Source organism: Microbacterium sp., assembly GCF_052099035.1.
GTDB lineage: Bacteria > Actinomycetota > Actinomycetes > Actinomycetales > Microbacteriaceae > Microbacterium.
The window spans coordinates 1-45,992 of sequence record NZ_JBQDSX010000023.1 but is presented as its reverse complement, the minus strand read 5'-3'; the positions used below and the strand labels follow the sequence as shown (position 1 = coordinate 45,992).

The 45,992-nt window shown below is 63.1% G+C and carries 49 protein-coding genes, 1 tRNA gene and 1 pseudogene; 20 read left to right on the top strand and 31 right to left on the bottom strand.

Going from position 1 to position 45,992, the window contains the following annotated elements; all coding sequences use genetic code 11:
* Window positions 1-254: 254 nt before the first annotated feature.
* Window positions 255-674: a hypothetical protein gene (locus ACTIAO_RS09295; RefSeq protein WP_441906011.1), complete on the top strand. Its 420-nt coding sequence runs from the start codon at window positions 255-257 to the stop codon at window positions 672-674.
* 49 nt (window positions 675-723) lie between these two features.
* Here ACTIAO_RS09295 and ACTIAO_RS09290 read toward each other — a convergent pair.
* The 8 genes from ACTIAO_RS09290 to ACTIAO_RS09255 all read right to left on the bottom strand — a co-directional run bounded on the left by ACTIAO_RS09290 (window position 724) and on the right by ACTIAO_RS09255 (window position 12,119).
* Window positions 724-1,618, bottom strand: a protein-coding gene (locus ACTIAO_RS09290; protein WP_441906010.1) for an IS5 family transposase whose coding sequence is annotated in 2 segments (ribosomal slippage) — window positions 724-1,266 and window positions 1,268-1,618 — 894 coding nt in all. Because the reading frame shifts where the segments join, the coding sequence is not laid out codon by codon here.
* 46 nt (window positions 1,619-1,664) lie between these two features.
* On the bottom strand, window positions 1,665-1,883 hold the full coding sequence (locus ACTIAO_RS09285; protein WP_441906009.1) for a KTSC domain-containing protein: 219 nt from the start codon (window positions 1,881-1,883) through the stop codon (window positions 1,665-1,667).
* Window positions 1,880-3,295: a DUF2130 domain-containing protein gene (locus ACTIAO_RS09280; protein ID WP_441906008.1), complete on the bottom strand. Its 1,416-nt coding sequence runs from the start codon at window positions 3,293-3,295 to the stop codon at window positions 1,880-1,882. Before ACTIAO_RS09280 ends, ACTIAO_RS09285 begins: the two co-directional genes overlap by 4 nt.
* A gap of 2 nt (window positions 3,296-3,297) precedes the next feature.
* Window positions 3,298-5,178, bottom strand: a complete 1,881-nt coding sequence (locus ACTIAO_RS09275; protein WP_441906007.1) for an ATP-dependent nuclease — start codon at window positions 5,176-5,178, stop codon at window positions 3,298-3,300.
* Window positions 5,178-8,219, bottom strand: a complete 3,042-nt coding sequence (locus ACTIAO_RS09270) for a type I restriction endonuclease subunit R (protein WP_441906006.1) — start codon at window positions 8,217-8,219, stop codon at window positions 5,178-5,180. Before ACTIAO_RS09270 ends, ACTIAO_RS09275 begins: the two co-directional genes overlap by 1 nt.
* On the bottom strand, window positions 8,216-9,370 hold the full coding sequence (locus ACTIAO_RS09265; RefSeq protein WP_441906005.1) for a restriction endonuclease subunit S: 1,155 nt from the start codon (window positions 9,368-9,370) through the stop codon (window positions 8,216-8,218). The genes ACTIAO_RS09270 and ACTIAO_RS09265 overlap by 4 nt, the downstream gene beginning before the upstream one ends.
* Entirely contained in the window at window positions 9,367-10,935 is a 1,569-nt protein-coding gene (locus ACTIAO_RS09260; RefSeq protein WP_441906004.1) for a type I restriction-modification system subunit M, read from the bottom strand. The genes ACTIAO_RS09265 and ACTIAO_RS09260 overlap by 4 nt, the downstream gene beginning before the upstream one ends.
* Window positions 10,936-11,147: 212 nt before the next feature.
* Complete coding sequence (locus ACTIAO_RS09255; RefSeq protein WP_441906003.1) at window positions 11,148-12,119, bottom strand: hypothetical protein; 972 nt, start codon at window positions 12,117-12,119, stop codon at window positions 11,148-11,150.
* Window positions 12,120-12,251: 132 nt separating this feature from the next.
* Between ACTIAO_RS09255 and ACTIAO_RS09250 the strand changes: the two genes are divergently transcribed.
* The 8 genes and pseudogenes from ACTIAO_RS09250 to ACTIAO_RS09215 all read left to right on the top strand — a co-directional run.
* The gene (locus tag ACTIAO_RS09250) at window positions 12,252-12,557 is read left to right on the top strand and encodes a hypothetical protein (protein ID WP_188589013.1); all 306 of its coding nucleotides are present in this window, start codon (window positions 12,252-12,254) and stop codon (window positions 12,555-12,557) included.
* Window positions 12,557-12,844, top strand: a complete 288-nt coding sequence (locus tag ACTIAO_RS09245; RefSeq protein WP_441906002.1) for a hypothetical protein — start codon at window positions 12,557-12,559, stop codon at window positions 12,842-12,844. Before ACTIAO_RS09250 ends, ACTIAO_RS09245 begins: the two co-directional genes overlap by 1 nt.
* 226 nt (window positions 12,845-13,070) lie before the next feature.
* Entirely contained in the window at window positions 13,071-13,718 is a 648-nt protein-coding gene (locus ACTIAO_RS09240; protein WP_441906001.1) for an MT-A70 family methyltransferase, read from the top strand.
* Between the two features lie 12 nt (window positions 13,719-13,730).
* On the top strand, window positions 13,731-13,931 hold the full coding sequence (locus tag ACTIAO_RS09235; RefSeq protein ID WP_441906000.1) for a hypothetical protein: 201 nt from the start codon (window positions 13,731-13,733) through the stop codon (window positions 13,929-13,931).
* Between the two features lie 209 nt (window positions 13,932-14,140).
* Window positions 14,141-16,270 carry a type IV secretory system conjugative DNA transfer family protein gene (locus tag ACTIAO_RS09230; RefSeq protein ID WP_441905999.1) on the top strand — a complete coding sequence of 710 codons (2,130 nt, stop codon included), beginning with the start codon at window positions 14,141-14,143 and terminating at the stop codon, window positions 16,268-16,270.
* Window positions 16,271-16,427: 157 nt separating this feature from the next.
* On the top strand, window positions 16,428-17,240 hold the full coding sequence (locus tag ACTIAO_RS09225; RefSeq protein WP_441905998.1) for a replication-relaxation family protein: 813 nt from the start codon (window positions 16,428-16,430) through the stop codon (window positions 17,238-17,240).
* The gene (locus ACTIAO_RS09220) at window positions 17,230-17,661 is read left to right on the top strand and encodes a hypothetical protein (protein ID WP_441905997.1); all 432 of its coding nucleotides are present in this window, start codon (window positions 17,230-17,232) and stop codon (window positions 17,659-17,661) included. The genes ACTIAO_RS09225 and ACTIAO_RS09220 overlap by 11 nt, the downstream gene beginning before the upstream one ends.
* Window positions 17,645-18,817, top strand: a pseudogene (locus tag ACTIAO_RS09215) (recombinase family protein); the annotation flags it as partial. The gene ACTIAO_RS09220 and the pseudogene ACTIAO_RS09215, both read left to right, overlap by 17 nt.
* Before the next feature lie 688 nt (window positions 18,818-19,505).
* Here ACTIAO_RS09215 and ACTIAO_RS09210 read toward each other — a convergent pair.
* The 4 genes from ACTIAO_RS09210 to galU form a co-directional block, all read right to left on the bottom strand.
* A tRNA-Ala gene (locus tag ACTIAO_RS09210) sits at window positions 19,506-19,581 on the bottom strand.
* Window positions 19,582-19,635: 54 nt separating this feature from the next.
* Window positions 19,636-20,508: a hypothetical protein gene (locus tag ACTIAO_RS09205; protein WP_441905996.1), complete on the bottom strand. Its 873-nt coding sequence runs from the start codon at window positions 20,506-20,508 to the stop codon at window positions 19,636-19,638.
* A 75-nt stretch (window positions 20,509-20,583) separates the two neighbouring features.
* Window positions 20,584-21,213: a GNAT family N-acetyltransferase gene (locus ACTIAO_RS09200; RefSeq protein WP_441905995.1), complete on the bottom strand. Its 630-nt coding sequence runs from the start codon at window positions 21,211-21,213 to the stop codon at window positions 20,584-20,586.
* Window positions 21,214-21,235: 22 nt separating this feature from the next.
* A complete protein-coding gene (galU, locus tag ACTIAO_RS09195; protein ID WP_441905994.1) occupies window positions 21,236-22,123 on the bottom strand; it encodes a UTP--glucose-1-phosphate uridylyltransferase GalU in 888 nt (295 codons plus the stop codon).
* A 51-nt stretch (window positions 22,124-22,174) separates the two neighbouring features.
* Here galU and ACTIAO_RS09190 point away from each other — a divergent pair, with 51 nt between their 5' ends.
* Genes ACTIAO_RS09190 through mscL form a run of 3 tightly spaced genes read left to right on the top strand, consistent with a single transcriptional unit; the run spans window position 22,175 to window position 23,494 of the window.
* Entirely contained in the window at window positions 22,175-22,771 is a 597-nt protein-coding gene (locus ACTIAO_RS09190; protein WP_441905993.1) for a 5-formyltetrahydrofolate cyclo-ligase, read from the top strand.
* A 17-nt stretch (window positions 22,772-22,788) separates the two neighbouring features.
* The gene (locus ACTIAO_RS09185) at window positions 22,789-23,061 is read left to right on the top strand and encodes an FmdB family zinc ribbon protein (RefSeq protein WP_441905992.1); all 273 of its coding nucleotides are present in this window, start codon (window positions 22,789-22,791) and stop codon (window positions 23,059-23,061) included.
* Between the two features lie 25 nt (window positions 23,062-23,086).
* A complete protein-coding gene (mscL, locus tag ACTIAO_RS09180) occupies window positions 23,087-23,494 on the top strand; it encodes a large conductance mechanosensitive channel protein MscL (RefSeq protein ID WP_441905991.1) in 408 nt (135 codons plus the stop codon).
* A 91-nt stretch (window positions 23,495-23,585) separates the two neighbouring features.
* Here mscL and ACTIAO_RS09175 read toward each other — a convergent pair whose 3' ends face one another.
* Together ACTIAO_RS09175 and ACTIAO_RS09170 are read right to left on the bottom strand one after the other, a co-directional pair.
* Window positions 23,586-23,828, bottom strand: coding sequence for a hypothetical protein (locus ACTIAO_RS09175; protein WP_441905990.1), 243 nt, complete (start codon window positions 23,826-23,828; stop codon window positions 23,586-23,588).
* Window positions 23,821-27,483, bottom strand: coding sequence for an AAA family ATPase (locus ACTIAO_RS09170; protein WP_441906013.1), 3,663 nt, complete (start codon window positions 27,481-27,483; stop codon window positions 23,821-23,823). Before ACTIAO_RS09170 ends, ACTIAO_RS09175 begins: the two co-directional genes overlap by 8 nt.
* 212 nt (window positions 27,484-27,695) lie before the next feature.
* On the opposite strand from ACTIAO_RS09170, the gene ACTIAO_RS09165 reads away from it, so the two are divergent.
* Window positions 27,696-28,217 carry a methylated-DNA--[protein]-cysteine S-methyltransferase gene (locus ACTIAO_RS09165; RefSeq protein ID WP_441905989.1) on the top strand — a complete coding sequence of 174 codons (522 nt, stop codon included), beginning with the start codon at window positions 27,696-27,698 and terminating at the stop codon, window positions 28,215-28,217.
* 47 nt (window positions 28,218-28,264) lie between these two features.
* Here the strand turns inward: ACTIAO_RS09165 and ACTIAO_RS09160 are convergent, their stop codons facing one another.
* Together ACTIAO_RS09160 and ACTIAO_RS09155 are read right to left on the bottom strand one after the other, a co-directional pair.
* Window positions 28,265-29,899 (bottom strand): solute symporter family protein, encoded by a 1,635-nt coding sequence (locus ACTIAO_RS09160; RefSeq protein WP_441905988.1) that lies wholly within the window; start codon window positions 29,897-29,899, stop codon window positions 28,265-28,267.
* Window positions 29,899-30,243 (bottom strand): DUF485 domain-containing protein, encoded by a 345-nt coding sequence (locus ACTIAO_RS09155; RefSeq protein WP_441905987.1) that lies wholly within the window; start codon window positions 30,241-30,243, stop codon window positions 29,899-29,901. Before ACTIAO_RS09155 ends, ACTIAO_RS09160 begins: the two co-directional genes overlap by 1 nt.
* Before the next feature lie 73 nt (window positions 30,244-30,316).
* Between ACTIAO_RS09155 and ACTIAO_RS09150 the strand changes: the two genes are divergently transcribed.
* Both ACTIAO_RS09150 and ACTIAO_RS09145 read left to right on the top strand, forming a co-directional pair.
* Window positions 30,317-31,225 (top strand): LuxR C-terminal-related transcriptional regulator, encoded by a 909-nt coding sequence (locus tag ACTIAO_RS09150; protein ID WP_441905986.1) that lies wholly within the window; start codon window positions 30,317-30,319, stop codon window positions 31,223-31,225.
* A 50-nt stretch (window positions 31,226-31,275) separates the two neighbouring features.
* On the top strand, window positions 31,276-31,617 hold the full coding sequence (locus tag ACTIAO_RS09145) for a histone-like nucleoid-structuring protein Lsr2 (protein ID WP_441905985.1): 342 nt from the start codon (window positions 31,276-31,278) through the stop codon (window positions 31,615-31,617).
* Between the two features lie 3 nt (window positions 31,618-31,620).
* Here ACTIAO_RS09145 and ACTIAO_RS09140 read toward each other — a convergent pair whose 3' ends face one another.
* On the bottom strand, window positions 31,621-32,214 hold the full coding sequence (locus ACTIAO_RS09140; RefSeq protein WP_441905984.1) for a MarR family winged helix-turn-helix transcriptional regulator: 594 nt from the start codon (window positions 32,212-32,214) through the stop codon (window positions 31,621-31,623).
* A gap of 70 nt (window positions 32,215-32,284) precedes the next feature.
* Here ACTIAO_RS09140 and ACTIAO_RS09135 point away from each other — a divergent pair, with 70 nt between their 5' ends.
* Window positions 32,285-34,459: an MMPL family transporter gene (locus ACTIAO_RS09135; protein ID WP_441906012.1), complete on the top strand. Its 2,175-nt coding sequence runs from the start codon at window positions 32,285-32,287 to the stop codon at window positions 34,457-34,459.
* Window positions 34,460-34,517: 58 nt separating this feature from the next.
* On the opposite strand, the gene ACTIAO_RS09130 is transcribed toward ACTIAO_RS09135, so the two are convergent.
* Window positions 34,518-34,898, bottom strand: a complete 381-nt coding sequence (locus tag ACTIAO_RS09130) for a hypothetical protein (protein ID WP_441905982.1) — start codon at window positions 34,896-34,898, stop codon at window positions 34,518-34,520.
* A 50-nt stretch (window positions 34,899-34,948) separates the two neighbouring features.
* Here ACTIAO_RS09130 and ACTIAO_RS09125 point away from each other — a divergent pair, with 50 nt between their 5' ends.
* Both ACTIAO_RS09125 and ACTIAO_RS09120 read left to right on the top strand, forming a co-directional pair.
* Entirely contained in the window at window positions 34,949-35,206 is a 258-nt protein-coding gene (locus ACTIAO_RS09125; protein WP_441905981.1) for a hypothetical protein, read from the top strand.
* Complete coding sequence (locus ACTIAO_RS09120; protein ID WP_441905980.1) at window positions 35,203-35,673, top strand: hypothetical protein; 471 nt, start codon at window positions 35,203-35,205, stop codon at window positions 35,671-35,673. Before ACTIAO_RS09125 ends, ACTIAO_RS09120 begins: the two co-directional genes overlap by 4 nt.
* 22 nt (window positions 35,674-35,695) lie before the next feature.
* Here ACTIAO_RS09120 and ACTIAO_RS09115 read toward each other — a convergent pair whose 3' ends face one another.
* The 13 genes from ACTIAO_RS09115 to ACTIAO_RS09055 form a co-directional block, all read right to left on the bottom strand.
* Window positions 35,696-35,956, bottom strand: coding sequence for a hypothetical protein (locus ACTIAO_RS09115; protein ID WP_441905979.1), 261 nt, complete (start codon window positions 35,954-35,956; stop codon window positions 35,696-35,698).
* 1,302 nt (window positions 35,957-37,258) lie between these two features.
* A complete protein-coding gene (locus tag ACTIAO_RS09110) occupies window positions 37,259-37,471 on the bottom strand; it encodes a hypothetical protein (protein ID WP_441905978.1) in 213 nt (70 codons plus the stop codon).
* A 372-nt stretch (window positions 37,472-37,843) separates the two neighbouring features.
* Window positions 37,844-38,620: a hypothetical protein gene (locus tag ACTIAO_RS09105; RefSeq protein WP_441905977.1), complete on the bottom strand. Its 777-nt coding sequence runs from the start codon at window positions 38,618-38,620 to the stop codon at window positions 37,844-37,846.
* Between the two features lie 10 nt (window positions 38,621-38,630).
* Entirely contained in the window at window positions 38,631-38,786 is a 156-nt protein-coding gene (locus ACTIAO_RS09100) for a hypothetical protein (RefSeq protein WP_441905976.1), read from the bottom strand.
* 4 nt (window positions 38,787-38,790) lie between these two features.
* Window positions 38,791-39,039: a hypothetical protein gene (locus ACTIAO_RS09095; RefSeq protein ID WP_441905975.1), complete on the bottom strand. Its 249-nt coding sequence runs from the start codon at window positions 39,037-39,039 to the stop codon at window positions 38,791-38,793.
* Complete coding sequence (locus ACTIAO_RS09090) at window positions 39,036-39,296, bottom strand: hypothetical protein (RefSeq protein WP_441905974.1); 261 nt, start codon at window positions 39,294-39,296, stop codon at window positions 39,036-39,038. The genes ACTIAO_RS09095 and ACTIAO_RS09090 overlap by 4 nt, the downstream gene beginning before the upstream one ends.
* Before the next feature lie 181 nt (window positions 39,297-39,477).
* Entirely contained in the window at window positions 39,478-40,002 is a 525-nt protein-coding gene (locus ACTIAO_RS09085) for a hypothetical protein (protein ID WP_441905973.1), read from the bottom strand.
* Window positions 39,999-40,124 (bottom strand): hypothetical protein, encoded by a 126-nt coding sequence (locus ACTIAO_RS09080; RefSeq protein ID WP_441905971.1) that lies wholly within the window; start codon window positions 40,122-40,124, stop codon window positions 39,999-40,001. Before ACTIAO_RS09080 ends, ACTIAO_RS09085 begins: the two co-directional genes overlap by 4 nt.
* Entirely contained in the window at window positions 40,121-41,479 is a 1,359-nt protein-coding gene (locus tag ACTIAO_RS09075; RefSeq protein WP_441905970.1) for an AAA family ATPase, read from the bottom strand. The genes ACTIAO_RS09080 and ACTIAO_RS09075 overlap by 4 nt, the downstream gene beginning before the upstream one ends.
* On the bottom strand, window positions 41,476-42,228 hold the full coding sequence (locus tag ACTIAO_RS09070; protein ID WP_441905969.1) for a bifunctional DNA primase/polymerase: 753 nt from the start codon (window positions 42,226-42,228) through the stop codon (window positions 41,476-41,478). Before ACTIAO_RS09070 ends, ACTIAO_RS09075 begins: the two co-directional genes overlap by 4 nt.
* Window positions 42,225-43,076 carry a hypothetical protein gene (locus ACTIAO_RS09065; protein ID WP_441905968.1) on the bottom strand — a complete coding sequence of 284 codons (852 nt, stop codon included), beginning with the start codon at window positions 43,074-43,076 and terminating at the stop codon, window positions 42,225-42,227. The genes ACTIAO_RS09070 and ACTIAO_RS09065 overlap by 4 nt, the downstream gene beginning before the upstream one ends.
* Window positions 43,073-43,597, bottom strand: a complete 525-nt coding sequence (locus tag ACTIAO_RS09060) for a hypothetical protein (protein WP_441905967.1) — start codon at window positions 43,595-43,597, stop codon at window positions 43,073-43,075. The genes ACTIAO_RS09065 and ACTIAO_RS09060 overlap by 4 nt, the downstream gene beginning before the upstream one ends.
* Entirely contained in the window at window positions 43,594-43,788 is a 195-nt protein-coding gene (locus ACTIAO_RS09055; protein WP_441905966.1) for a helix-turn-helix domain-containing protein, read from the bottom strand. Before ACTIAO_RS09055 ends, ACTIAO_RS09060 begins: the two co-directional genes overlap by 4 nt.
* Window positions 43,789-44,038: 250 nt before the next feature.
* Here ACTIAO_RS09055 and ACTIAO_RS09050 point away from each other — a divergent pair, with 250 nt between their 5' ends.
* Both ACTIAO_RS09050 and ACTIAO_RS09045 read left to right on the top strand, forming a co-directional pair.
* Window positions 44,039-44,650 carry a helix-turn-helix domain-containing protein gene (locus ACTIAO_RS09050; RefSeq protein ID WP_441905965.1) on the top strand — a complete coding sequence of 204 codons (612 nt, stop codon included), beginning with the start codon at window positions 44,039-44,041 and terminating at the stop codon, window positions 44,648-44,650.
* A gap of 115 nt (window positions 44,651-44,765) precedes the next feature.
* The gene (locus ACTIAO_RS09045) at window positions 44,766-45,863 is read left to right on the top strand and encodes a tyrosine-type recombinase/integrase (RefSeq protein ID WP_441905963.1); all 1,098 of its coding nucleotides are present in this window, start codon (window positions 44,766-44,768) and stop codon (window positions 45,861-45,863) included.
* The last annotated feature ends 129 nt before the right edge of the window (window positions 45,864-45,992 follow it).

Sequence of the window (45,992 nt, the reverse complement as noted above, 5' to 3'; positions counted from 1 at the left end):
AGCATGCGGTGCTCACCCGCAATACCAGTGGCGCTCAGAAACGCTAATACTCAACGAGAGCTCCACCGACGATCACAAGCGCAAGAGGCACTCGAACCAGGCGTTTTATATCACGAACAAAAACGCGCCAGATGTTGCCCATGCCATAGCACCCTGTGATCGCCGAACTCGCAGTGATGCTGGCAACCCTATCGGTTCCGGCGACACCGACACCGAAGAGTTAGCGCAGACAATCACGACGCAACAACAACCACATGGTGGGACTGTTCTCCTCGCATGCAAACGAACTGCGGCGGGCACATCGCCATGTTTTCCAGGACGCGGCGACTGAGAACCGGATGCCCGCAGCCCAGCAGGAGCGCAAGGCCCAGCCCCGCATCTCAGACGAGCGAGCAGATCAGATCGTTGAGGCGTACAGGTCGGGCATGACGGTCTACGGCTTAGCAGGAGAGTTCGGCTGCCACCGGGTCACGATCAGCGCGGTCTTGAAGCGTCGGGGGGTTGCGATGCGTCGCATGTCACCAAGCGATGAGCAGGTAGCCGAGATGATTCGTCTTTACGAATCTGGCCTCTCCCTCTCGAAAGTAGGTGAGCGTCTCGGTTTCAACGCGACCACGGTGCTGCACCGAATACGTGCTGCAGGAAAAGCGACTCGCAGCTCGCCCCAGCGATGAAGATCGACGGGCCTTACACACAGAGGCTGCGCAGGATGAGTGCTGAGGCCTAGGGCGTGTCTGATAATTGCCTGGTCCAGGCGATGACGGCGTTCAGGATCACGGCGGCGCGGTAGACGATGGCGTGCTTGTCGTACCGGGTGGCGAGTCCTCGCCATTGCTTGAGGTGGCAGTACTGGCGCTCGACGACGTTGCGGTTCTTGTAGTCGGCTTTGTCGAGACCGACGGGTCTGCCGCCGCGTGGTCCGCGACGTTTGCGGTGGCCTTTCTGATCGTCTGGTTCGGGGATCACCGCCTTGATCCCGCGCGAGCGCAGATGCGAGCGGATCGCGCGTGACGAGTACGCTTTATCGCCGCGCACTGCGTCCGGGCGAGTGCGCGGGCGGCCGGTATCTCGGCCGACACGGAGCTGGTCCATCAATGGCAAGAACATCGGTGAGTCACCCGCTTGCCCCGGCGTGATGAGCGTCACCAGCGGGAGGCCTGCACCGTCGACGAGCTGATGAATCTTCGTCGACAGGCCGCCGCGAGAGCGGCCGATGCCGTGATCAGGCGGCTCTTCCCGCAGATTCTTGTAACTCGATCCAGCCCCCTGTGAGGCGCGTGGTGTTCGTCGCATGCTGGTGCGCGCGGGCGATCGTCGAATCCACCGACAACGACCAGTCCACCAGTCCCGCGGCGTCCGCCGCGGCCGTGAGCGTCGCGAACACCTTGTCCCAGGTGCCCTCCTTCGCCATCCGGTAATGCCACGTCCACACCGTCTGCCACGGCCCGAACAGCTCGGGCAGATCCCGCCACGCAATGCCGGTCCGATACCGGTACACGATGCCCTCGACCATCAACCGAGCATCCGAGAACGGCCTGCCCTTACGCCCCGTCGGACGCGGCAACATCTCCTCAATCAACGACCACTGAGCATCCGAGAGCATCTGAAACCGAGACATACTCATAGCCTCCCAGCGCGACACCTATCCATTTATCAGACACGCCCTAGCCGTCGACCTTACGTACTGAGTACCCCGCCTTCTTGACGTTTACGTCCAAGTAACGGCCAACGCTCGGGGCAACCAACAGCCCTTCGTAAACGGACAGCGGAACGCCGAGGTACTGATAGACACCTCCCTTGATAAACGCGACCTCCAGTGTCTTCGTCTCCGGGTTGTAGCCGACTTCAGCTACGTTGCTGCTGACTACTGGCACTCGATTCATTCGTCGACTCCTTCGTCGTCTTTCGCGGCTTCTAGCTCCGCAAACTTGGCTGCCATCGTCGGGTTACTCCTGGTCAGTTTCTTGATGGTCACATCCTGAGCTTTGTCGTTAGCGAGCCGCAGATTGCGTTCGGAGCCAAGGAGCGCCTCCTTCGCCTTTTGGAGACGATCGATGGATTTGTCGATCTCGTCGATGGCTGTGTGGAAACGTCGCGCGGCGAGGTCGTAGTTCTTGCCGAACGCGGCTTTGAAGGTATCGAGCTCATTCTCGAAGTTCGTGATGTCGATGTTCTGCGCCTTCACCAAGGCAAGCTCATTCTTATAGGTGAGTGCGTTGAGCGCTGCGTCACGCAGCAGGGTAATCATTTGAATAAAGAACTGCGGACGGATCACGTACATCTTCGGGTATCGGTACGAGACGTCCACGATCCCGGTGTTGTAAAGATCGCTCTCCGGTTCCAGGAGAGAAACCAGGATTGCGTACTCGCACCCCTTCTCGGTGCGGTCCTTGTCGAGCTCTTTGAGGAAGTCCTCGTTCTTCTTCTTAGTGGCGGTCGTGTCGTTCTCGTTCTTCATCTCGAACATAATCGACACGATCTCGGTGCCGGACTCGTCGGAGTCGCGGAAGATGAAGTCGCCCTTGCTCCCTGTGCGGGCGTCGTTGTCCTTCTCAAAGTAGGCTCGGGGGAAGGCTGTGGCACGGATACGGTTGAACTCGACCTCGCAGTGCTGCTCGAGCGTCTCGCCGACCATCTTTGTCGACAGCTTCGCTTTCATATCGCGCAGCCGCTCGATCGCGTCGTCGCGGTCCTTAATTTGCGTCTCGTACTTGTCCTTGAGTGACTTCTCCGCGAGCTGCTTCTCCAACTCCACCTTCGCCAGTCCGCTCTTGAACTCGTCGCGCTCCTTCTCGACCGCGCTCACCGCCTCGGTGATCGCCAGTTTCTGCGACACCTCGGCGCTCTCAAGCTTGGCTTTCAGAGCCTGAATCTCAGCGTCTTTCGTCGAGGCAGTCTTCTGCAATTCGGCGGAGAGCTTCGCTTCGGCGAGCTCGACGGCGGACTGCTTCTCCTGCTTGGCCTTCTCGAGCGCCCCGGTGAGGGAATCGCGCTCCTTCTCGACGGCCGCGAGTGCCTCCGTCACAGCGAGTTTCTGTTGAGCGTCACCGGCGTCGAGTCTGGCTTTCAGATCCTGAATCTCGGCGTCCTTGGTGGCGGCAGCTTTCTGCAGCTCTCCCGCAGCCTTCGCTTCGGCCAGCGCTAGAGCCTTCTGCTTGTCCTGGTCGGCAAGTTCGAGACGCTCATGGAGCTGCTTGTCGAACTCACTGTCACGGACCTGTTTGGCGATGTCGGCGTATCCCGCCTCATCGATAGTGAACGTCTTGCCGCAATGCGGGCACTTGATTTCATGCATGATCAAACCTCCTTTGCTTTCATCAATATCTCGGTGAGCATCGGAGGAACCGTGCCCGCTGCTTCGAGAGTGGCCGTCCGATAGGCCAGCTGATTCTTCGACAGACTAATACCAGAAGCAGCCTCGACTGCCTTACATGCCGATTCCCACTCGGGCCAATCGGCCCCGAGGAATGTCTCGAGGTGATCGTCGAAGACTGCCACGTTGTCGGCAACGACTGCCGACGGGAAGTCCTCTTCGGTGCGACCGAAGTACTTGAGCGCAGAGCGGTTAGCGGCGACATGACCAGCCCGCTCCTCATCGATCTTGTTCTGCTCCTTGCCGTTTGTCCGAGCACGCGCCTCAAATCCGCTGTCAGCGTCAAACAGTGCAAAAGTAGGAATCCCCAGGGCCGTCAGGATTGCGTGCGCCAACGGAATTGACTGCTTTCCGCCAACTGGAACGATCGAAAGACCAGCTGCCTCCAGGGAGCCCACGCCTTCTCGGTCCCCGACGCCATACAAAACCGCCGACTCTGTAGTGCCTTCGACGAGAAGCGCCCGCTGAGCAAACAGCGCAACCGAGAGCTGATTCGTCACAACGCCGTCGAGTTGGCGATCAACGACCGCAGGCTTGACAACGCCCTTCAACTTGTCTTTAACATCCACGAGGGACGCCGAGTGGACGGTCACGACCGGGGTTTCATCAGTTGATCGTGTCAGGCGACGCACCTGATCGAAATGCCGCGCTTCCAAGAAGTACGGACTGTGGGTTGCGTAACTCACCTGGATGCGCTTGTCGGGGTCCTCCGCCAAAGAGCGGAGCACCTTCGCGAATGTCTGAGCCTGAATCGGGTGCTGGAATAGTTCCGGCTCCTCGATGGCCAAGCAGATAACACCCTCCGCCGACGCCGCACCGGACTGCGCCAGCAGTTGCAGGGAAGAGATCAGCAGGGTGCGTTGGAACCCGTGGCCCTGGCGCTCGACGGCGGTCTCCGTCGCGCCATCCAGAATCGAGACGCCGAACGTAGTCCGCGGGGCTTTGAGCTCTACTTCGGCGGGCATGACCGATACCGCTCGCCCCGGCGTGTACGACGTCACAACCTCGTTAAGCTGCGCCGTCATCGTTTCGAGTTGCGCCTTGAACTTATCCTCATAGACCCGTTGTTGTCGGGCTCGGGCATCCTCCACGATTGTCGCGATCTCCTCGTCAGCCGCTGCTCGGTCAACAGAACGCTCGAGGATGCGCCCAATAATGCTCGCCTTACCGTCGAGCGATTCTTCACTGGCACGAAGGTCAGCAGTGACGAGCACGAAGTCGAACAGGCCACTCATCTTGCCGCCGCTATTAAAGCCGAAGAAATTGGTCTGCAGCGCCTCCGGAGCCTCCACTAATTGCGTGGTGTTTGCTGCTTCCCACGTCGTCATGGCCTGATCGACGGCCGTCCCCGAGGTCGCTGCGGGAAGCCCTAGCTCCGTGCGAGTTTGACGGAGCTCGGCGTAAAGCTGCTTCTTTGCTGTGGCGCTTGTCGCAGCCTTAATGTCGTTGAAGTCGGGGAAGCTTTTCGCGTTCGCCGAGAAGACCTCCACGCCGCTGGCGGAACGCTGCTTCCAAGCGGTAAAGGTGTCGGCTCCGGCGGGAGCATATTTGCCGAGCGCCTCGCGGTCCTTTTCAGTCAGATCGTAGAAGGTGACCTGAACCTCGATATCTTCATCGATCGCCCCGAACGAGCAATCCTTCTCGGTCAACGACCCGGGTTTGCCGTTGAAATACCAGTCAAGAGCGCGGAGCACTGTTGACTTGCCGGTGCCGTTCGGGCCGATGAAGGTCGTGACGCTATCGAAATCGATCGTCACATCCTTCAACGTCCGGAAGTTCCGAACTCGAGCTGACTGAATCTTCATTAATTGCTCCCGCCTGGGCCCAGTCCAAAGAACCGCTCGAAGAACGCGCCGAGCTTCTGGATCACGCGTTGCTTCTTCTCGCCGTGGCCGCCGTCAGCAGAGAACCGCGACGCTGGCGGCAGCACCTTTGTGATCGCTGTGCCGCTCGTACGGATCTGCCCGTCTCGGAACGCGGTCTCGACGAAGACGCGGGTCTCGTCGGGGCGGAGGTTCTCCTCGTTGATGATCGTGTCGAGTTCGGCCTCGCGCTTGGCGGCGATGAAGGCGCGCCATTCCTGGTCGATCTCGCCATCCACGGAGAGGGAGTCGACGAAGTCCTCGATGAGGTCCTTCTTGTTGCGCAGGGTCGGGCTGGCGTCCACGGCTCGGGAGATCTCGGCGCGGATCTCCTTGTCGTCACCGTCGCCGCGTTCGTCGCGATACTTCTGCACGAGCATAAGGATGTAGTCGACGTTGATCTCGACCTGCTTGATCAGCTCGATCTCGAAGACCACGTCGTCGTTGATCTGTTCCTTGTCGGCGTCTTTGTCCTTGCGGAACTCCGCATACAGGTCGAGGTAGACGCTGCGGTAGTCCTGCCCCTGCCGGTCGGTGAGGATCGCGTTGCCGGTGAACTCGTCGAATGAGGTGAGGATGTTCTGCAACCGCAAGGTCGCACCGAACAGCCCGATGAAATCCTTCTTAGCCGCCTCGCCGATGATCGGCTGACCGATGGGAAAGGTACTGAGCAGTTCGGTGACTTTCTCGGCGTAGTCGTTGTAGTACTCGCCGTACGGTTTGAGAAGCACGACACCGCGAGCGTCCTTGTTTCCGAACAACGCGATCGCGTCATTGGTCTCTTCCTCGAGGTCGCGGAAGCTGACGATGTTGCCGTATGTCTTGACGGAGTTCAGGATGCGGTTCGTGCGCGAGTACGCCTGGATCAGCCCGTGCGCGCGTAGGTTCTTGTCGACGAACAGGGTGTTCATCGTGGTCGCGTCGAAGCCGGTGAGGAACATGTTCACGACGATGACGAGGTCGATCTCGCGCTGCTTCAACTTGAGCGAGAGGTCTTTGTAGTAGTTCTGGAACCGGTCGGCGGAAGTGTCAAAGGACGTGCCGAACATGTCGTTGTAGTCCTGAATCGCGTCTTCAAGGAACGAGCGAGCGTCCATGTTCAACGCACCGGTGTCGAAGCCCTCCTCGTCGAGCCCGCCGTCTTCCACGGCGTCGTTCGCGCCGTAGGAGTAGATCAGACCGATCTTCAACCGCCGATCCGAAGGGAGACCCTCTTGCTGGATCTGGAAGTGGTTGTAGTACACACGGGCGGCCTCGATGGAGGCGGTCGCGAACAGCGCGTTGAACCCGCGAACGCGGCGCTCCCCGAGCGTGTAGTGCTCGGCACGCTTCGTCTTCTGATCGAAGTGCTCGAGCGCGTACTTCACGATCTGACTGATCCGCTCCGGGGCGAGCAGCGCCTTCTCGGTGTCAATCGCCGAGACCTGCTTATCGATGACGTTGCCGACCTTGACGGTGTTGACGTAGTCGATCCGGAAGGGAAGCACGTTCTTGTCCGTGATTGCATCGACGATCGTGTAAGTGTGCAGCTTCTCGCCGAACGCCTGCTCGGTGGTCTTGAGCTGCGGGTTCCCGCCGCTGCCAGCGTTGGCGGAGAAGATCGGGGTTCCGGTGAAGCCGAACAGGTTGTACCGCTTGAAGGCCTTGGTGATCGCGGTGTGCATGTCGCCGAACTGGGAACGGTGGCACTCGTCGAAGATGATCACGACGTGCCCGTCGTAGATCGAATGCCCCTTGTTCGCGGCGATGAACGTCGAGAGCTTCTGGATCGTCGTGATGATGATCCGCGCACCCGGATCTTCGAGCTGCTTCTTCAGCACCGCAGTCGACGTGTTGGAGTTCGCCGCGCCCTTCTCGAACCGGTCATACTCGCGCATCGTCTGATAGTCGAGGTCCTTGCGGTCCACGACGAACAGTACCTTGTCCACGCTCGGCAACTTCGACGCCAATTGCGCCGCCTTGAACGACGTCAGCGTCTTGCCCGACCCGGTGGTGTGCCACACGTATCCGCCCGCGGCGAGGGTGCCGAGCATCTTGTAGTTGGTGGAGATGTCGATCTTCTGCAGAATCCGCTCGGTCGCCACGATCTGGTACGGGCGCATCACCAGCAGCATCCGGTCAGCGGTGAGCACGCAGTACTTCGTGAGGATGTTCAGCAACGCGTGCTTGGCGAAGAACGTCTTCGCAAACGCCGACAAATCTTGGATCGGCTTGTTCTGCGCATCCGCCCACCACGACGTGAACTCGAACGAGTTCGAGGTCTTCCGCACCCGCTTGGACCCAGCTGCCTCACTCAGGTGCTGACGACGGGTGGTGTTCGAGTAGTACTTCGTCAACGTGCCGTTCGAGATCACGAACAACTGCACATACTCGAAGAGTCCAGATCCTGCCCAGAAGCTGTCCCGCTGGTAGCGGTCGATCTGGTTGAACGCCTCACGGATGTCAACCCCGCGTCGCTTCAGCTCGATGTGTACCATCGGCAGGCCGTTGACGAGCACCGTCACGTCGTACCGGTTCGAGCGGGCGGAGCCGCCGTCACCCTGGCCGATCTCGTACTGGTTGATCACCTGCAGACGGTTGTTGTGAATGTTCTGCTTGTCGATCAGCAGGATGTTCTTCACCGAACCGTCGTCACGCTTCAGCAGCTGGACGTGATCCTCTTGAATCCGTACCGTCTTCTCGACAATGCCGTCGTTCGCACCCGCGATCCGCTCCGAGAAGAACTGATCCCACTCCGCATCCGAGAACGTCAAAGAGTTCAGGGCTTCAAGCTGGGTGCGCAGGTTCGCGACAAGCTGCGACTCCGACGCGATCGGCAGATACTCGTACGCCTGCGACTCAAGCAGCCGAATCAGCTCACGCTCAAGCTCCGCCTCCGACTGATACGAACCAGCACCCGCCACGTCAGAGACATACTCGGCAACGACCGTACTCTCACCAGAGACGACTATCGGATCGTACTTGCGTGGAAGGTCCTCGCTCATGTCGCGGCCCTCGCGAAGGTCAGCATTTTGTCGCGGTACGCCTCATACTGTCGCTGACGCGCCTGAAGTTCTGCGCGAAGACCTCCACTCGGGCTTTCGAGAAGGTCGTAGAGACGGTCTAGGGTCGCAACGATGCGTTCCTGCGCGGCATGTGAAGGAACCGGAACTTGGACCAATACCAGCTCCTTGCGATTTAGCGCCGGGGTTCCGGCTGCTTGTTGTAGGTCACGAATAGACGGCTGAATCGACTTGAGGTAGTGGAATAGGAAGCGGGTACTGAGGCGGTCGTCTCTGGCGGTAATCCGGTAACACAGCGGACCACACCAGAAGTCCTCGTGCTGATAGCCGACTATTCCAACACCTCCCTGGCCTCGCGACGGGATAGTAATGGTTTGCCCTGTTGTATTCGAGGACGGAACGTAGCCAGAAGCGCTTGTACCCGCGTTCACAAATGGGAAGTCTCCACTATCGCTTACTTGGCTCTTGACAGGCGCTTGTCCCGTGCGGACGATGGCCACCTCACCGAGAGCATGCCAGTCCCAGGAAGGGTCTCCGTCACTCATCAATAGTTCTCGGTAATAAGCAAACTGCGCCTCGCGTGCTAGAGACTCTTCCTCGACCAGCGCTCGCAGGTTCTTGAATACGCGGAGCATCTCGACGATATCGCGCTGGACGGTCAGTGGGGGAAGCGAGACTTCGATTGACGCTAGCGCAGCGAAGGTCAGCCGGAAGCGTGCTCCGACTTCGGTCTTGCCCTCAATCTGGCGCCTTCCATCCGCGGACGCGAGAAAGTGCATCAGGTAGTCTGGCACAACACGCGAAGAGTCCACGCTAAAAACGACATACATCGGACTGACTATCACAGCATCCGGCTCGTCAAGCCAGCCGATTGAACCCACGTTGACGCGCGATGGATTATAGACAAACATCCCTGGCTCGACAACTTTGTAGTTGCTCGTATCAGCGCTCGTCCTCGTATTGTCGAAGAAGTCTGCGGTTGCCACAATGCCCTGGCTATTCGTGACACTGCGCACTTCGGAGACTCGGGCACCGACATTTCGGGCCTTCGACTCGACGATCAGCGCACCCAGTCGCACACTCTCGAGCAGTAGCCTCGAACTGCTGAAATGGCTAAGGTTCGCGACACTCACTCCCGCCCCTCCAGTTCGGCAATAATCGCGTCCACGCGTTCGCGCAGGTCAGCTTGGACACGGACAATGGAGGCTATTTCGGCGTTCAGAGCGGTGATATCAACGACCTCGGTGGAGCTTGCCGCGTCGATGTAGGTGCCAATTGAGAGGTTGTAATTGTTTTCCGCTACTTCCACATTTGGCACGAGCTTGGCCTCATGGTCAGTATCGATGCGAGCCACAAGCAGGTCGAGGATGCGCTGCTGGTCATCCGGCATAAGTCGATTCTTGTTTCCCACTCGCTTGAAGCCATGAGACGCATCGACGAGAAGCACAGAGTTGTCGACTTTCGACTTCTTGAGGACCACGATGCATGTAGCGATCGGGGTGCCGAAGAACAAGTCCGGTGGGAGCTGGATAACCGCATCAACGTAGTTGTTGTCGATGAGGTACTTGCGGATCTTCCGCTCCGCGCCGCCTCGGTAGAGCACCCCAGGGAACTCGACGATCGCTGCGGTGCCATTGACGGCGAGCCACGAGAGGATATGCATCGTGAAGGCAAGGTCGGCTTTCGACTTCGGTGCGAGCACACCGGCCGGTGCGAATCGTGGGTCGTTGATCAGCAGCGGGTTGGCGTCGCCGTCCCACTTGATCGAGTAGGGAGGGTTGGAGACGATCGCTTCGAACGGTTCATCGTCCCAGTGGGCGGGGTCGGTGAGGGTGTCGCCGTGGGCGAGGTTGAATTTCTCGTAGTTCACGTCGTGCAGGAACATGTTGATCCTGGCGAGGTTGTAGGTGGTCAGGTTGATCTCCTGGCCGTAGAATCCCTGTCGCACGTTCTCTTTGCCGAGGACTTTCGCGAACTTCAGCAGTAGTGAGCCCGAGCCGACGGCGGGGTCGTAGACCTTGTTCACCTGGGTCTTGCCGACCACGGTGATGCGGGCGAGGAGTTCGGACACTTCCTGAGGTGTGTAGTACTCGCCACCGGACTTACCCGCGCTGGAGGCATACATCTGCATCAGGTACTCGTAGGCGTCACCGAAGAGGTCGATCGAGTTGTCCTCGAAGTTCCCCAACGGCAGATCACCGATCGCATCCAGCAGCTTCACGAGTTTCTCGTTGCGCTTGGCGACGGTGTTGCCGAGCTTGGAGCTGTTGACGTCGAGATCGTCAAACAGGCCTTTGAGGTCGTCCTCAGCGTCGGTGCCGACGGCGGATCCTTCGATGTTCTTGAAGACACGAGCGAGGGTTTCGTTGAGGTTGGCGTCGTTCGCGGCGCGCTTACGAACGTTCTGGAACAGCTCGGACGGGAGGATGTAGAAGCCCTTCTCCTCGACCGTCTCCTTGCGGCCGAACTCTGCCTGGGCGTCGCCGAGCAGGGCGTAGTCGAAGCTCTGGTCGCCAGCCTTCCGCTCACCGACGTTGATGTAGGCGGTGAGGTTCTCGGAGATGAACCGGTAGAACAGCATGCCGAGCACGTAGGACTTGAAGTCCCAGCCGTCGACGGAGCCGCGGAGGTCGTTCGCGATGCGCCAGATCGTCTTGTGCAGTTCGGCGCGCTGTCCTTCTTTGGTGGTCGGTGCCATGTGGTTCGTCTCCTGCGCCTGGGGCGCGTCTTAAGTTATGGTTGCGGGCTATCCTCACCGTAGCGCCAGGCACTGACATCGGTCGGGTGCCATGCGCGGCATGAGCGTGAGCGTTGATGCAGCCGGGAGCATGTGTCGCGTCGACCGGGCGCTGCGATCTACCTGTGATTATCTCATGATCGGCCGTTTTCGAGAAGACCCGACCGCCTCGGTCAGGCGTCCCAGCCCCAGGCGAAGCCGTTGAAGAGGCCACCGTGGACGTCACGCAGGGTGAGGGTCGCGGTGCCGTGGGCGTCGAGCTGGAGGCGGTTGTACTCGTTGGCGGCGTGCGGGCGGGCGAACGGACTTGCTCCCTCAAACTTCCAGATACTGGCGGGGCGTTCCCCGATGAACCCGACGCGGATCGTGAACAGCAGTGACCGGTGGTGGAGCGCCCGGCTGGCGAGAGTCACTGGCTCCGGTTCGCGGCCGTCTTCGGGCGGTGTGATGCGGAAGAGCAGGTCGTAGCGTGTCCGGTCTTGCATCGGCTCGGTCGCCGTGCGGGCGGTGTTGAGGTGCCAGAAGTGGTCGTTCCAGCCCGCGCCGTCGACCGGGCGGGTGTTGACCTTGAAGTCGCCCTTGTTGCTCGGGGTCACGACGCCGGGATAGGAGCGGCCGATGGTGACGTAGTCGAGTTCGCCTGCTATGTTCGCGAACCGGTAGTGCTCGTAGGTGGCGTGCCAGCGTCGGTTCTCGACGACGATGAGGGTGCTGGTCTCTTCGTAGATGATGCCGCCGTGGATCTCGGGCACGTCGAGCACGAGTGGTGCCTGCGCGTAGCGGCCGGTGACGAGACGGGAGTGCAGTGCCTTGAGCGCTGCGGTCTCTCGTGTGCGAACGGTGTCGACTTTCCGTCCGATCTTGTCGCCGTGGATCTGTCGCCGTTGCATCAGCTCGGGTATGTGCTGCGTGTCGGGGCTGAGCGCGAACACGTCGAGCAGCAGGTCTGCTTGCTCGCGGGGCAGGGTGTGGATCGCGGAGATGAAGCGGTGCCGGAGGCGTTCGAAGCTGTCCTCGAGGGAGCCGCGGAGGAGTTCGTCGACGATCCCGGCCTGGGCGAGGCGACGTTGGACGAAGCCCTCGCGTTTGGTCAGCCAGGCGAGCTGCTGGTGAAGGGTGGCGACATCGTCTTCATCGAGTCTCACGCCATCACCTCCGCCGCGCCCGTGTTCGCTTCCAACTTTATTCCGAGTTTCAGAGTGCCCTCGGGCGAGTTTCTACGGTCGAAGTGTCCCGGAAATCCGGGGCGGTTCTCTTCAACCGGAAGGACATGCAACATGTCGAGCAATCAGGTGGTGCCGCTGTTCGGTGGGCACACGACCCAGCAGGGGCAGAAGATCACGGGAAGCCTGGTGCGTCAGACCAAGCGTGAGGTGGAGCAGGTTGCTGCGTCCACGGAGATCGCGGCGGTGCGGGAGCAGGGGCACGCGTTCCTGGCGTCGCAGGCGATGACGAATGTCGCGACGCTGGTGGCGCAGGCGGAGGCGCAGATGAAGATTGCTCCTGCAGGGGCGCAGTTCTATGAAGCGATCATCGCCGGATACGCCATCGGCGCGGGCCAGCGCATCGCTCGGGGGCTGTGATGGAGGCGGTCGCCGCGATCGCGACGGTCGCGGGAGTCGTTCTCCTTGTCGCAGTTACCGCCTTGGTTGTGTGGTGCGTGTCCGAAGCGTTGTGGGACGAGTACGAGGCGTGGCAGGAGCGTCGTCGTGCACGGGTTGAGGCGGAGCTGGACGCGAAGTCTGAGCAGCTCCGGCAGACGATTCTCTCCCTCGCCGACGACCTTGCGACCGACCGTGATGAGGCATCCAAGGCGTTGACGCGAGCGATGTTCCTGACGACCGGGGGCACCGACCTCCCTCGCTCGTAGCCCTCAGTAGGCGTACATCGTTGCCTATTTCACAACGACGGCTTTCACCGCACCGCCCGCCGTGGCTTACCTCGGTCACCGCCGTGTCGGATCGGGCTGCGGAGCGCCGCGGTGCGGTCTTCACGGTTCGGTCGCCGGGGTGCGTAATGGGCGCTGACACCGCCCAGCTCGACCGCTGCTGGCGGGCCGATCCATCAAATTCTTACCTCTTGAAAGGAGGAGTCGTATGAGCATTCACATCAATCACAACCTGCCGGACAAGACACCGCTGCCGGGGACATTCCGTGCGGCGCTGTGCGATCCACCGTGGTCGCTGCAACAGAAGGGCGGCCTCGGCGCGGTCAATCACTACGACCTCATGACCGATGAGCGCATCCTCGGGATGGGCGAGGTCATGCAGGAGATCATGGCGGAGAACTCGTTCTGCTTCCTGTGGGTCACCACCGCCACCGTCCCTCTGGGTATCAAGGTCCTCGAAGCGTGGGGCTACCGGTACACGAGCTTCTATTTCTGGGCCAAGCCCCGTCTCATGCTCGGCAACACGTTCCGCAACTCCGGGGAGCTGCTGCTCCTCGGCGTACGCGGGAAGGGCACGAAAGTCGCGTTCAAAGGTCAGCCGAACTGGGGCATGCATGCCCTGCAGTCCCACAGCCGCAAGCCCGAGGAAATCCACCTGATCGTGGAGCGGCTCGTCGGCGGAGACGGGCCATTCCTCGAACTGTTCGCTCGTCGTCCCGCACCGTCGAGCAAGCACTGGGATATCTGGGGAAACGAGTGCGACGCGACGATCTCGCTCGCGAAATGGGGATACCCCGTGCCTGCCGACCACCAACCCAACCACGCCCCGGCAGCGGCGGCGGAGCCTCGGACGTGAGGGGCGTGAAACATGCCGGACGATACCGGGCCGCGCTCTCTCGCGGAGAAGTTCTGGAGGACCTGCCTGTTGCTGTTCGGCGGCGTGATCTTGCTCGTACTCACAATCGAGCTGATCAAGAGCATCTGGTGGTTCCTCGCCCTGATCGCGCTCACGGTCGCCATCGTCGGCGGGCTGCTGTGGTGGTGGCGACGCCGAAACACCTGGCCCTGAACTCTCGGACAGGAGGTCAACGATGAACCGAAAGCGAAACAAGGCCGGTGGGCACCACCGTCTCACCCCGATCTGGAAGGACAAGGTCGACCGAGAAGGCCTGGCCAGGGTTCTCCTGCTGCTCGCGATGCATCTTGACGAAACACGTCGAGCGGCTCATACACAGAAACAGAAATCGGCACCAACGGCCGAGCAGAAAGGGGGCGGGCATGACGAGAAACACTAAACACGAGGAGTGGGAGTGGCAAGAACTCGCATGGCCCGACACGCTCACCCCAGACGCTGTCCACGCCACACTGGAACACCTGGCCGCCTCGACCACGCTCGGCCCGATCGTGCTCGAGGCCCGTGCAACGAAGACGGGCCTGCGCTGGCTGATCGCGGCCAAGCCGGCACGCATCGACACGGTACTTGACGCGCTCCGCGCACACCTCACGGTCCGCGCGCACACTCCCCGCCGACGCCGACACGAGGTGCAGCATGCGGTCGACCTGCGCGTCACCGGCACCGACCTCAGCCTCGAGGCCGCCAAGGTCACCGCGAGTATCCGCGGCCTCTACGGGGCGCTGTCGCGCCTGCACGGGGAGGAAGAAGTCGTCCTACAGCTCCTGCTCGGTCGCCGCCACACGCCGCCCGTACGCCCGCGAGAATCGCTCGGCGCGTGGCTCCGTGTGCTTGCTGTCCCGCCACGAACTGGCATGACGTCGAAACGGCGAGACGGTCAGCACGGCTTCTCTCTCAGCCTGCGCGTCGGCGTCACCGGCGCAGCCGCCCCGCGAGCGAAGCAGCTCGTCGGTGACGTGATCGGTGCGTTTCGCGTCCTCGAATCCGCCACCAGCCGCATCAGTGCCGTGACCGGTTCAGCAGTGCACCTCAACCGGGCCGCACGGCCGTGGCGATGGCCACTCACGTTGACCAGCGGGGAAGTCATTGGCTTGACCGGCTGGCCGATCGGCGAACCGCCGTTGCCGTTGCTCGGCAGACTCCACCCACGCCAGCTCCCACCGCCTGAGACCCTCGTGCGAACGGACCGGATCGTCGGTACTGCCAGCGCCCCCGGCCATAGCGAGAAGATCGGCATCCCGATCCGGGACGCCGCGTTCCATACTCATCTGCTCGGGCCGACCGGCTCGGCCAAGTCGACCGTGATGCTGGGCCTCATCGCCGCCGACATCACCGCCGGTCGCGGTGTGCTGGTCCTTGATCCGAAGGGAGACCTTGCTGATCGCGTCCTCGCACACGTTCCGAAGAACCGAGAACACGACGTCGTTGTCATCGACCCGACGAACGCCGCTCCGGTCGGGTTCAACCCGCTCGCCGGTCACCGACGTCAGGCCTCGGTTACGGCCGACACACTGCTGGCGACCTTCGAAGCGGTCTTCGCGAAGCACTGGGGCATCCGCTCTGCGGACATCTTCACGGCGGTGTTCAACACGCTCGCGCAGATCGACGGGACCAACCTGCTCTGGGTAGCCCCGCTGCTCACGAACCCCGCGTTCCGACGCAAGGTGCTGAAGAACATCGACGATCCGATCGGGCTCGGAGGGTTCTGGGAGCAGTATGAGGCGAAGTCACCTGCGCAGCAGGCCGAAGAGATCGGCCCGGTGCTGAACAAGCTCCGCCAACTGATCCTGCGACCTGGGCTGCGGGCGATGCTCGGGCAGAGCGATCCCCGCTTCGACCTCACCGACCTGTTCAGCAAGCGACGCATCGTCGTCGTGAACCTCAACAAGGGCCTGCTCGGTGCCGACGCCGCAAGACTGCTCGGCACGCTCCTCATCGGGCAGCTGTGGACAAAGATCCTCGCCAGGCAACGTGACGGCCTTGAGCACCGGCACATCGTCAGCATCTACATCGACGAAATCCACGACTTCCTCGCAGGCATCCCCGGTGACCTCTCCGACGCCCTCGCCCAGGCCCGCTCCCTCGGTGCCGCGTTCACCGTCGCGAACCAATACCTGAAGCAGTTCACCCCGGCGATGCAGGCCTCGGTCGAGACCAACACGCGCAGCAAGATCTACTTCGGCCTCGGCGGCACCGACGCGGCCACCATCGCCAAGCACGCCACCGGTCTCGACGCCCAGGATCTTCTGCTGCTGCCGAAATACCACGCGTACGCGAACGTCATGCAGCACGGTCAAGCCACCGGCTGGATCAGCATCGCAACCGCACCACCACCGGCAGGTATCAGCGACCCAGCGGCCATCTACGCCGCCGCACACGAACGCTACGGCATCGCCGCCACCATCACCGAGCAACAAATCCGCGATCTCATCGCCCCGACCACACCCGACTTCACAGACGCCGACGACGGCCCAGTGGGAAGGAGCCGACGATGAATGGCCGTCCTCGATCGAGACGCACCGGGAGACGTATCACCGCGCCCAACAGACACGGGCTTGCCGGACGTCGCGGGGCAGGGTGCTGGCAGCGGGACGTGACTGACCCGGTCATCCCAGGTCACCCGGCCGTCCCCATCGGCGGAGGACTCCAGTCATGACCGCTTCACTTGACCATCCGATCTATCAGGAGCTTCTCGCTCATCTGCTCGAGCTGCGCTTCGCGACGACGGAGCAACTCGCCAGGCTCACGAGGGAACACTACGGAAGCTCCCGGTCTGCGCGACGGCAGACGATGCGGCACCTGTCCAAGCTCGAGCAGCACGGCCAGCTGCTGCGCTTGGAGCGTCGTATCGGTGGATGGCAGCACGGCTCCACACCATCCATCTGGGCGCTCACCACCACCGGCCACCGGCAGGCCACCGGACACAGCGGCACGAGACAGCGACCGAACCTCATCTCCACGACGTTCCTAGAACACCTCCTCGCGATCGCCGAAACCCGGATCATCGCGAACGAGACCATCCAGCAGATCCCGGGCGCAGAGCCACGGGTCGAGACCGAGCCCGCCTGCTGGAGGAACTACCTCGGGCCGCACGGCGAACGCCTCACACTGCGACCCGACCTCTTGATGAGCGTGACCACGACCGAGTATCTGGATCGCTACTTCATCGAGGTCGACCGCGCCACGGAGAACCCCGCCCGGGTGATCGCGAAATGCCGACAATACGTGCGCTACCGCCGCAGCGGAGCAGAGCAGCGATCCAGCGGCGCGTTCCCCGCAGTGCTGTGGATCGTCCCGACCGCGAAACGTCGAACACAACTGCGTGCACACCTCGAAGCTGCCGAGCTCCCGCAGGACATGTTCACCGTGCTCACCCTCGATGAACTGCCCGAGATCATCCGTGACGGCCCGCCGCTCACGAAACAGAACAACACCAGGAAGGAGAACACCCCCTATGAAACCTGAACACAATTTTTACCCACCCGCTGACGCCGAAAACAGAACAACTCCGCCAACGACCCCCGAACGACGCGCACCGCCCGAGCCGACGACACGGCACGAAGCCCGCGAGCTCGACCGGCTCCGCCGTGAACACGGCACAGCGTTCGACGTCTACCTCGACTCGGTTTGGAACGGCATCGAGACCATCAGCGATATGGAGTCGGACTTCACCAACCTGCACTGGGGCTCGTACGAACGCATCGACCAGTTCATCGACGACTTCATCGACAGCCTCGGCTGGGCCGACGCCCGCGACCACGCCATCCGCGAATGGGCCATCCCCAGCAGCATCCTCATCTTCGACCGCGCCGCGATGCTCGAGCATCTGCGCGGCGACTTCGAGTTCCACGAGCGAGGAGGTGAAGTGTATGTCTTCATCCGATAGCCCTGACCCCGGTGCACATCAGCGTCCTGTGGAAAACCCTGACCAGGCGGATGATTTCGCACTGGACTCACACGGGCAAGAGAGCGTCAATGGAAACATGACCACAACTCCATACACCACCAGCCCGCTCACCGCCGCAGACCCCTTCGCTGCGCTCACTCAGAGCTTCACCCCGAAGCGAGCTGTCTCATACCTGCGCGTCTCGACGCGCGAGCAAGCGGAACGCGGCGGCAGGGAGGAAGGCTTCTCGATCCCGGCGCAGCGCGACGCGAACAAGAAGAAGGCTCAAGCCGTCGGCGCGATGGTCGTCAAAGAGTTCGTCGAGCGTGGCGTCTCCGGCACCTCCACCAACCGCCCCGCGCTCCAAGAAATGCTGCGCTACCTCGAAGCCGAGCAGAGCAACATCGATTACGTCATCGTGCACAAGCTGGACCGTCTCGCACGCAACCGCGCCGACGACGTCACCCTTAACCAGCGGTTCAGCGAACTCGGCATCCGGCTCATCTCCACCAGCGAGAACATCGACCAGACCCCCGGCGGCATCCTCCTCCACGGCATCATGAGCTCGATCGCCGAGTTCTACTCCCGCAACCTCGCCAACGAAGTCATCAAAGGCATGAGCGAAAAGGTCAAGAACGGCGGCTCCGTCAGCCGCGCACCGATCGGCTACCTCAACACCCGCACCATCGAAAACGGCCGCGAGAGCCGCACCGTCACCGTCGACGAGCACCGCGCACCACTGGTCACCTGGGCGTTCAACGCCTACGCCACCGGCGAGCACTCCGTACGCACCCTCACCAAAGAACTCGTCCGGCGAGGACTGACAACAGTGCCCACCGCGCGGCTGGCAGAGAAGCCGGTCGAGATCCGTCACATCCACTCGATGCTCACCAACATCTACTACACCGGCATCACCACGTTCAAAGGCGTCGAGTACCCCGGCAGCCACACCCCGCTCATCGACCGCGAAACCTTCGAGAAGGTCCAGACGATCCTGAAAGAGAAGATCAACGGCGAACGGTCGATCAAGCACGACCACTACCTCAAGTCCACGATCTACTGCGGGCACTGCGGCTTCCGGATGGTCGTCCAGGTGGTGAAGAACCGTCACGGCGAGACCTACCCGTACTACTCCTGCCTCGGACGACACTCCAAGCGCACCGACTGCACCCTCCGCTCCATCCAGATCGAGCACGCCGAGGACCTGATCCAAGATCTCTACGACCGCATCAGTCTCGCGCCCGAGTTCCGCGGCGACCTCGAAACACTCCTCCGGCACGGACTGAAGCAGCTTCGCACCGACACCGACCTTGAACGAGAACAACTCGAGGCCACGAAGCAGACCATCGAGCGTCGCCAACGCAAGCTCCTCGAAGCCCACTACAACGACGCGATCCCCATCGACATGCTCCGCACCGAGCAGAAACGCCTCGACACCGAACTGGCCGCCACCAACCGCAGCCTCAGCAACCTCACCGCCGATATCGCCGAAGCCGATGAACTCATCAGCATCGCACTCGACATCGCCCAGCACGCCGGAAACACCTACCGGCAAGCCCCCGAGCACATCCGCCGCATGTTCAACCAGCTCCTCTTCGACAAACTCCTCGTCACCACCGACGACAACGGCCAGCACCACGTCGAGGGAACCTCCCGGGCACCATTCGACGTCATCTACAGCCCAGATACCCGAGCACTCGTCCACGAGGCACGACACGCACAGCACGACGCCACCCCCGACAGCACGGGGCAAACGAAAGAGCCCGCCGAAACCGGCGAGCTCTCCCTGGACGTAATGTCCGATCAGTTCATTGCTCTTGTCGAGGGTTCGAGTAAGAGCATCATGGTGGACCTAAGGGGATTCGAACCCCTGACCTCCTCGATGCGAACGAGGCGCGCTACCAACTGCGCCATAGGCCCATGAACCTCAGCTAGATTATCACGCCCGAAAGGCATGATTCGCCGAGGCTGCGCTCATCCCGTGGCACGACGCTGAAGCATCTGACGCACGTGCTGTTCGATCTCCGCGTCATCCACGATGCCCATCCGCGAATACGGCGATGCGCTCTCGGATGCTGCCGGAACAGCCACCGGTATCGCTACGGGCGTCGGCGGCGCCATCTCGGCCGCACGCTGGCGGAGCTCGGCCACGCGCGCCGCACGACGCAGCTCCTGCTTCGCCTCGATCTCGGCCCGCGCTGTTTGCGCAAGTGAACCGCTCACGGTCGCCATCGGAGCGGGCAGCGGCCGAGGCGTCCACAACGCACGCCCCTGATCGTGCAGCGGCGGAGAAAGACGCGGTGCAGCATCGTCGACAGCGACTCGCGCGACGGGGCGACGCGCGCTGCGCCGTGTGACCGATGCCATCTTCTGCAGGATCACCGTGGCAACAAGCGCGAGCACGCCGCCCGTCCAGACCAGTGCCTGCGCACCGGTGGCGAGCAGCTGCCAGACGCCGAGCCCTGCCAGGGCGAGTCCCGCAACGAGGAGCACAGTCGCAGTCACCCGGACTCGACGACGAGCACGTGCCTGACGCACAACGGGGTCCGCGCGCGTCGCAGCGAGCTCAGCGCGCAGTGTCTCGAGTTGGGCGGCTTCTTTCTCGACCTGCACGCGCTTGGCGAGCTTCTGCTGCGCGAGCGCCGTACGGGCGTTGAGTTCGAGGTGCACTTCTTCGGGGGTCTCGCTGGTCTCGGCGAGCACTCGCAGCGCCTGATTCAGGCGTACCGCGTTCCGCTCGGCGGCGTTGTACTGGTAGCGCCCGCGCCAGGAAGGCAAGAGATACAGCATCCACAGCAGTACCGCGACGAGGACGATCACTCCCCCACTCAGCACCGGCCCGTTCATAGGCTCAACGGTATGCGACAGCGGGGCCCGCGCCCCTCAGTCGCGACGCGTGTCGCTTCGCGGGTACGGCGAATTTCAGATCGGAAGTCGATCCGATGGCGGGATGCTGGCCGCATCCTGCGGTGCGCGTCCACTCACCCACCGCTGAAGTACACCCTCGGGCACGTCCTCACGGGTCAACGCGAACGCGTAATGATCGCGCCAGTCACCATCGATATGGATGAAGCGCCGCCGATACCCCTCGTAGCGGAATCCGAGCTTCTGCACGACGCGCAGGCTCGCCTCGTTCTCGGGGCGGATGCAGATCTCCATGCGGTGCAGACCGTAGTCGGTGAAGCAGGCGTCCGTGGCCATGGCTACCGCCGTCGGAGTGATACCGAGCCCGGCGAATCGCTCGCTGACCCAGTAGCCGATCGTCGCGGAGTTGAGCGAACCTCGCGCGACGCCCCAGACGTTGAGCTGTCCGGCGATCTCGCCGCTGTGCAGCATGACGAATGGGTAGCCGCCGCCGTCACGGTACTGCTGCAGCAGGCGACGAATGCTCAGCCGCATGTCGAACGAGGCGACCCCATTTGGAATCGTCGCCTCCCAGCGCTGCAGCCAGGACCTGTTCGCGAGCAGCTCCTGCTGAAGAATGCGCGCGTCACGGGTCCGGATGAGCCTCAACTCGACCGGGCCGTGACGATGCCCCTGCAGCACGTCCATCAATTCCTCGCAGCCGTAATGCCTACAGGCCCTCGGCGAACTCCTTGAGCCACGGACGCAGGTCCGCGCCGAGGTCTTCGCGGTCGCTGGCGAGCTGGACGATCGCCTTGATGTAGTCGACGCGGTCGCCGGTGTCATAGCGACGTCCGCGGAAGATCACGCCGACGACTCCGGGACCTTCAGCGTCCGCCGCGAGCTCCTGCAGAGCATCCGTCAGCTGGATCTCGCCGCCCTTGCCCGGCTCAGTGCGCTCGAGGATCGGGAAGACCGACGCCGGCAGCACATAGCGGCCGATGACGGCGAGATTGGAAGGTGCGTCTTCTCTCGCCGGCTTCTCGACGAGTCCGGTCACGCGGACGATGTCATCGTCATCCGTGGCCTCGACTGCCGCGGCGCCGTACATGTGGATGTGCTCGGGGTCGACCTCCATGAGAGCGACGACCGTGGCGCCGGTGCGCTCGTGCTCGGCAATCATGGTCGTGATCAGAGGGTCGCGTTCGTCGATGAGGTCATCGCCGAGCATCACGACGAAGGAGCTGTCGCCGACGTGCGTCTTCGCACGCAGCACCGCGTGCCCGAGGCCCTTCGGTTCACCCTGACGCAGATAGTGGATATCAGCGAGGTCACTCGATTTCATGACCCGCTCCAGGCGCTTCATGTCGCCCTTCTCCGTGAGCTTCACCTCGAGTTCGGGAACCGAGTCGAAGTGATTGGAGATCATGTTCTTGTTGCGGCCGATGATCACGAGGATGTCATCGATGCCAGCGGATGCCGCCTCTTCGACGACGTACTGGATCGCCGGCTTGTCGACGACGGGCAGCATCTCTTTCGGCATGGCCTTCGTCGCGGGAAGGAACCGCGTACCGAGACCCGCTGCCGGAATGACCGCTTTAATTGACTGCTTTGCCATTGGGCCAGCTTACTGGGCACCGCCCCCGGGGCAGCCACGTAGAATCGCAGTATGTCGCATGACGTCGAACAAGCCAAGCGTGCTCTGCGCGCCGAGCTGCGCGAACGCCGGCATCTGCTCTCCGATCAGCAGCGTCACGCCGCGGCATCCGGCATCACCGAGCAGCTCGATGCGCTCCTCGCCGACTCTGAAGCCCGATCGATCTCGTGCTTCCTCTCGACGACGACCGAACCCGATACCCGTGCGTTCATCACCGCGGCAGTGAAGCGCGGCATCCGCGTTCTGCTCCCGATCACGCGCGCCGATAGCCTGCTCGACTGGGCGGTCGCCGACGATACGGATGCTGTCGCAGAAGGACTTTTCGGACTCCACGAACCGACCGGTGAAGCCCTCGGGCCGATCGCTGTCAATGACGTCGATCTCATGATCATCCCCGCCGCGGCCGTCGATGCCGAAGGCACTCGCCTGGGCTGGGGACGCGGCTACTTCGACAAGACCATCGGGTCGATGAAGAACTGCCCACCCGTCTACGCGGTGACCTACGACTCCGAAGTCCTCGACTCCCTTCCCCGCGAGCTGCATGACCAACCGGTCACCGGCGTCGTGACGCCCACTCGCACCCTTCGCCTGTCGCCCGCGCGACACTGACCGACAGAGAACACCACATGCCTACGTACGCCTATGCCTGCACATCGTGCGGCCATGCTTTCGATGCCGTCCAGTCTTTTTCTGACGACGCTCTCACCGTGTGCCCGGAGTGCGGCGGCGCGCTGCGCAAGCAGTACGGCTCGATCGGGGTGACCTTCAACGGGTCCGGTTTCTATCGCACGGACTCCCGGAGTGGCGGTGGCAAAAAGACGGAATCCTCGGCATCATCGAAGACGGACAAGTCGACGAGCGCCAGCCCGGCTCCCGCGACGACTCCGGCCTCGAACTGAGGCACGACCAGGATCGGGGGGTCCCATGTTCAAGGGATTCAAAGAGTTCATCGCCCAGGGCAATGTCATCGATCTGGCGGTTGCGGTCGTCATCGGCGGTGCGTTCACCGCAATCGTGAATGCCGTCGTTTCGAGCATCATCAATCCGATCGTCGCGCTGTTCTTCGAAGCGGATGCTGCCGGCAACTTCGGCCCCACGCTGACCAACATCTACGGCAACCCGGTGACGTTCCCGCTCGGTGATCTGATCTCGGCGATCATCAGCTTCATCGCCGTTGCCCTCGTGGTGTACTTCGTGTTCGTCATGCCGATGAACAAGTACAAGGAGCGCCAGGCAGCGAAGAACCCCGCGGTAGAAGAGGAGACTCTTCCCAACGAGCAGGAGCTGCTCATCGAGATCCGCGACCTGCTGCGCAAGAACTCCGAGGTCTGACCTCGAGCGTCTGACGCGCACCGAAAGGGCAGTTCGGCACGGTTGGCGCCTCGCGCACCGTGCTGGACTGCCCTTTCGGCGTGTCCGGGCGTCAGTAGTGCGGCGGGATGTCCCGGAAGAGCTGCTCATCGTTCGTGCCGCGCGCGCCCCGCGGCACCGGATGCTCCGGCTTCGCCGGCACATCGGGCGACGGGTCTGTCCCGGGCACCGGAGTCAGCCGCGCACGCCTGCTCCCGGCGACTCTCACGATGCGCTGGGGCTCGTTGGCCGCGGCATCCTGTCTCGCGGCATCCGCACCCGACTCATCCGCCGCACCGTTCTGCGAATCAGACATCGCCCGGCAGGTCGATCGGCTGCGTGTCGGTGTCGGCGCGCACCGCGTCGGCGGCGATCCCGAGAACGGCGGCGATGCGGGATGCCGCGGTCACCGGATCGCTGTACAGATCAAAGGCGTGCACGCGGACGTAGTGCCAGCCCAGGCGCCGGAGCACGTGCGGGCGCAGTCGCAGCGACTCACGCAGCGATTCTCCCAGGGTCTCCGGGTCGGACTCGATGACGACCGCCTTGCCGTCGTGCTGCGCGACCAGCGGCAGCAGCCCACGGTAGTCGACATCGACCGAGGCTCCGAGACGGCGAAGTTCGCGGGCAAGCGCCAGCGTCAACGGGTCGGCGAGATCTTCCAGTCGCGACTCGCGCCCGCGACCGGCAAGGCCACCGAGGATCGACATGAGCGTGGATGCGCCGTGCTCCAGCCGTCCGCCGTCGGACGACGACGGTCGGATCGAGGAGACCAGCACCATCGACCGCCGCGCACGGGTCATACCCACCGTCAGCAGTCGTTCACCATCGGGCGTGGACAGATCACCGAAGTCGCTGAGCACCCGGCCGTGCTTGGTGAGCCCGTACCCCAGGGAGAAGATCACGCGATCCCGGCTCTCGGCCACGGACTCCTCGAGGGTGAGCACGGCGAACGGCTCCGCGGTGTATCGGCCGACGAAGTCGGCGACGTCCGATCGTCCGGCGAACGCCGTCGTCACCGCGGCGCGCACGCGCTCGGCATGGCGGGCACTGGCCGTGATGACCATGAGCGATTCCGACGGCCGGTGCACGGCATGCTCGACGACCAGCGTGACCACGCGGGCGACTTCGGCATCCGGACTCTCGACGGCGCCCGAGACCGGGTCGGGGGCTCCGACGCCGCCCTCGACGTAGTCGACGGTGAGGCTTCCCCGACCGAGGTAGGACCCTGCCCACGGCAGCGACACGATCTCGCCGCCGTAGAAGGAATCGTTGATGAGCTCGGCAAGATCTTCGCCGCCGGCTCGGTAGCTGCGCGTGAGTGTCATGACCGGCAGCAGCTCGGCGAGGCGCTCGAACACGGAGGTCTCATCGAACGGCGCCTCCGATTCCCAGTCATCGCCGGGATCGACCGCCATGTCGAACGGTGTCGGACGCTGAGTCACCGAATCACCGAAGGCAACGACCTGGCGTGCGCGGCGAATAGCCGGGGTGGCCTCGGCGAGGTTGATCGCAGCGGCATCCGCCAGCAGCACGGTGTCGAACTCCACCGAGTCGGGAATCTCCGGCACCAGATACGGTGATGCGATCCAGGCCGGCGCAAGGACATTCATCAGCGTCGGCGCTGCGGAGACGATCTCGGCCGTGGTCGGTGTGCCGTGAGTGAGTGCGCGACGCAGATTCTGCGACTCGGTCGGTTCATCAACGATTCCGATGCGCCACTGGTTGGCCAACTGCCAGGCGAGCAGCGGGCCTGCCATGGATGCATGCGCCTCATCGACGAGACGGAAGTCCCGCTCCAGACGATCGACCACTGCGGTGTTGGCGCCGAGCAGTGCTCGATCGTCCTGAAGCGCGCGCTCGAGCAGCGACTGCCACCAGGCGAACTCGAGCTCGTCGGCAACCTCATCATCGGAGACGTGACGGACGGACAGCTCGGCCAGCAGGGGCTCCAGACCCAGCGTCGCCAGCTTGTCGCGGATCGTGGCGCGCTCGACGAGGTTGTCGAACACGTCTGACTGCGCGGCGAGCCCGGCGAGAGTGCGCACGAGTCGCTCCACCTGGAGCGTCGCCAGCGGCTCTTTGCGGCCGAGAGCTGCGTCCAGTTCGGAGAGCTCAGCGGTCACGCGCTGCCATGACGAGTACACATCGCCGAGACCGAGGGGAACTTCCGGGGCGACCCCGGCGTCGACGAAACGCTGCCATTGCGTGCGCTGCTGCTGGATGCGCAGCAGCGCCGCGTGCATCTCGGTGACGTGCACGCCGGGGCGCACATACTCCTTGGCGAGCCTGCGGAGCCGGCGGCGGTTCGCGCTCGACATCGCAGGAGCATCACGGCGTGATCCGTGCGCCTGGATGAGCTCGCCCAGCGGTCGCTCGAAAACGGTGGGGCTGAAGCGGTCCAGCGAATCGCGGATTCCCTCGAGCAGGCGCAGGTACTCGCCGAGCTCGTCGATCGTGGCGAAGGGACGCATCCGCGTCTGGGAGATCAGTGCGTAGCCGCGCTCGAGGAGGTCCGGGACACTCGTGGCGTGCAGCCGACCGGCGAGTTCGTGCGCGGAGCGAGCATCCTGGGTGCTGCCGAAGTTCACTCCGTACCAGGGCGAGTCATCCGGCCCGAAACGGAACTCCCCCAGTCGCGCGGCCTGTACGAGAGCGGCTGCGGCATCCGCACGCCCTCCGGCCAGGCTGCGCAGCGTGTCGACATTCAGCCGCGCGGTGGTCGACGGCGGCGTCGGAAGGGATGCAAGACGGGTGAGGTGTCTCGTCGCATCCAGAATCGTCGCATCCAGTCCGTCGATCGGAGTCGACAGCGCCTTGCGGTAATCGAGCAGCACGTTGCGCAGGCGCACCAGCGCGTCATCGACATCGCCCGCCTTCGGCGCGCTCGCCTTCTCATTGCGCCCGATGGCGCGAACAAGATCACGACGGATGCTGCCAGGTGAGACCGCCAGGCTGTCGAGGCCGATTCCGCTGAGACGGTGCCTGACGCCATCCAGTGTCGAGCGTCTGGCCGAGACCACGAGGACGCGCTTGCCGGCGCGCACGAGTTCTCCCAGCGCGTTGATCACCGTCTGCGTGCCGCCGGTGCCCGGCAGAGTCGCCACGACCAGTGAGTGTCCGGCAGAAATACGCGCGAGCACGGACTCCTGCTCAGCATCCGCGTCCAGCAGAAGCGTGTCCGATGCGGGGGCGCGCTCATCCGGGCTGGTGACGTGGGGTTCCGGACGAGCCGCGGTCACCCGCTCCCGGTCGTCCACATGGCCGGCGAGGGCATTGAGCAGCTGGTGGTTGAGCGCATGGCTGTCGCGCGCCATCGTCGCACCGACATCGGCGAACGTCGAGACGACCAGACGCGGAAGCACCGTGAACGTGTCGATCGACTGGGTAGCGGCGCGCAACCGGTCGATCACGGGCTGCGGCTTGAAGATGCCGCCGTCATACGCGAGGGATGCCAGTGCTTCGGCGTCGATCGAGATGCCGAAGTGCTCACGGGCCACCCGCACGAGCTCGGGGTTCACGATGAACGCGCCCTGCAGCTTCAGTTCGTAATCCGTGTGGTGCCGGCGGATCGCCAGCGGACGCAGCAGCACGGGCGCTGCGAAATCGGCACCGCCGATACGCCAACCGGCGATGCCGACGGCGAGGTGGACAGCATCGATTCCGCGTACTGTTCGCAGCTCGGTGTTCTTCGCCGTGATGCGCTCAGCCGCGAGGCGTGCAGTGCGCAGTCCGACTTCGTCCCGGAACAGGTTGGACAGCAGCGTCGACTTGCCCGTGATGAACTGCGGGAGGCTCCCGGGGTGAGCCTTGGAGATGTCGATACCGCCCTCGACCGTGTCGCGGTAGGTGATCAGCGGCGAGCGCCCGCCGAGTTCGGCGACCTCAGCGCGGATCCGTGTGCGTTCAGCGTCGGCGATGTGCGCCACCACGACATCTGTCGGGCTGCGCTGCTGCTCGCTGATCTCCATCGCGGCCGCCGCGGCCGCGGCGCTCGCGGCTTTGTCTTCACGTCGCCACACATACGACAGACTAGGCTCCACAACGGCGCGCACCCTGTATCCTGGGCGGGTTTCACCGGATTGGGCCACTTTTCCTCCACACCCGACCATGATCAGCGGCTTCTCCCCCACTCGTGCCATCTCGGCGGATACGCCTGTGCACGAAGGGTCAAGATGGGCTCATGACTTTCCGCTACGACTTCGCTCCCACACCCTTCGGGGATGCACTGGTGGTCTTCTCCGACGAGGGCATCGTTCGATTCGATCTGTCCGAAGCCGCCGACCCATCAGTTCCCTGGCTCCTCGAGGATGTCTCCAGCCGACTCCGTGACGTCCCCGTGCCGGATCCCGGCGCCGCCGACGAGCTCGCTCACCTGCTCGCCGACTACTTCGCAGGGTCTCGGGTGCGCTTCGATGAAGAGGTGCGGCTGGACTGGCGGCTGATCGACGGTTTCCATCGCACCGCTCTGCAGGAGATCACGAAGATCGAATGGGGCCAGACCGCCAGCTACGGCGAAGTCGCCGTACTCGCCGGCAGCCCGGGCGCTGCGCGTGCTGTCGGCACCGCCTGCCGTCTGACACCCTTCTCGATCATCGTGCCCGTGCACCGCGTGGTGCGCTCAGACGGAACGCCCGGACAATACGGCGCGCATCCCGAATACAAGCGATACCTGCTCGATCTCGAACAGAACCAGACGACGTGACCCCCGGCGAGTGGGCCGCCGGGGGTCACGTGCTCGTCGCCGATCGATCAGTGCTCGACTGGCTTCTCGGCACCGAAGCCGGTCAGTGAGCGCACCTCCATCTCGGCTGCGAGCTCGCGCGACTCGGTCGCCCGGCTGGTGATCGTACCGAGCCATCCGAGGATGAACCCGAGCGGGATCGACACGATTCCCGGGTTGTTCAACGGCCAGATCGCGATATCGATCGAGGGGATCATCGCCGTCTCCGATCCGGAGAATACCGGCGAGAGAACGATGAGGATGATCGCCGATGCCAGCCCGCCGTACATGCTCCACACCGCTCCGCGCGTGTTGAACCGTCGCCAGAACAGCGAGTACAGGATCGTCGGCAGATTCGCGGATGCCGCAACAGCGAACGCGAGTGCCACGAGGAAGGCGATGTTCTGCCCCTGGGCACCGATGCCACCGACGATGGCGAGGATGCCGATGACGACCACAGTGCGACGAGCCACCTTCACTTCGGCGTTCGGGTCAGCGTCGACGGGCGAGCCATCGGCCTTCTTCCGTCCCTTCTGGATCACGTTCGCGTAGATGTCGTGGGCGAACGACGCTGCCGCCGTGATCGTCAGACCGGCCACCACCGCGAGGATCGTCGCGAACGCGACAGCCGAGATGAGGCCGAGCAGCACCGGTCCGCCGAGGTACTGGGCGAGCAGTGGTGCGGCGGAGTTCACGCCACCGGGCGCCGCCTTGATGGCCTCTGGTCCGACGAGTGCGCCGGCGCCATAGCCGAGCACGAGAGTCAGCAGGTAGAAGCCGCCGATGAGCCAGATCGCCCAGACGACCGACCGACGTGCTTCTTTTGCGGTCGGAACCGTGTAGAAACGCATCAGCACGTGGGGAAGGCCCGCGGTGCCGAGCACGAGGGCCAGTCCGAGTGAGACGAAGTCCAGTGGGTTCGCGCCGTATTGGAGCCCGGGAGCGAGGATCGCGCCGCCCGCAGGCGATGCGTCAACGGCAGCTTCGAGCAGCGTGTTCAGGTTGAATCCGTTGATCGCCAGAACCCAGATCGTCATCACGACGGCTCCGGCGATGAGCAGGAACGCCTTCACGATCTGCACCCAGGTCGTGCCCTTCATCCCCCCGACCAGCACGTAGATGATCATGAGGATGCCGACGACGGCGATGACGATCGACTGACCGATCCGACCGTCGATACCCATCAGCAGCGACACGAGGCCGCCTGCTCCCGCCATCTGAGCGAGAAGGTAGAAGAAGCAGACAGCAAGAGTGGTGATCGCCGCAGCCAACCGCACCGGGCGCTGCTTGAGGCGGAACGAGAGCACATCGGCCATCGTGAACTTGCCGGTGTTGCGCATCAACTCGGCGACCAGCAGAAGCGCCACGAGCCACGCGACCAGGAATCCGATGGAGTAGAGGAAGCCGTCGTAGCCGTTGACCGCGATGGCTCCGCAGATACCGAGGAAGGATGCCGCTGAGAGGTAATCCCCCGCGATCGCGAATCCGTTCTGCGGGCCGGTGAATGAACGACCGGCGGCGTAATAGTCGGCCGCTGTCTTATTGTTGCGGCTGGCACGAATGACGATGAAGAGCGTCACCGCCACGAAGGCCGCGAATATCGAGATGTTGAGGACGGGATTGTTCTCTGCCGCGGCCGGGGCCGCCATAGGAATCAGATGCATTACCGGACCTCGACCTTCTCGAGTTCTTCACGGATCTCTTGGGCTTTCGGGTCGAGCTTTCGGTTCGCAAACGACACATAGGCCATCGTGATCGCGAATGTCGTGACGAATTGTCCGAGCCCGAGTAGGAGCCCGACGGTAATGTCACCCCAGACCCGTTGCGCCATGAATTCGTGCGCATATGCGCCGAGAAGGACGTACACGAAGTACCAGATCAGGAAGAGCGCGGCGAGTGGAAAGATGAATGAGCGCTGCGTGCGCTTCAACGTTTGGAATCTCGGCGACTCTTCTACAGCGATGTAGTCGATTGCGCCCGGGGATTCTTCGGGCTTTCGGTCAGTCATGGGGCCTCCTTGCCACATGTTGAGCATCGCGCGACCGTGGTCTCGCGAGTGGTAGGGTCAACGCTACGAAAAGGTGGCGCCCCGCCGTCACCCCCGAAAGTCAGTACCCGAAGGGGGCCTTACGTTCGCGTTTGATCCGAACGACGATCTCGTTGCACAAGCGGTGCGCGAGCTAGCTCGACGCACCCGATTCCCTGTCGCATTCGGCGGCCTCTTCGAAGACGGCGCCGTCTCGGTGAGCAGCATCACCGGCACGCGCACCCACAGCCTCGACGGACTCCAGGTTCGCCCGGAGCGCGGGCTCGGCGGCCGGGCGATGATGGAGCAGCGCCCCCGGATGACCAGCGACTATGGCGCATCCCAACAGATCACACACGACTACGACGGCTTCGTCCTCGGCGAGGGATTGCGCACGCTCCTGGCTGTTCCGATCGTCGTCAATGGACGTTCCCGTGGCGTGCTCTACGCCGGAGCGTGGAAGGAATCACCCGTCGGCGGCGTGACGACAGCTCCTGCGATGTCGGTGGCGGAGGCCGTGGCATCCGAATTGCGCATCCACGATGAGGTCGAGCGACGGATGCACGCGATGTCACCGTCCACCCGAGCACTGACCCCATCCGCCCGCGAAGAGCTGCGGGAGAGCTTCGCGGAACTGCGCAGCATCTCGGCGGAGGTCACCGATGCGCAACTGCGCGCACGGCTCGGACAGCTCGAGCAGCGACTTATCGCCTTTTCCGATGACACGCCATCGGGTGCGAAGGGAACGAACACGCGTCCGATTTCCGTCGTGAAACTCTCACCCCGTGAAACCGATGTTCTTGCGTGCGCCGCGCTCGGAAGCACAAATGCCGAGATCGCTTCGCACTTGGGTCTGCGAGAAGGAACGGTAAAGGCCTATCTCGGGACCGCTATGTCAAAGCTGGATGCTTCCACGAGGCATGCTGCCGTCGCCCGGGCACGCCGCGCGGGAATTCTCCCCTGAGTTGTTCTGATTATCAGCTGAAATATATTCCCCGAGCGTATGATTATGGAATGGCCCGACGTATTGTGCACCAGTTGGTTGACGACATCAATGGAACTGTCCTCGGAATCGGTGAGGGAGAGACAATTCATTTCTCTCTCAACAACACCGCCTACGAGATCGATCTGACAACAGAGAATGCAGACGCATTCCGCGCGGCTCTCGAGCCGTACATCGCTGGCGCTCGGCGTGCTGGCGTGACGCAGTCCCGCAGCGGTGCTCCCCGCAAGCGCTCCGCCGCATCTCCCGAGACGGCGGCGATTCGCGAATGGGCACGCGAAAACGGACACAAGGTCTCCGAGCGGGGCCGTATTCCGGCATCCGTGGTCGAGGCCTACCGCGCCGCGCACTGACCATCATTCGTCTACTGGGATCGCCCACGGCTCATCGCCGAGGGCGATCTCATTTTTCATGTCCGTGAGAAACCGAGTGACGGTCTCGCGCTCCGCGGGTGTCAGTCGCGCCGCAGCGATGAATCGACGAGCGTGTTGTCGCCCCACAGTGTCGATCGCCGATTTCCGAGTCGATGGCGTGATGGCGATCGCGAGCGCGCGACGGTCAGAGGGGTGCGGCGAGCGGGTGATGTGATCGCCGCGCTCCAGACGATCCAGCAGTTTCGTGGTGGATGCCGTCGAGATATCGAGGTGCGATGCGATCGCCCCCGGCGTGGCGATCGAACCGCTGTTCTCGCACACGATTAGGAAGTGCAGTGCTCGCATATCCGTGTGATTAAGTTTCATGTAGCGCAATGACGCCTCGGAGAGCTTCTGCTCGGCATCCCGTAATCCTCCGAGCGCGCGCATGAGTGCATTGATCTCCTGCATCTCAGAGGAAGAAACAGCGCTCCGGTCGACGAGCTCGCCCGTAGGGTCGTTGACGTCCAGCTCGTAGATCCCCGTTCCGGGCGCGAACGGCCGCGGCGGCTTACCACCTCGGGGAGCGTCGGGCATGTTCATGATGTTACCTCAAGCAATATTTCATGCTATGTTTTCAACTAGCCAGGCTAGGGAAATGGGTGAGATGATCAAAGTAACCGACTCCGCCCCACGCGTTCGGGTCCGACGCCATTCGTGGGTACGCGTGTTCGTGCCCGCTGTACTCATCATCGCGTGGCTAGTGGGAGCAGGGCTCGGCGGCCCGCTGTTCGGCAAGGTGAGCGAGGTCTCATCCAATGACCAGACCAGCTACCTGCCATCATCGGCGGATGCGACCGAGGTTCAGCAGTTGCTGGGCGAGTTCAACGATTCGGATGCGATCCCCTCGATCGTGGTCTTCGTCGGCGACGGCGAGCTGGATGAGGATCAGCTTGCCGCCATCGACGCGGCGATAGAGGCGACGCCCGACATCGAGGGCATTGCCGACGAGGTCTCCCCCGCCATCCCCTCCGAAGACGGCAGGGCTGTCCAGGCCTTTATCCCGGTCTCCAGCGACGCAGACCTCGGCGACACCGTTTCGGCCCTGGAAGAGGCGCTGCAAGACGCCGCCCCGCCCGGCGTGAGCGTGTATGTGACCGGGCCCGCCGGGTTCTCGGCTGACCTGGTCGCGGGGTTCTCCGGCATCGACGGTCTACTTCTGGGTGTCGCGCTCGTCGCGGTTTTCATCATCCTGCTGCTCGTCTACCGCTCCGCACTGCTGCCGATCGTGGTCCTCTCCACAAGCCTGTTCGCACTCTGCGTCGCGCTTCTGGTCGTGTGGTGGATGGCCAAGTGGGAGATCCTGCTGCTGAGCGGTCAGACGCAGGGCATCCTCTTCATTCTCGTGATCGGCGCGGCCACCGACTACTCTCTGCTCTTCGTCTCCCGATTCCGAGATGAGCTGCGCACGACGAAGGACAAGGGCGCTGCGGTTATGGCCGCATGGAAGGGATCCGTCGAACCGATCGCCGCTTCCGGTGGAACGGTGATCGCTGGGCTCCTGTGCCTCCTGCTGAGCGATCTGAAGTCCAACAGCACGCTCGGGCCGGTCGCCTCTATCGGCATCGTCTTCGCGATGCTGTCGGCCCTGACCCTGCTGCCCGCACTCCTGTTCGTCTTCGGTCGTGCCGCGTTCTGGCCACGGCGACCGAAGTTCGAGCCGGAGACTGTCGACTCGAAGAACGGGTTCCGCGCGACGGGGCTCTGGGCCCGGCTCGCCGGTGCCATCAAGCGGCGTCCGCGCCTGATCTGGATCGTCACGACCCTGGTCCTGCTCGCTGGAGCCGCCGGGTTCACACAACTCGACGCCTCAGGTGTGCCCCAGTCCGAACTCGTCCTCGGCTCCTCGCAGGCCCGCGAGGGACAGACCGCACTCGGTGAGCACTTCCCGGGCGGCTCCGGCAGCCCGGTGTACGTCGTCGTGGCCGAAGACTCGTTGCAGGATGCCGCGGATGTACTGCTCGCAAGCGACGGGGTTGACTCGGTCGCCGTCACGGCGACGGATTCTCCGAGTGGCACCGCAAGCGTCACGGCGGACGGTATCACCGCGATGGGACGCCCGGGAACGCCGGCGCCCGAGCCCACTGTCGTCGACGGTGACGTGATGTTGCAGGGAACGTTGACCGATGCAGCGGATTCCGATGCGGCAGCAGCCACGGTGCGCGATCTGCGGGTCTCACTCGACGACATCGACGCGCGGGTCGGCGGAGTGACAGCGACCGCGGTCGACACGAACGATGCGTCGATCCACGACCGCAATCTGATCATCCCGATCATTCTCGCCGTGATCCTGGTCATTCTGATGCTGCTGCTGCGCGCCGTGCTGGCGCCCATTCTGCTGATCCTGACCACAGTGCTGTCGTTCGGCACAGCAATGGGCGTCTCGGCACTCGTGTTCAACGGAATTTTCGACTTCCCCGGTGCGGATCCTGCCGTCCCGCTGTACGGCTTCGTGTTCCTCGTTGCGCTCGGCATCGACTACAACATCTTCCTGATGACACGAGTGCGCGAAGAGACGATCACGCACGGTACGCGCGAGGGCATACTCCGGGGCTTGTCGGTCACCGGCGGCGTGATCACCTCGGCCGGACTCGTGCTGGCTGCGACCTTCGCGGCGCTGTCCGTCATCCCGATCCTGTTCCTCGTGCAGCTGGCGTTCATCGTCGCCTTCGGCGTGCTGTTGGATACGTTCGTCGTTCGCTCCCTGCTGGTTCCGGCCCTGTCGTATGACATCGGCCGTGCGATCTGGTGGCCATCGAAGCTGTGGCGCGACAAGCGATAGCCGATTGCGCACCGGGCTGATCTGGGCACGCAGGTTGATCTGCGTACCCAGGCTGGTCTCAGACGAACGCGGGGATCATCGAAACGATGAAACCGATGATCCCGATCCCGGTGAAGATCGCACCGAGCGTGAAGGTGAGTCGACGCAGTACGGGCGGGTGAAGCCGGGCATGCTGCGGATCTCGCACACGCACATACCCCTGATGCCAGTCGTCGAACCCCCGCTCTCGCGCTGTGAGCCGACGCTCGTGGAAGTCTCCCCCGGCGAACCAGCGCGCGATCATCGCACCATCGCGTTCCACAACTGCCACATCCACGCGCTCCCAGCGGCCTTCGGCGAGCGCGACCATCGCGGAGAGGATGAGGAGCGGAATGCCGATTCCCAGTCCGACCCAGGACAGCACCTCGCCGACGGTGGCGAGGACATCGAGCGGGGTCACGTGTTTATCGTAGAGGTAGCATGACGGACACCCGACGAGAGGAACAGATCATGAGCGAATCAGATCAGCCCACGAGTCAAGACCCGAACGAACCGCAGCCGCCGGCGACTGATCAGATGCCCGATACCGAGCAGATGCAGGAACCCAGCACGGAGAAAGAACCGGCGGAGGAGCCCCAGGCACCCCAGCGCGACGAGCCCGAGCCGAGCCATGAGGCAGTCGGCATCGGTATCGTCGGTCGGCCGCAGGTCGAGCCGGAAGTGGTCGAGCAGGCGGAGGATGCCGCCGACGAAGCATCCGGCGAGTGACCAGCGGGCACCGCATCCGGAAAGCGGCCGCAGCCCGCAGAATCGGCGTGCCGATCGCCGGGCTCCTGGTCGCGCTCTGGATCGTCTTCGGGCGGTTCCTGTTCGGCCGGGGTGGGGAGCTCACGCTCGTCTATCTGCTGATCGGCGTACTCGTCGTCATCCTCAATGCGTTCATCGGCCGGGCCCTCGCGCGCGCAGCCACGCGCGGGTTCTCCGTCCGCGCATCCACCTGGGCCACCCTCATCGCGTCCTGGGGATGCGGCCTGCTACTCGGTGCCACGATCCCCGACATCACGCCGGACGGTCTGCAGACGATCCTCAGCGGCACCGAGCAGCCGTGGCTCGATGTTGCGATCGGTGTCGCCAACCCGGCCGGCATCATCATGACCGCACTCGCCATCACCGCGCTCGCGCTGGCGAACCAGGATGCGCATGGTCCGCGCCCTCACGAGGATGATCTGCTCTGACGCGAGTAGCTACGGCTACGCATCAGCGCCCCGACAGCCGGCGAATCTCCGATGCATACGAATCCAGGGCATCGAAGATGCCGCGATGCTGCCACACGCGGCCACGGCTCTTCCCCGTGGTCTCAGTAAGCACCTCGCGCTCGGTGAGCGAATCGAGCGCTCGAAGCGCGGTCATCTCCCCGAGACCCAGCGCGCTCTTGAGGTATTTGACGTTCACCGCTGGCTGGCCCACAAGGTGGGGCAGGATCTTCCACGCCGCGGCATCTGCCCGGACGCCCACCATCTTCGCGCGGGACTCCTCGAGCTGCTCGACGAGAGCATCGACGAGCTGCGTGCCCGTCGTCGCCGCGATCCTGCTCGCGCCTGCGAAGTCGCGGATGATCGGGCCGGCATCACCGTCACGGAACGAGCCGAGGGCAGCGAAGTAACGGGGTACATCGACGAGAAGGCCGGCGCTCAGCTACGGATGCTGCGTCTCCATGCCAACGCGGCGGTCATCGCGAGGCGTCGGTCAGATGGTGCCCCTGGAGGGACTCGAACTCTTTCGAGAGCTCTGACAACTACCGACACTGAATTGCCTGTCGGTGCGTGAAATCAAGGGGATCAGGGGTGTCTAAGCCGTCCTATCGACATCCAGATTCACCACTCCGCATCGTCGGTAGCACACGGTTTAGCACACGGTGATTCATCGCGATGCGCTGACGGCGGCGGGGCTTTCACCTCTGACGGTTCCCACCCTTGTCTCTAACCGCGTACCAGCGTCGAGCGATACTCTCGAATCTCGATACCTCCTCCACCGGCCGGCCGAGTTCCTGTGCGAGCTTGAACGCTCGCCACCAAACCCGCCCATACTGACCGGCCTCAGACGCTGAAGCTTTCCCGTCGGCGGGAGGCAAGACGTCGAACCCCTCGGGCGGCTTGCGCTTGCGCGTCGCAATAGGGAGCCCGGCCGCTTTCCGTGCCATATCCAGCCATGTGGTCTTGCTCGCCAGCACCGCATCGTGAGCCGCTTGAACCTCGGCGGCGGACGCCAGGCGCGCTACAGACTTGAGGGTCATGCCTCGGGGCGGGGCTGCGCCAACGTCTACGATGACGGCGGATGCGGACCTCCCATCTCCACCTGGCACGAAAACGCGCATACCAACTTCGGGAGCCGTGCTCAGTGACCAGGCATAGGCGTACGCACCGCCCAAGCCGTCCGGAGCCGGAGAAGCAAGATCCCGGAACGCAACGGACACGACCTTGGGGCGACTCTTGAACCACGCGAACATGAGCACACTCTAGATGCTCCGCTCGGCGCGAACGCAGAAAGGCGGGGCCAGCAGTCCGAAGACCACCAGCCCCGCCGATGTTGTGTGGAAAAAAGAAAAGAATCAGATGTCGTCCGGGTTGAACGGCCCATCCGGGACGATGGACTGATCGCGTGCCCAATCGCATTCATCCTCCTGCTCAGGGTGAGCAAGCTCGTAAGCGGTCATCTTCGCATCCCAAGCGAGCCATGCCGCGGTTTGGGTGTGCGCATCGCCTGCCGGTGGGGTGAATGGTGCGAGAGTGCCGGCCTGACGCTCCCGAACTCTCCTGCGCATCAGGACACCGCCCGGATGCCCACCCGCTGCTGAGTGCGTCCGATCACTTGATCGTCATCAAGGGGGATGCGCAGCGAGGCCATCGTCTTAGCGAACGTCAACGCCTGCTGCCGAAACTCCACCGCGGCCGGGTGCGCCTTCGATCCCTGCGGGGACTGAATCACCACATCTTCCACATCGAGGACAGCCTGCAGGCGGTCGAGCAAATCCACCGTTCTGCACGCCTGTAACAACAGCGACTCCTCATGCTCAGCGAGCTCAAACTCGCCCAGAACACGGCTCCACAGACGTCTACCACCCGTCTTTAGCCCTCTAGGGGCTCTTGGAACGGTCATCTTGATACCTACTTTCTCGGCCCAAACCCGCGGAAACACGGGGACAACGGATATTCGAACATATGTTTTAGGGCGACCTGTTCAGGTCCGGAGAGAGAGAACGTCAAGCACCGGAGGTCTTGGTCGGCGCGTCGTGGGGGGCACTCCCCCTGGTGTTCGAAGTATTGTTCGAATGTCGCCCATGTCGTGCCGCCTCTCTCGTCGTGTTCGGTGTGGGCCTGCACTGTGAGATGCAGACCCACACATTGGTCAGCGTGTGGCGAGGCTTGGTGCTGACTTGAACTGGTCACGGAAGGCGGCGTCTGCTTCGGATGCCCGGGCCTGGTCGATGTGCTGGAGTCCGTCTCGTCGTGCGTTGGCTTCCTCTGTCGTGGCGAGGGTGACGATGTGCCCAGCGCTGAGGGCTTCCCATGGGTCACTGATCGGGCGATGTCCGCCGATGTCTGACCAGCTTCCGCTGTACTCGATGTACAGCTGTGGAAGTGTTGCTGCGCCTACTGCTACTCGTGTGGTGCCGAGCGCCTGTCGAATGTCACGGAGGATGGTGAGTGCTTCTCGTGCCTTCACCGCACTCTTGGCGATGTCCACACTCACGCGGGCGAGGTCGATGTCTCCGATCTCAGCGATACCCCATTCGGTGAGGCGCGCGTGCTCGGTGGCCAGTGTTTCGCCGGCCTGGTCATACACGGGTTTGAATGCCGCCGTGATCGCATCCAGGTTCTGCCGGATCACGTCTGCGAGCTCGTGCCGTGCCACGTCTGCGATGTTGTGGTTGTTGCCGATGGTCTGCGCGACAACTGCGGCGATCACATCAGGGTCGTGGTGTGGCTGCTGATTCATGCGGAGGGCATCGAGTACGGCACCGGCAACACTGAGGTCGGATGCCTGGTAGTTCTCGACATCTTCGATGAGTTGCGCGGCGGTGTTGATCTGCGCCTGCAGATCCTTGGTGATCTTGACGCCGTGCTTGGTGGCCGTGTTCGTGATGGCGGATGCGCTGCTGCGGATGCTACGGATGTTGCTCATTGGGTTCTCCTTAGTCGTTGTCGTTGTTGGCGAAAATGCCGCGGGTGAATTCCCGCAGGGTGTCGTCTGCGTCGGGCTCGGGTGTGAGTTCCACGCGGGCCGTCTCGGTTGCGGCGAAGATCTGGCGCGCGAAGGCTTTCAGGTCGTCGGTGTTTCCATCGGTCATGGTGTTACTCCAGGTCGTCGGTGTTGCCGAACATTTCGCGGGTGAATCCGCGCATGTCTTCGTCTTCGTCATGGCCGCGCTGCACTGTCTGCCCTTCACGCCGGGCGATGTTGCCCTGTGAGAGATCCTGCGGCGGGTTGAGCCGTTCGGCCTGCATGGTGAGGGTGTCCTCATCGATGCCGGTCATGAGCAGGTCGCGGTCTTCATCGCTGACACCGTGCGCCGTGGCGATGGTGTCTCGTAGTTCGGTCATTTGATTTCCTTTCGGTAGATGCGTATGCGTAGGCGGCTGCTTGATCCGTGTATGGCGATCGCCCAGCCGCCCTCGAGTGCGAGGCGTGCGAGGTCGAGTGCACCGCGGGTGTTCAAATGTGACGGGCGGACTTCCCACTTGTTCGGTTCGGGATGCGTCCACTCGGTTGTTGCGGCCGTCGCCCATACGCCTGGTGAGATACCGAGGCGTTCGAATGTGTCGGCTGGGGTTTCGTTCTCGATTAGCGGGTTACTCATGCGCTCTTCTCCGTATCTACGGCCTCAGCCGTGTTGTGCGATGTTTGGGTCCAGTCGTGCGCTGGCAGTCGATGCCCTGACGCTTCAAGCTGCGAGTAATACCGGTGGAGTTCGCGGGCGAAGGCAACGGGGTCATCCCATGCCGATGACATAGCGGACATGTTGAGGGGCTTGGGTGCGCTCATGTCTTGACCGCCCGAACCGCATAAGCGGCGCTTGTAGCTGTGAACTGCTCGGCTATCGACGTAGGATCTTGGAATCTCTTCCATTCGGTGACTTCACAGATGACTTCTGCGAAGCCTGTTTCGATGCGACCGTCCAGTGTTTGCCGCTCGTGCGTGATCGTTGCGTAGACGTGGTTGATCGCAGAGGCGCGCATGATGCACGTCCCCGGTGTGTCGATCAGCAACAGGTGCTGCTGCGCCCACTCGAGACTGTTCCACCAGGACCACTTGGGCTGCGCGTGTCGTGGTTGCACGCGGTAGAGCGGTGGTTGAGGCGGTTGCGCCAGTGGGCTCACGTGCCAGGCGTTAGTGCGTCCGTCGTTGTATTGGAACAACCGAGCCTTGATAGGGCCGGTTTTGTTGAACGCGGTTCGCCACCACTCGGCTCCCTGCCTGTCGAGTGGCGACAGACCAGCGGTGGATGGCTTTATCCATTCGATAAGGAGATTGCGTGCGTCCTCTTCCCAGTCGCCAACGGTCATCGCGTCTTCTCCATCGCTCGGAGCATCGGGCAGGTGTCATCGTGCTCGATCGCGTACACGTACACGTTCGGCTCGATCTGCAGTAGCCGGGTGTCGGCGTTGCAGTCGGGGCAGGCGTTCATGCGTTCACCTCCGCTGCGGCGTCGGCTCGATGGTTGGCGTGAGCGGTGTCGTTCACGTCGCAGTAGCCGGGGTTGAGTATCCCGACCGGGGCGAGGCAGACGGGGCAGAGCATGTTCGCTCGCTCGACGATCGCGGCCCGGCTATCGAGGTAGGACACTGGCGCGACCTCCTTATCGGTAGGCTCGCGTGGCGTCGAAGGTGTCACGAAGGTGTCGAAGGTGTCGTCTTTCCCAGAGGTGACACCTTGGACACCTTCGGTGACACCTTCGTGAGTGATTGCCCACACCCAGCCCGCGCCGAAGCCTGACTTCTGAGATTCGATCCGGGGATCACGGCACCGCCTGCGAGCATTCTTCAGGTCAGTGTCGCTGAACCCTGCTGCTCGGCCAGCTTTCAGCACGTCGCCTGCAGCTGCTTCGAAGCTGTCACGGCCACGGAGGTAGTCGAGCAAGAATGCCTGAGCTGCGTTGCGGTCATCGGCAGTCCCGTCACCTTCAGCCGGCGTCCGGTTGATGATGTCGCTCACGGTGAGGTCCGTCTCGCCGAGGTACTGCACCGAGCCGACTGAGGTCGTCTCTCCATCGGCGGTTACGACGTCGGCGGACACCAGGTTGAACGCGAACGATGCACCGCGCTCTTGTGAGTAGTTCGACTTGTCGATCGTGACGATGCGCTGCTCGGTCTCGTCGTCCGTGGCGAACAGCAGCAGGGATCGCACCACGTCTCGGAATCCGTGCGATCCCGAGAGCTTGTCGGATGCGTTGCCGGTGCCCTTGTTGAAGTGCATGATCCCGATCACGGCGATGTCGAGTTCTTGCGCGAGAGAGGCGAGCGGGTCGAGTGCTCGACGCACGTCAGCGACCTTGTGCAGATCCCCGCCGATCGTCGAGGTGATCGGGTCGATGATCAGCAGCCGCGCGCCGGTCGTCTCGATCGCCTCACGGATCAACGCGATGTCGAGCGGCAACGCCGGGATCGTCTCGGCAGTCACTTCGTCGACCGTCGTCTCGACGGAGAGGCGGAACACGTTGTCGAGGTTCGCGCCCGCGCCGACGAGACGCGGATTCATCACCGTTCCCCAGTCGTCTTCGTGGGAGATGATGAGCACGTTGGTGCCGGCGCCGTGCAGGTCGCCCTCAAGCTCTCCCCTGATCGCGAGCGCGGACAGGTACAGGGCGAAGGTGGATTTGCCCTCACCGCCGCGGCCAGCGAAGACTGTCGCGGTCCCCATCGGCACCTTGCCCTCCCAGAACCATCGCTGGCGACGGATCGGGATTTGCGATGCGGTGGTGAGCTGCAGGCGCCGGGCCTGATCTGGAGGTTGAGGGACGGCGGGAACGGTTGGTGCGGTCATGCGTTTACTCCGATCGTGCGGGAGGCCGAGACGATGGTGCGCTCGATCTCTGCTTCGTGTAGTCCGGTTGCGACCGCTGCAGCACGCAGCTGGTCAAGCACCGGGAGGTTGTCTTCGTAGGCTCGGCACGCGGCCCAGAACAGGCACTTGTTCCGGTCGCCGGGTGCTGCGGTAGCGACGTGGCGGATCAGCCCTACCCCGTCTCCAGCAGGTGCAGGATTCACGTACTGTCGCCGTTGCGCTGGACGAAGCACGGCACGAGCCTGTTGTGGGAGCGCGGCGGGTGCAGCGGTCACGTCGTGCCACCTGTACGGCTCCCCCGTTGCCGGGTGCAAGCTCGGCGGCATGATCATGTAGCCAGACCGCTTGAGGTCGATCCCGGCCGGCAGAGCCGTGCTGGAGAGCGTGCCGTGAGGCCGAAGGAAGTACAGGTGCCCTCCCCCGTCGCCGCGGCCACTACGTGCACTGAGCGTCGCCGGCAGGACGCCGAGCACCTGCTCCAGCGCGGTCAGAGATCCCCCGTTGCGCGGGTCGATATCGAACACGAGCAGCGAGTCGGGAACGCTGGCACCGATCATCGCCAGCGGCCAGCGGTCCCACCATCTCCGTATCTGCTCCGGTTCACGAGACGCATCGTGATGCCCATGCATAGTCAGGGGCGCTTTCCCGTCTGGGCCTTCCCACTGGCAGGGGAACACGCTCCATCCAGCGGCGGCGAGCTCCAGCGCTGCGCGCATCATGGCGCTCATGCGGCACCGCCCTGGAACGTGCCGATGAAGTCCAGCATCTGCTGTCGCTCATCCGCCTCACGGTCGAGCACGTCCTCGAACGCGGACTTGTCCGTGAACTGATCAAATGCGTCTCGGTAGAGCTGGTCGAGCACGAGAGGCTCCAGTGCGTCGATCTCAACCTGCACGAGACGCCCATGCCGCTCAGCGAACGCAGCAGAGCGAGTGTCCGTCGTCTTCCCCGGATTCTCTGGCAGGTTGTACTCCTCCACCTGATCGGCGGTGAGTGCCACCTGTACCCATTCGACCCAGCTGCCGGTGCCGTCCTGGAAGTGGCGGGGGATGTCCTGCCCGGTCGCATCGAAGTCGCCACCGTAGATGCCGATCGCGGGCCTTCCGTCGCGGACGATCTCACGACGCACATCATCGAGCAGTGTCTGTGACGCATACCCACCGAGCCCGATGATGCGGACCCCGTACTTCTCGAAGGATGCACGCATCGCAGATGTCATGCCGCGCTTCTCAGCCAGCATCCACACCTGGAACGGCTGCCCGATGCTGCGGTCGAGCCGGTAGTACTTCGCAGCGGCAGTCAGCGTCGCGGAAGGCGACACGTCGGCGTAGGCGCGATGGATCTCGCGACCGTTGTCGACGAACGCCGGGAACGATCCAGCACGACGCTCAGCAGCAGTGTTCTCAGAGAGCTTGCGGTAGTTCGTCTCGGTGTTCTCCAGCAGCTGGCGCGAGACGAGCGAGTAGAACGTCTGCCTTAACGTCACCGGCAACACGGACTTGTCCACGAACTCGTGCGCCGCGATCATCGCTGGCAGCCACTTGCCACGGTATGCGCGAGAGAAGCCGCCCGTCACTGGTCCATCTCCCGAAGACGCTCATCCACATCGGCAGGTCGACGGAGAGTGCGCCTGTTGTGCTCGCGCTGAGCGATCAGCAGCGGCTCGATCGCACCCAGAAACTCGGACGGCTTGAAGCCGAGGATGCGTGAGCATCTGACGAGATCCCCGATGGTGGGGCCTTCCTCACGGTCGATCGCGCCTGCGGCGTCATTGATCGCGTCAGCGAGGTTGCGCGCTTCGTGCGGAAGCAGGATCACGTCACCGCCGGGAAAGTCCACGACGATGCACTCCTGCTCGACGTCGTAATCGAGGCGACCGGTGTCGACGGTGATCCCACCGCCTGCGATCTGAGTATCGATCGTCTGGGCTGCGCTGGAGCTGGCGTCGGCGGGTCCGCTCCACTGGCGCTCGACGGCGGCGGGGGTATCTGAGATGATGGACATAGCTAGTTCTCCTTCGTGATGGTTGGTGTTCTGGTCTTCGCCCTCAGCAGCGGTGGCAGCCGCGATGCTGGGGGCTTTCTTCTTGCCGGTCATACTGCAGCGGCGTCGAATAGTGCGAGGAACTTCTCGCGCGGGATGAGCACGCGCCGGCCAATCGTGAGGCTGGGAATGTTCCCCTGCCGGATACCTTCAGTAACGGTGCGCGGGTCGATACCAAGGGCATCGGCAGCTTCTTGGCGGGTGATGGCGGCGGACTTGCTCGCCCTCAGGTCTTCGAGCGACATCTTGAATCTCCTCGTCATGGGTTTGCGGGTGGGGTGGCACACTTTGGTGCCGAATGTGCGGTCGTTCAGCTACTGGCTGTCACTTGTTTGCGTCATTTCCGCTACGAGTTGACGAACACCGCACGCAGTGCCCGTTCTCGCGCGCCCCTTCTCGGCTTGACCTTCGGGGCGACTCAACCGCTGTCTAGTTTTCAGTCACTTTCGAGAATCGGTATCCCGACATACCTAGTAGAGCAGGTTTCGAAGCTGGATGCAACCGGGTGTCTATTTCCGCTACTCTGGGCGTATGGATGCACCTAACTACTCCACGGTCGATGCCAACTTTGGTGAGCGTTTCTTGACGGCTCGCAAGCTGAAGGGTCTTAGTCAAGAGGCGGTCGTCACCGGCCTGATCAGCCGCGGACTGACGATGCACGTGACCGCGATTGGAAAGATTGAGCGCGGTGAACGGAGAGTCACCGTAGGTGAGGCGAGCGCGCTGGCGAGCGTTCTCGGGTACACGCTCGATGGCCTAATAGGCGGTGGAGCCGACCTGATGATGGCGTACGTGCTGTCTGATCGAGCGCGCGACGTATATGGGCGTGCGTGGCATGACTATCTGAACGCACTCATCGATGTCGCGGTCGCTGCGGACGAACAGAACCACCCGTTGCGCGAGGCGGATCGCGATTGGCTCACAGGCTCGATGCCGGATCAGACCCCCGCCAAGCTTCTCGCGGATGCGTTGATTGCCTTCGACGCAAGACTCTCGCGCGATGGCATCACCAGCTCCAAACACGTTGCAGTGTTGCGTGAAGCGATCCAACGCGACACTGACGCAATAGAAGGTCTTCTCGTCGAGGAGTCGAAGAGCGATGGCTGAGAAGCGCTCAAGGCGTCGCGGCCGTGGCGCCCTCTATCAATACAAGACTAAAGCGGGCGACCGCTGGCGATGGCAGCTCTATGAGCCCGTTGATCCCTCTGCTCCAGATGGTGAGATGAAGCGCACGAGCCGCGGCGGTTATACGACAGCCGATGAAGCCGACGAAGGCCTCAGGGACGCGCTCGCTCGATTGAAGCAACGCCTTGCGGCAGCGACACCGAAGGGCCTTACGCTCGACAGCTTCGCTGCGGAATGGCTCGATGGCCTTGATGTCGCCCCGTCGACCGAAGCCGGATATCGGCGTCAGTACCGGCTCTATGTCTCCCCGCAAATCGGCACAGTGCTGATCGATAGCATCACCACGACGCGACTGCGGAAGCTGTACAGGGAGCTACGCAAGAGTGGCGGCAAGGACGGCGCGCCACTCTCAGCGAATACGGTGCGCAAGGTCCACGTGCTCATCGGTGCCATCCTGGACAGTGCGATGGATGACGGGCTAATCGCATCGAATCCCGCTCGACGCACGAAGCTCGCGAAACCGCCAACCGGGCGCCAGGTGCGCGAAGGTGCGCCTGAGATGGCGACCTGGAACGCTGAGCAGATCAATGCGTTCATGGCGTGGGATCGGGACACGTACCGCGACGAGCACTTCACATTCTGGCTCGTGCTCGCACGCACAGGGATGCGGCGCAGTGAGGGACTGGCGCTGCGCTGGTCAGACGTTGATATGAAGCGCCGGCGCATCTCTGTGCGCCGTGCAGCCGACACGATCAACATAGGTGCAACGAAGGCGACGAAGAGCGGCAAGGCTCGGGTGATCGACGTAGACGATGAGATCATCTCGGCTCTGAAGGCATGGAAGGCGCTGCGTGGCTCCCTTTCTCTGGATCTCGCACGGTCGGACTCGACGATCTTTGGGAACGATGAAGGCGGAGTCATCAATCCGAACCGAGCCACAATGCGGTGGTCGGTGAGAGTCGCGGCCGCGCGTAAGACGCTCGGAGAGGATGCCCTGCCCGCTATCCCGCTGCACGGGCTTCGCCACTCCCACGCCACGATGCTTCTGCAAGCGGGAGTGCATCCTCGCGTGGTGCAAGAGCGGCTAGGACACGCCGATATCTCGATCACGCTCGGCGTGTACTCTCACGTCACCGAGACCATGCAGCGTGATGCCGTCGACCGGCTAGCGCAGATCTTCTCAGGTACCGCTTAGCACAGGACTTGGCACACGACGGCAGATCAGGGGTAGCAGATTCAACAGAAATACCTGATCAGCACTCAAAACCCGCTGGTGCCCCTGGAGGGACTCGAACCCCCAACCGTTTGCTTAGGACGCAACTGC

Coding starts and splice junctions, on each gene's coding strand:
- ACTIAO_RS09295 (WP_441906011.1), top strand. CDS start 255: ATGGTGGGACTGTTCTCCTCGCATGCAAACGAACTGCGGCGGGCACAT.
- ACTIAO_RS09285 (WP_441906009.1), bottom strand. CDS start 1,883: ATGAATCGAGTGCCAGTAGTCAGCAGCAACGTAGCTGAAGTCGGCTAC.
- ACTIAO_RS09280 (WP_441906008.1), bottom strand. CDS start 3,295: ATGCATGAAATCAAGTGCCCGCATTGCGGCAAGACGTTCACTATCGAT.
- ACTIAO_RS09275 (WP_441906007.1), bottom strand. CDS start 5,178: ATGAAGATTCAGTCAGCTCGAGTTCGGAACTTCCGGACGTTGAAGGAT.
- ACTIAO_RS09270 (WP_441906006.1), bottom strand. CDS start 8,219: ATGAGCGAGGACCTTCCACGCAAGTACGATCCGATAGTCGTCTCTGGT.
- ACTIAO_RS09260 (WP_441906004.1), bottom strand. CDS start 10,935: ATGGCACCGACCACCAAAGAAGGACAGCGCGCCGAACTGCACAAGACG.
- ACTIAO_RS09250 (WP_188589013.1), top strand. CDS start 12,252: ATGTCGAGCAATCAGGTGGTGCCGCTGTTCGGTGGGCACACGACCCAG.
- ACTIAO_RS09245 (WP_441906002.1), top strand. CDS start 12,557: ATGGAGGCGGTCGCCGCGATCGCGACGGTCGCGGGAGTCGTTCTCCTT.
- ACTIAO_RS09240 (WP_441906001.1), top strand. CDS start 13,071: ATGAGCATTCACATCAATCACAACCTGCCGGACAAGACACCGCTGCCG.
- ACTIAO_RS09235 (WP_441906000.1), top strand. CDS start 13,731: ATGCCGGACGATACCGGGCCGCGCTCTCTCGCGGAGAAGTTCTGGAGG.
- ACTIAO_RS09230 (WP_441905999.1), top strand. CDS start 14,141: ATGACGAGAAACACTAAACACGAGGAGTGGGAGTGGCAAGAACTCGCA.
- ACTIAO_RS09225 (WP_441905998.1), top strand. CDS start 16,428: ATGACCGCTTCACTTGACCATCCGATCTATCAGGAGCTTCTCGCTCAT.
- ACTIAO_RS09220 (WP_441905997.1), top strand. CDS start 17,230: ATGAAACCTGAACACAATTTTTACCCACCCGCTGACGCCGAAAACAGA.
- ACTIAO_RS09205 (WP_441905996.1), bottom strand. CDS start 20,508: ATGAACGGGCCGGTGCTGAGTGGGGGAGTGATCGTCCTCGTCGCGGTA.
- ACTIAO_RS09200 (WP_441905995.1), bottom strand. CDS start 21,213: ATGGACGTGCTGCAGGGGCATCGTCACGGCCCGGTCGAGTTGAGGCTC.
- galU (WP_441905994.1), bottom strand. CDS start 22,123: ATGGCAAAGCAGTCAATTAAAGCGGTCATTCCGGCAGCGGGTCTCGGT.
- ACTIAO_RS09190 (WP_441905993.1), top strand. CDS start 22,175: ATGTCGCATGACGTCGAACAAGCCAAGCGTGCTCTGCGCGCCGAGCTG.
- ACTIAO_RS09185 (WP_441905992.1), top strand. CDS start 22,789: ATGCCTACGTACGCCTATGCCTGCACATCGTGCGGCCATGCTTTCGAT.
- mscL (WP_441905991.1), top strand. CDS start 23,087: ATGTTCAAGGGATTCAAAGAGTTCATCGCCCAGGGCAATGTCATCGAT.
- ACTIAO_RS09175 (WP_441905990.1), bottom strand. CDS start 23,828: ATGTCTGATTCGCAGAACGGTGCGGCGGATGAGTCGGGTGCGGATGCC.
- ACTIAO_RS09170 (WP_441906013.1), bottom strand. CDS start 27,483: ATGGAGATCAGCGAGCAGCAGCGCAGCCCGACAGATGTCGTGGTGGCG.
- ACTIAO_RS09165 (WP_441905989.1), top strand. CDS start 27,696: ATGACTTTCCGCTACGACTTCGCTCCCACACCCTTCGGGGATGCACTG.
- ACTIAO_RS09160 (WP_441905988.1), bottom strand. CDS start 29,899: ATGCATCTGATTCCTATGGCGGCCCCGGCCGCGGCAGAGAACAATCCC.
- ACTIAO_RS09155 (WP_441905987.1), bottom strand. CDS start 30,243: ATGACTGACCGAAAGCCCGAAGAATCCCCGGGCGCAATCGACTACATC.
- ACTIAO_RS09145 (WP_441905985.1), top strand. CDS start 31,276: ATGGCCCGACGTATTGTGCACCAGTTGGTTGACGACATCAATGGAACT.
- ACTIAO_RS09140 (WP_441905984.1), bottom strand. CDS start 32,214: ATGCCCGACGCTCCCCGAGGTGGTAAGCCGCCGCGGCCGTTCGCGCCC.
- ACTIAO_RS09135 (WP_441906012.1), top strand. CDS start 32,285: ATGATCAAAGTAACCGACTCCGCCCCACGCGTTCGGGTCCGACGCCAT.
- ACTIAO_RS09125 (WP_441905981.1), top strand. CDS start 34,949: ATGAGCGAATCAGATCAGCCCACGAGTCAAGACCCGAACGAACCGCAG.
- ACTIAO_RS09115 (WP_441905979.1), bottom strand. CDS start 35,956: ATGGTGGGCGTCCGGGCAGATGCCGCGGCGTGGAAGATCCTGCCCCAC.
- ACTIAO_RS09105 (WP_441905977.1), bottom strand. CDS start 38,620: ATGAGCAACATCCGTAGCATCCGCAGCAGCGCATCCGCCATCACGAAC.
- ACTIAO_RS09100 (WP_441905976.1), bottom strand. CDS start 38,786: ATGACCGATGGAAACACCGACGACCTGAAAGCCTTCGCGCGCCAGATC.
- ACTIAO_RS09095 (WP_441905975.1), bottom strand. CDS start 39,039: ATGACCGAACTACGAGACACCATCGCCACGGCGCACGGTGTCAGCGAT.
- ACTIAO_RS09090 (WP_441905974.1), bottom strand. CDS start 39,296: ATGAGTAACCCGCTAATCGAGAACGAAACCCCAGCCGACACATTCGAA.
- ACTIAO_RS09085 (WP_441905973.1), bottom strand. CDS start 40,002: ATGACCGTTGGCGACTGGGAAGAGGACGCACGCAATCTCCTTATCGAA.
- ACTIAO_RS09080 (WP_441905971.1), bottom strand. CDS start 40,124: ATGAACGCCTGCCCCGACTGCAACGCCGACACCCGGCTACTGCAGATC.
- ACTIAO_RS09075 (WP_441905970.1), bottom strand. CDS start 41,479: ATGACCGCACCAACCGTTCCCGCCGTCCCTCAACCTCCAGATCAGGCC.
- ACTIAO_RS09070 (WP_441905969.1), bottom strand. CDS start 42,228: ATGAGCGCCATGATGCGCGCAGCGCTGGAGCTCGCCGCCGCTGGATGG.
- ACTIAO_RS09060 (WP_441905967.1), bottom strand. CDS start 43,597: ATGACCGGCAAGAAGAAAGCCCCCAGCATCGCGGCTGCCACCGCTGCT.
- ACTIAO_RS09055 (WP_441905966.1), bottom strand. CDS start 43,788: ATGTCGCTCGAAGACCTGAGGGCGAGCAAGTCCGCCGCCATCACCCGC.
- ACTIAO_RS09050 (WP_441905965.1), top strand. CDS start 44,039: ATGCAACCGGGTGTCTATTTCCGCTACTCTGGGCGTATGGATGCACCT.
- ACTIAO_RS09045 (WP_441905963.1), top strand. CDS start 44,766: ATGAAGCGCACGAGCCGCGGCGGTTATACGACAGCCGATGAAGCCGAC.